Source organism: Salinicola sp. MIT1003 (assembly GCF_001858555.1).
GTDB lineage: Bacteria > Pseudomonadota > Gammaproteobacteria > Pseudomonadales > Halomonadaceae > Salinicola > Salinicola salarius.
This window is the reverse complement of sequence record NZ_MCAP01000001.1, coordinates 1-57,671: the sequence shown is the minus strand read 5'-3', so window position 1 is coordinate 57,671 and position 57,671 is coordinate 1. Positions and strand designations below refer to the sequence as shown.

Genomic DNA, 57,671 nt, shown 5'->3' with positions numbered 1-57,671 from the left:
CGCGAACATCGCCAGGATATGCCACTGAATGACGTTGGTGACGTCGCCGAAGTCGTGTCCGGCGTGGGACATGGCCAGTGGTGTCGCGGTCATTGCCAGGTTCATGGTGGCGTAGCTCAAGGTGGCGATGGCGATAGCTGCCAGCAGCCGGGGCTGACGTAGCAGAACGCCGGGCCGGCGAGGCGTGGCCGGGGCGGCGGCGGTGGCGGTAGCGTGAGGGGAGGGCAGGTCGAGCCGTGTCAGCAACAGCAGTGCCGATACGTAGAGCACGGCCAGGCCGACGAAACAGCCCAGAAAGGGCGTCTCGAAGCCGTGCTGTGAAGTCCGCGCCAGCCAGGGGCCGAGGAAGGCCGCGATGACGCCGCCGGCCATTACCAGGCTGAGCGCGCGATCGCGCTGGGCGGGGCCAGCCGCATCGATGGCGGCAAAGCGGTACAGCATGCCGGCGCCGATGCTCATGCCGATGGCGAAGGTGCCGAGATTGAACAGCGGAAACGCGGAAAGCCTCAGCGCCAGCATGCAGATAGCGATACCGACGAGCCCGACGCCGTTGGCAATGACGAAGGTTCGCTTGCGCCCCAGTCTGGCGGTCAGCCAGCCGGACGGCAGGGTCGCTGCCGTCAGCCCGAGCAACTGGGCGGCAACGGGCAGCGTGCTCCAGTCGGCGCTGCCGGCGAGTCGATCACCGATTAGCGGCGAAACGGCGATGAGCAGGATGTTGCCGCTGACCAGCAGGGCCTGACATAGCGCCAGGCCCCAGACGGCGAGCGGCAGGCGCCGGGAAACGGTCTTCGTCATGAGGCATCTCGCGTTTCGACGTTGGATGGGGCGCGGCCGAACCGGGCGCGATAAGTGCTGGGTGCCAGGCCATAGCGGCGTTGGAACTGGCGGCGTAGCTGCTCGGCCCCGCCGACACGGCAGTGCTCGGCAATTTGCGTCAGCGAAGCGTCGCTCTCTGCCAGCAGGCGACGGGCCGATTCGAGTCGCAGACGGGTCAGGAACTCGATCGGCGTCATCTGCAACTGCTGGCGAAACAGCCGCTGGAAATGGCGCGGAGTGACGGCGATCACTTCGGCCAGACGTTCGCTGTTCCAGTCCGCCAGCGGGTCGTTCAGCACCCGGTCGATCAGCCTCCTCAGCCTGCCGGGACTGGCGAGCTGGCAACGCAGCCCTTCGCTGAACTGCGCCTGATCGCCGGGCCGATGCAGAAACATCACCAGTTCGCGGGCGACTTCTCCGGCGAGACGGTGGTCATGGTCCTGGGCGACGAGTGCCAGCGCCAGGTCCATGCCCGCGGTGACGCCGGCACTGGTATAGATCCCGCCGCTTTCCCGGTAGAGCGCGTCGGCGGCGACATCGACCTCGGGAAACTCCCGCGCCAGCCGTTCGGCCTGGCGCCAGTGCGTCGTGACGCAGCGGCCATCGAGCAGCCCGGCGCGGGCCAGCGCAAAGGCGCCGGTACAGATCGAGCCGACACGCGGCGTGGCGGCCGCCTGCCGGGCCAGTGTCTGGATGACCTCGTCGTCGAGATCGTGTACGCCGTGGCCGCCGGCCACGAGCAGCGTGTCGCCGGGTGGTGTGTCGGCCGACCGACCGCCGAGCGGGTGAGTGGCCACCAGCGTCATGCCGCCATTGGTGCGGATCTCGCCGGGCGCGATGGCGTTCAGGCGCAGTTCGTAGTGCGGCCGCCCCAGCAACGTGTTGGCGCTGGCGAAGACCTGCCAGGGCCCGCTGGCATCCAGCAGTTGGCAGTTCGGATAGATGAAGAGATCGACGGTATGCGACATGGGATCGTCCTCGGAGTCTGGAGGCTAGTCTGCGAGAGTGGCGTCATGTCGGCAAGGACGCGGACCCCACCGAAACCGTCATCATGCGTCGGCATTCGAATGATGCGGAGCCGGCGGCAAGCCGAGGGCGAGGAGAGCCGAAGCGGAAAGCTGGAAGGCAGGGGAAAGGAACGGAGCGGAACGGTCGCGGCATTGGGGGGGGAAGGGCGCCAACGAAAACGCCGCCGGAGTGGCCTCCGGCGGCGTATGGCTGGCTGGATACGTGGCGATCAGGCGAGATCGAAACGATCCAGGTTCATCACCTTGGTCCAGGCCGCCACGAAGTCCTCGACGAACTTCTGTCTGGCGTCGTCGCTGGCGTAGACCTCGGCCAGGGCGCGCAGGACAGAGTGCGAGCCGAAGATCAGATCGTTGCGCGTTGCGGTGTACTTGACCGCGTCGCTGTCGCGCGAACGTCCCTCGAACCGCTCGGACTCTGCATCCGCCGGCGTCCAGACGGTGTTCATGTCCAGCAGGTTGACGAAGAAGTCATTGCTGAGCACGCCGACGTTGTCGGTCAGCACGCCGACATCGGAGCCGTCATAGTTGGCGCCGAGAACGCGAAGGCCGCCGACCAGTACGGTCATCTCCGGGGCGGTCAGGGTCAACTGCTGCGCCTTGTCGACCAGCAGCGACTCGGTGGGCGCGCCCTGCCGGCCACGCTTGTAGTTGCGGAAGCCGTCTGCCCGCGGCTCCATCACCGCGAAGGAGGCGACATCGGTCTGCTCCTGGGTGGCGTCGACACGGCCCGGCGCGAACGGCACCTCCATCTCCACGCCTGCCGCCCTGGCGGCCTGTTCGATGCCGACGCTGCCCGCCAGCACGATCACGTCCGCCAGTGACGCCTTGCCGGATGTCTCCTGTATGCGCTGGAGCGTCGGCAGTGTCTGGCTGGCGATCCGGTTGACCTCCCAGTCCTTCTGCGGTGCCAGCGCCAGCCGGGCGCCGTTGGCGCCCCCGCGCTTGTCGCCGCCGCGGAAGGTCGAAGCCGAAGCCCAGGCAGTCGCCACCAGTTGCGAGACCGAGAGACCCGAGTCGGCGATCTGCGCCTTGATCTCGGCGATGTCATCCAAGCTCGGCTGGTGCGTCGGTGCGGGCAGCGGATCCTGCCAGACCAGGTCTTCCTGCGGCACTTCCGGGCCGAGGTAACGGGCCTTCGGCCCCATGTCGCGATGGGTCAGCTTGAACCAGGCGCGGGCGAAGGCGTCGTCGAAGGCCTGCGGGTCCTCGAGGAAGCGCCGGGAAATCTTCTCGAACTCCGGATCGAAGCGCAGCGTCAGGTCCGTGGTGAGCATCGTCGGCTTGCGCATCTTCGAAGGATCGAACGGGTCGGGGATCGACGCCTCGGCGTCCTTGGCTTGCCACTGGATGGCGCCGGCCGGGCTGCGCACCTGTTCCCACTCGTATTTGAACAGGTTCTCGAAGAAGTGGATGCTCCAGCGCGTCGGCGTCTGGGTCCAGATGACTTCAAGGCCGGAGATGGTGGCATCGGCACCCACGCCGCTGCCGTGGGCGTTGGCCCAGCCGAGCCCCTGCGACTCGATCGACGCGGCTTCCGGATCGGCACCGATCGCTTCGGCGGGGCCGGCACCGTGGGTCTTGCCCAGGGTATGGCCGCCGGCGATCAGCGCGACGATCTCTTCGTCGTCCATGGCCATGTTGCCGAAGGTCGCGCGAATGGCCGGGGCGGCGGAGAGCGGGTCGCCGCTGGCGTTGGGGCCTTCCGGGTTGACGTAGATCAGGCCCATCTCGGTGGCGCCGAGCGGCTGGTCGGCCAGCGTGGTCGGGTCGCGGTGTTCGAGCCAGGTTTTCTCGTCGCCCCAGTTGACGTCCATGTCGGGTTCCCAGACGTCTTCACGCCCACCGGCGAAGCCGAAGGTGCGGAAGCCCGAAGACTCCAGCGCCACGTTGCCGGCGAGGACGATCAGGTCGGCCCAGGAGATGTTCTGGCCATACTTGCGCTTGACCGGCCACAGCAGACGGCGCGCCTTGTCCAGGCTGACGTTGTCCGGCCAGCTGTTGAGCGGGGCGAAGCGCTGCTGGCCGCGACCGGCGCCACCGCGACCGTCGGCGAGACGGTAGGTGCCCGCACTGTGCCAGGCCATACGAATGAACAGGCCGATATAGGTACCCCAATCAGCCGGCCACCAGGCCTGCGACTCGGTCAGCGTCTTCTCCAGATCGGCTTTCAGCGCCGCGTAGTCGAGCTGCTGGAAGGCTTCGCGGTAGTCGAAATCGCTATCCAGCGGGTTGGAGCGCTCGGAATGCTGGTTCAGCAGGTCCACGCGAAGCTGATTGGGCCACCAGTCGGCATTGACGGTGCCACCACCGGCGACATGCGTCTTGGCGCCCTCGGATACGGTCGTTCCGGAGTGGCCGAAGGGGCATCTGGATTCGGTTTCGTGCGACATTCTCTTATCTCACCTGTTCGTCTCGTCAATCCGGGCGTTCCCTGGCGTCGCGGTCTGCGAGTCTTCGTTCAAGGCCAGTCGGCCGACTCGATGGCGCCAGGGCTGAAACAGAGACTACTGGGCAAGCTTTTATTATAGAAATTAAATGATAAGAAAAAATCGATAGTAAATTGCTATTTCTAGCAGGCCTTCATCGTCGTAAGGCTGGCGGTTTCCTGGCTCATTCTTTAGTCGTTTCTGTCCGTCTTCAGGGCTTATCGGCTATCGATGCGTGAGGATTAGGATTATCATTCTCTGCGCATTAATAACGTGCTAATTATATTTTTTTGGAGGCCAGGCCATGGCAGATGCCACATCACGGGTTATCAGAATCGGCGGCGCGTCGGCGATTCTCTTGGGCAGTCTTGGGGTGATGGGTTCCGCGCAGGCGTATTCGGCTTTTTCTCCGGATTCCCCCTACATGCTGGGAGATTGGGGCGGCGAGCGCACCGCGCTGGAAGAGGCCGGCGTATCCTTCGACTTCGACTACGTGGGCGAAGCGGCGACTATTCTCGATGGCGGCTACCGCGACAGCCACGTGAGCAAATACGCGGACCAGTTCGCGGTCGGTGCCAACTTCGATCTGGATCGTCTGCTGGGCGTTCCGGATGCGGAATTTCAGGTCACCGTCACCAACCGTAACGGGCATAGCGTCAACGACCGGATGAGCGATCCGGACGCGACGGTCGGCGGCTCCTCGGTGCAGGAAGTGCAAGGGCGCGGGCCGGTGACGCGGCTGACGCAGTTCTGGTATCGCCAGCGCTTCTTCGACAATGCCCTGGCGGTCAAGCTGGGCCGAATCCCGTTCGGCGATGACTTCGCCACCATCGACAGCAATTTCCAGAACCTGGCCTTCGGTGGCGCGCAACCCGGCAACTGGGGCAACAACATCTACAACTGGCCGATCGCCCAGTGGGCAGCGGTGATCCGTGCCAATATCACGCCCGAATGGTACGCCCAGGTCGGCGCGTTCAACATCAACGACAGCAACCTGGAAAACGATAACGGCTTCGACCTGCGCACCAGCGGCACCGAGGGGACGCTGTTCCCGGTGGAACTGGGTTATACCCCGACGCTGAACGGCATGGCCGGCGCCTACAAGCTCGGGTTCTATACCCAGAACGTCGACAACCGCGCCTATGGCGACGGCCCGGCGGATCGCACCAGCGATACCAACACCGGGCTCTACTACGTGGTCCAGCAGCAGGTGACGACACGCGATGGCAGCCCGGATCGCGGGCTGACGCTGTTCAGCATGGGCAACACCAACCATGGCGATACGGCGGGTATCGATCGTTATGTCTCGATCGGCGCAACCTACGAAGGGCCGTTCGACGCGCGTCCGCAGGACGATGCCGGCATCGGTCTTGCGTATCTGCATGTCAACGACGATGTCAACGACTTCGTCGATTATCACAACGCCACGCCGAGCGGTTCGCTCTCGCCGCTGCCGCGCCAGGGCCACGAGTACGACGCCGAGGTCTACTACAGCTTCAATCTGACCGGCTACCTGACGCTGCGGCCCAACCTGCAGTACGTGGTCAATCCGTCGGCAGTGGATTCGGTGGACAATGCCTGGGTGGCGGGTACGACGATCAAGGCGAGCTTCTGATCAAGGCGAGCTTCCAGCCTGCCGGCGCGGTTCGCGATGATCGACGCGCGATGGACGTATCGGCGCAACGAAAAACGGCTGCCCTCGGGCAGCCGTTTTCATGGGTGACGCTTCGCTGAGATCAGTTCGAATCGTCGCCTTCGGGCAGCGCATAGGCGACGACATAGTCGCCTTGTTTGGTACCCAGCGAGCCGTGACCACCGGCCATGACCAGCACGTATTGGCGGCCGTCCTTGCCTTCGTAGGTCATCGGCGTGGTCTGGCCGCCTGCCGGTAGCCGGCCTTTCCACAGCTCCTCGCCGTTGGTGACGTCATAGGCGCGTAGGTACTGGTCCAGCGTGCCGCTGAGGAAGGCCACGCCGCCACCGGTCATGATCGGTCCGCCCAGGGCGGGCACGCCCATCGGCAGCGGCATCGGCACCGGAGCGCTATCGCGGACCGTACCGTTCTTGTGCTGCCAGACGGTCTGATGATTGCTCAGGTCGACGCCCGCCACGTAACCCCAGGGCGGTGCCTGGCAAGGCAGCCCGAGCCTGGACAGAAACGCGCCCATGATCACGCCGTAGGGCGCGCCCGCATTGGGCTGAACGCCTTCGGTTTCGCTGATGCGCTCGCTGCCATCGGCCTGTTCGCGCGGCACCAGTTGGGAAGTGAAGGCCATGTAGGCCGGGCTGGTGAAAGCGATCTGACGCTCGGGGTCGACCGCGATGCCGCCCCAGTCGAACACACCGAAGTTGCCCGGATAGACCAGCGAACCCTGCAGCGAGGGCGGCGTGAACATGCCTTCATAGCGCAATGACTGGAACTGGATGCGGCACAGCATCTGGTCCAGCGGCGTCACGCCCCACATGTCCTTGCCGTGGAGCGTGTCCGGCGAGAAGCTCAGCTCGGAGTGCGGCTGGGTGGCTGCCGTGTGGTCGCCTTCCACGGCGCCCTGCGGCGCGTCGATCTCGTGGATCGGGACGATAGCCTCGCCGGTGCGGCGGTCGAGCACGTAGATGCTGCCCTGCTTGGTGGAGGCCATCAGCGCGGGCTTGACGCCTTCGTCGGTCTGGATGTCGACCAGCGACGGCTGGCCGCCGACGTCCATGTCCCACAGGTCATGATGGGTGAACTGATAGGTCCAGCGGACCTGGCCGGTATCGATATCCAGCGCGGTGACGCCGGCGCTGTACTTCTCGGCTTCCGGCGTGCGGTTGCCGCCCCACTGGTCCGGCATCTGGTTGCCCATCGGCAGGTAGATCATGCCGAGGTCGCTGTCGACGCTCATCACCGACCACATGTTGGGCGAGTTGTGGGTATAGGTCTCGTCGGGGCCGATCGGCGTGGTGTCGTCCGGGTTGCCGCTATCCCAGTTCCAGACCAGGTGGCCATCCTTGGCATCGTAGGCGCGAATCACGCCGGAAGGCTCGTTGGTGGACTCGTTGTCGGTCACGTGGCCGCCGATGATCACCAGACCATGGGCCACGGAGGGCGGAGAGGTGGAGTAGTAGCCGCCAGCGGTGAAGCTGCCGATGTTCCGGGTCAGGTCGATGGAGCCGTTATCGCCGAAGCCGGGGCACATTTCGCCAGTGTCGGCATTCAGCGCGATCAGGCGCGTGTCGGCGGTGGGCAGGAACAGGCGGCGCGGGCAGGCATCGGCCAGGTCGGCGGCGACGCCGGACGCGGGAGCCTGATCGGCGGCTTGCTGCTTGCCTTCCTCGGTGACGGGCGTGGCGTCGCCATTCGCGGCGCCATCGCTGGCGGGCGGGGCGAGGCCGGTGCCGACCTCGGCGCTGGCATAGGCCGGTTCGGCAGCCGCGCCGTCATCTTCGTAGTAGGCGACGCCACGACAGGTCATGTGCGCCCAGCCCTTGAAGCTGTCGGCATTCTGGGTGCTCAGCTTGGGATCGAAACGCCACAGCTCCTTGCCGCTGTCCGGATCGAGGGCGATCACCTGGCTGTGCGGCGTACATACGTACAGCTTGCCGTTGACCTTGAGCGGGGTGTTCTCGGCGGTGGTTTCCGACGGATCGTTGGGGCCAGGAATGTCGCCGGTGCGATAGCGCCAGACTTCTTCCAGCTTGCCGACGTTTTCTGGGGTGATCTGGTCGAGGGGCGAGTAGCGCTGACCACGTTCGGTGCCGCCGTAGGAGGGCCAGTCGCCGTTCATGGCATTGGCCACGGCATCGTTCGGGCCGGACGCGTCACGGACGATCGTCCCTTCGATGTCATGCGGGTTAGTGAACTGGCTGGCGATGGCGGTCAGGCCGGCGAGGATGACGGCAATCGAGAGTGCTGCGGCGCTGGCACTTTTCATGCGCGTGACGCCCAGCGGACGGCGAACCCAGGGCAGCAACAGCACGATGCCGAGCACGAACCATAGCGCCAGACGGGGGACCAGTTGCCACCAGTCCAGGCCGACTTCCTGGAGCGACCAGATCGTGGAGGCCAGCAGGAAGATGGCGAAAAGCCAGATCGCGGCGCGTCTGGCGGCGATCAGCAGCAACCCGCTGAGACCGACGCCGACACCGGCGATCAGGTAGTACCAGGAGCCGCCAAGCTGGCTCAGTTTGATGCCGCCAATCAGCATCGCAAGACCCAGCAGGACCAGGATCAGGCCGACCAGGCTGGGCAACAGGCGTGTCTTGCTCAACGCCCCGCGCGTTTTCATGAATGTCTCCCTTGAAGGATCGAGTAGGCAAGGCCGAACTCGGAGATCGAATGCGGCTAAAGTCTAATACCGCAATGTAGCGGGATGTAAAAATACACCATGTAATTAACAGGCTAAAGTTATTCCTGCCTGCCCGAGAGCTGCCGGTCGGTGAGAATCAAGGCTGTTGGCGGCAACAAAGCATCCGGAATGAGGGTCGCCGCTAGCCGGCGAAGCTGGAAAAGTGGTTTTTTTACGACTTTTTTACGGCCCTGGATGGTCGTGAGCCTCGATAAAAACGAGCGGAGGCGCGCATGCCAAAGCGCCGCCATCGTGATGAGCGATGGCGGCGCTATGCCGGTTGGCGCGAACCTGTCAGAGAAGCCGGCAAGGGAAGCCGGCTCGATGGGAAGGTCGACGTTACGCCGGTCGCGTCCCCAGTCCGCGGTCCTTGGGCTTGCGGATCACCATGAAGTAGAAGAACACCACCGTCAGGGCGATGAAGAACAGGCTATCCGGGCTGGTGAAGAAGATCGACGGGTTGCCGTCATTGATGGAGAGCGCGCGACGGCAATACTCCTCCAGGCTCGGGCCGAGCACGAAGCCCAGCAGCAGGCAGACGGTGGGATACTTCTGCTTGCGCAGGAAGTAGGCCAGCACGCCGAACACCAGCGCCAGCGCCATCTGGAACGTGGAGTAGGTCGCCACGTAGCTGCCCACCAGCGCGACGATGGCGATGCTCGAGTAGAGCACGTCGCGGCGAATCGACACGATCTTGAGGAAGTAGGGGCCGAGCAGGTAGAGCGTCAGCGGAATCAGAATCAGCGCACTGACGAACAGCGAGGCGAACATCGGCGCGATCAGATCGAGCTGCTGGGTCATGAACTGCGGGCCGGGCTGCAGACCGTTGATGACCAGCACGCCGAGCACGATCGCGGTGGTTGGATCGCCGGGGATGCCGAACGTCAGCATCGGCACGAAGGCGCCGCCGCACATCGAGTTGTTGGCGCATTCCGCCGCCGCGATGCCTTCCGGATTGCCCTTGCCGTAACGCTCGGGGTGCTTCGAGGAGCGCATCGACTCCGCATAGGAGACGAAAGCCGCCATGGAGCCGCCGGCGCCGGGCAGGATACCCACCGCGTAGCCGATGACCGCGCTCTTCAGGTAGCGCATCACGCCGATTTCCCGAACTTCCGACAGCGGCGGAATGAAATCGCGACGGCGCACCCTGGCCGCCTGGATCATGCTGGGATCGACGGTTCGGCTGCTGCGACTATCGGCCTGGATCAGCAGTTCACTGATGGCGAAGGTGCCGATGATCAACGGCATCATGTCGATGCCCTGGACCAGCACGCTGGTGCCGAAGGTGAAGCGGGCCAGCGGCTGCACCACGTCGATGCCGATGGTGGCGATCATGACGCCGAACAGCGTGGCGATCATGCCCTTGGTGATCGACCCACGCTGGGAAATGATGATCACGATCAGTGCAAAGGCGATCAGCGAGAACTTGCCCGGCGTGCGGATCAGCAGGGCGACGTCGGCCGCCAGCGGCGCCATGACCATCAGCAGCAGCGCGCCCAGCGAACCGCCGATCATCGAGCCCAGTGCGGCGTGACCGAGCGCCTTGGCGCCTTCGCCGCGCTGCTGCATCGGGTAGCCTTCCAGCGCGGTCATCATCGACGACGGCGCACCGGGAATGTTGATGGTCGTGGCGGTGATGCTGCCGCTGCACATGCCTGCCATGAAGATGCTGGCGCAGGCGACCAGCGCCGTGGTCACGTCGAGGCTGTAGGTGAGCGGCAGCAGCAGGGCGATGGCCAGCACCGAGGTCAGGCCCGGCACCGCGCCGAAGAAGGTGCCGATCAGAAAACCGCCGATCATGTAGAGCAGGGTTTCAGGATTGGCGAGGGCGGCGAAACCGCCCAGCAGACCGGAAATCGAATCCATGATCATTGACTCCAGAGCGTGGGCAGGCGGACCTGGAAGACGACCTCGAACAGCAGGTAGCCGGCGACGGTAATGACGATGGCGGCGATCAGCTTGGTCAGCCATTTCTCCCGGAAGCCGCCACTGAACAGGCCGGTCAGCAGCAGCACGTAGACGAAAGTGGCGACGAAATAGCCGATCAGATCGAACGCCAGCAGGTATCCCGCCGTCAGCACGACGACGCCGATCGCGCCGAGGGAGAGGCCGACATACTGCCTGCGGCGCGGGGCATCGTCGCTGCTCTCGGCGTTGGCGGCGGCCTCTTCCTCGGGCGCCTTGGCCTTGCCGCGCAGCGCATGAACCATGGCGCAGGCCAGCGCGATCAGCATGAGGATGGCGGTGGCGATGGGAAAGAAGGACGCGGTCATGTTGCCGCCCTTCATTGGCGGACCGAGCTGGATCGCCGAGATCAGGTAGACGAGGGTGATGAGCGCCAGCGCCGCCGGCACGAAAAACTCACCGCCCAGACTCGAGCGCTGGGTCGACTGTCGAGATGAGGGTTTAGATGTCATGAAGGCACCTGTATAGACGACAAGGCGCCATGCGAGGGGCATGGCGCAGCGTGGATGAGAATGATCGGAGACTTATTTCTCCAGCACGCCCTTGTCGACCAGTCCATCCATGGTGTCGAAGAGCTGCTGCTGGGTGTCGTTCGCCCATTCGGTCACGTCGTCGGCGCCCAGCCAGGCGGGCGTGACGCCGATCTTCTTCAGCCACTGCTGGAACTCGTCGCTCTCGTAAGCCTTGTGGTAGGTGGCTTCCAGCTTCTCGATCACATCGTCCGGGGTACGCGCCGGTGCCACCATGACGATGAAGCTGCCCATCTGCAGGTCCAGGCCGGTATCGGTCTCGGTGACCGGCGGCACGTTGGGGAAGCCTTCGTTCTGGGTGTCGGAGAACTCGACCAGGCCGCGAGCCTGACCGGATTCGATCAGCGGCGCCAGGTCGCCGAGGCTGGTCACCACGGCGTCGACCTCGCCATTGAGCAGCGCTTCCTTCTGCGACGCCGCGCTGTTGTCGTAGGAGACGATCTTGAACTCGGCGCCGGTGAGATCCTGGAGCTGCAGCAGCGTCAGGTGGGTTCTGGCGCCCATGTTCTGAATACCGATGCGAATGCTGCCAGGTTCTTTCTTGGCGGCGGCGATCAGGTCATCCAGCGTCTGGTAGGGGGAGTTTTCCGGCACGGTGATTGCGTCGGCTTCGCTGGTGATGCGGGCGATCATGCGCATCTTGTCCATGTTGAATCCCGGCAGCATGTTCTTCCACGGGATCGTGATGATGCTGTCGTAGGTGATCGCGGCAACGGTCTGCCCATCCGGACGCGCCTTCATCAACTGGAGCAGGCCGGTTGCCGTCATGCCGCCTTCCACGTTCTCGACATACATCGAGACGGGCAGCGACTCTTCGGCGATATTGGAAACCTTGCGGACGATGGCATCGGTACCGCCGCCGGCGGCTGCCGGCACGATCACGCGGATATCCCGGTTCGGGAAATCGGCCTGGGCGGCGCCGGCGGCCAACGATGCGAGGCAGGCGATGCCGAGGAGTGTCTTCTTGAGCTTCATGGCGTATCCCTTGCTTGATGGTGCAGTTCGAGAGTGAGATCCACGGGCCAGCGTTCTCTCGTTCGAGCTAACGCTTCCTGGACCCGACGAATTGGCTTGTGCCTTTGTAGCTGCTTTATTCGTACGATGTAATACAACCTTGGTGTGACATCATCGATAATCTGCGACTCAGGCGCGGGCGCGATCTGCATCGCTTTGGCCCGACGCGGGGCTTTCGCTATGCTGGCGGGGTCATTCATCCAGTGAAGACCCCGCCAACAGCCGTCTGGAGCACCCGATGCCGTTACCCGAATCCTGGTTCGCCGAGATCGATAGTCCCGCCATGCTTGCGGGGGCTTGGGCCGAGGCCAGACAGCGCCTCGACGAAGGGCTGGATGCCGCCAGTGCCGATCCGGTCGTCACCGACGCCTGGCTCTCCCTGAGCGATGCGCGTCGGCGCGAGCTCGCCCGGCTGGTCCTGCTGTCCGACTTCGCGCTGGACGCGCTGGTGACGCGACCGGCGCTGCTGCCCGGTCTGATCGACAGTGGCGAGCTCGAGGCGGCGCCGAATCGGGCACAGATCGAAGACGCGCTGCACCAGGCGCTGGCAGACGCGGACGACGAGGCGTCGCTCCACAGGGCGCTACGCCGTTTTCGTCAGGCGCGGATGGTCGGCATCGTGTGGCGGGATCTCAACGGCGCCGAGATGTGGCAGACCGCCGCCAAGGTCTCGGAACTTGCCGAGGTCTGCCTCGAAGGCGCGCTTGACTGGCTCGAGACGCATCTCGCCCCCCGCTGGGGCAGCCCTGCGCCGCGCCGTGACGGCTCGCCTCAGCGTCTGATCGTGCTGGGAATGGGTAAGCTCGGCGCTGGCGAGCTCAATCTCTCCTCGGATATCGATCTGATTTTCGCGTTTCCGGAGAAAGGCACGACCCGGGGCGGCGAGCGCGAGTACGATCATCAGCAGTACTTCACCAAACTGGGGCAGAAGCTGATCGCCGCGCTGGATGCGATCACCGCCGACGGCTTCGTCTTCCGGGTCGACATGCGCCTGCGACCGTTGGGCGACGGCGGGCCGCTGGTCGGCAGTTTCAACACCTTCACCAGCTACTATCAGGATCAGGGACGCGAGTGGGAGCGTTACGCCATGCTCAAGGCGCGCCCGGTCGCGGGCGATCTCGACGCCGGGCATGAACTGCTCGATGAACTCAGGCCCTTCATCTATCGCAAGTATCTGGATTTCGGCGCGATCGAATCGCTGCGCGAGATGAAGGCGATGATCCACCGCGAGGTCAAGCGGCTGGGGCGGGACGACAACATCAAGCTGGGGCGCGGCGGGATCCGCGAGGTCGAATTCGTGGTCCAGGCGTTCCAGCTGATCCGTGGCGGCCGGGATACCGAGCTTCAGGTCACCTCGCTGCGGGAGGCCATGGCGCGTCTGGTCACGCTCGAACTGCTGCCGCAGCCGGTGGTCGACGAGCTGCGCGAGGATTACGTCTTCCTGCGGGATCTGGAGCACGCACTGCAGGCGCAGCAGGATCGTCAGACGCAGCAGCTGCCCGACGACACCGAGAACCAGGCGAGGTTGGCGATGGCGATGCGACTGCCGGACTGGGCTGCCTTGAAAGAAGCGCTTTCGGCCTGCCGCGAGCGGGTTCGACGCCATTTCGATGCCGTGGTCGCCGATCCGGACGACGAGTCGCCGGCATCCGACGACTCGCCCCGGGATGACACTGCCTGGCGACAGCTGTGGCAGGGCGAGATGGACGATGCCGAAGCCGAGCGGGTAATGGCGGCGGCGGGCTACGAGCTGCCCGAGGCGCTGCGACGACTGAAGACCTTTCGCGACTCCCGCGGCGTGCAGTCGATGCAGCGTATCGGCTACGAGCGCCTCGAGGCCGTCATGCCGATGCTGCTGGAGGCCGCGGCCGAGAGCGAGGCGCCCACGACCGCCCTGGAGCGGGTACTGCCGCTGATCGAAGCGGTATTGCGACGCACTGCCTATCTTTCGCTGCTGCGCGAGAACCCGCAGGTTCTACCGTCGCTGATCCGGCTGTGCGCGGCCAGCCCCTGGATCGCCGAACAGCTGGCGCGTCACCCCATTCTGCTCGACGAACTGCTGACCCCCGCGACGCTCTATTCACCCGCCGACAAGCAGCGCCTCGCGGACGAGCTGCGCCAGACCCTGGCGCGGATTCCCGAAGACGACGAGGAGAACTGGCTGGAAGCGATGCGGGTCTTCAAGCAGACCCAGGTGTTGCGCGTTGCCGCTTCCGACATTGCCGGCGGGCGCGTGCTGATGAAGGTCAGCGACTATCTGACCGCGATAGCCGAGGTGGTGCTGGATAGCGTGCTGCAGATGGCGTGGCGCTCGCTGACGGCCCGATACGGGCACCCCAGCGCCAGAGACTCGGCCGGTCAGGCGGCCTTTCTGATCGTCGGCTACGGCAAGCTGGGCGGCATCGAGCTGGGGTACGGCTCCGATCTCGATCTGGTATTCCTCTATGATGCCGCGCCTCGGGGCGTGACCGACGGCGCCAAGTCGATCGACAATCTGGTGTTCTTCACCCGGTTGGGGCAGCGCGTCATTCATCTGCTCACCGCGACCACACCCAGCGGCACGCTCTACGAAGTCGACATGCGTCTGCGCCCCTCGGGGAACGCCGGATTGCTGGTGTCGTCGCTGGACGCCTTTGCCGAGTACCAGCGCAACGAGGCCTGGATCTGGGAGCACCAGGCGCTGGTGCGCGCGCGTGCCGTGGCGGGCGACGACGTATTGAAGGAACGATTCGAGGCCGTTCGCCGGGAAGTGCTGGCGCGGGAGCGCGACTGCGGCGAGCTCCGCCACGAAGTCGTCAAGATGCGGCTGAAGATGCGCGAGCATCTCGGCAGCGGCGGCGAGGCGCGCGAGGCCGGCCAGTTCCATCTCAAGCAGGATGCCGGCGGTCTGGTGGATATCGAGTTCATGAACCAGTATGCGGTGCTGGCGCTGTCGGCCCGGACGCCGGCGCTGCTCGAGGTCACCGACAACATGCGGCTGATGGATGCGCTGGCCGAGAGCGGCAAGCTCCCCGAACAGGATGCGCGGAAACTGCAGGCGGCGTATCTCGCCTATCGCGATGCGAGCCACCGCGCGGCGCTGGCCAAGCGGGGCAGTCTGGTATCTGCCGAGGCATTCGCCGATCACCGCGAGCATATCCTGGCGCTGTGGCGACGCTGGATGGAACCGGCCGCCGAACGCGAGGCGAACGATCAATGAGAACAGCGTTTGATTAAGTTATCATTATAGAGGCATGACGTCTCAATGGCGGCTCGGAGTGGCCCGCAATGTATCGACTTGTTTCTGCCAACGAAATTGCCCACGGCAACGATCGGGCCATCTTCCGGCATCCGGAACGCCCCGGATGCTGTATCAAGGTGCCGCGCTTTCCCGAGCGCGGTAGCCAGCAGAACGAGCGCGAGAAGGTCTACTTCGAGAACCTGTTGCGCCGCGGCATGGTCGATTGGCGCCATGTGCCGGCGTACTACGGGACGGTGGCGACGGACCAGGGCGAGGGTCTGGTCTTCGACTTGATCAGCGATGCCGATGGCCAGGTCTCTTCCACCATTCGGCAATACCGTCAGCGAGACGAGACGGCCTGGCTCGAGACCCAGGCCTTCTCCGACGAGCTGCAGCGGCTTTATCTTTACCTGCGCGACAACTGGATCGTGCCGTCCGACATCAATGACCGCAATATCGTCTGTCAGCGTCTGGCAGACGGCACTCAGCGGTTGTGGCTGATCGATGGCGTTTCCAACCCCGATTTCATGCCGCTGGCCAATATCTGGCCGTGGTTTGCGCGTCAGAAGATCGATCGCCGCATGAAGCGGTTCTTCACCAAGCTGACGGCCTCCGGGCTGCTGCCGGAAGCGGAAAGAGAGGAACTGCTGCGTAGCGTGCAATGAGCCCGCGATGCAGCAGACACCGATAGAAGAGCAGGCGTCGATGGAAGGCCTGCGACGAAAGCCCATCGATAAACGCCCATCGGTAAACGCCAGTCGATAAACGACGACGGCCTCTCGATCGATCCGAGAGGCCGTTTTCGTTGGCGGAGCCGATCAATGCTCCGTGGTGGTCTCGCGCGGGTTGCGGCCGATCGGATGCGGCTCGTTTCGGGCTCGGGCCAGTTCGATCTGTTTCTGGCGCTCGCGGGCACTGGCGCGGGTCTTCTCCGGTAGCGAATCCCAGCAGTGGGGGCAACTGATGCCCGGCGAATACTGCTCCGACGCCTGGTCTTCGACCGAGATCGGCATGCGGCAGGCGTGGCACTGCTCGTAGGCGCCCTCGCTCAAGTCATGACGAACGGTGACCCGGTTGTCGAACACGAAGCAGTCACCGCGCCAGCGGGTTTCGGCCTCGGGGACCTTTTCCAGATAGCTCAGGATGCCGCCCTTGAGGTGGAAGACCTCCTCGAACCCTTCGTTGAGCATGAAGCTCGAAGCCTTCTCGCAGCGAATCCCGCCGGTACAGAACATCGCCACCTTCTTGTGCCGGGCGGGATCGTAGTGCTGCTTGACGTAATCGGGGAACTCGCGGAACGACTTGGTCCTGGGGTCGATGGCGCCCTCGAAACTGCCGATCGCCACTTCGTAGTCGTTGCGGGTGTCGATCACCAGCACTTCCGGGTCGTCGATCAACGCGTTCCACTGCTCCGGCTCGACGTAGGTGCCGACGCGCCGGTTGGGGTCGATATCCGGCACGCCCATGGTGACGATCTCGCGCTTGAGCTTGACCTTGGTGCGATAGAACGGATGTTCCTCGCAGTAGGACTCCTTGTGCTCGAGTGCGGCGAAGCGGGTATCGCGCTTGAGCCACCCGAGCAGGGCATCGATGCTTGCGCGCGTGCCGGAAACGGTGCCGTTGATGCCTTCAAAGGCCAGCAGCAATGTGCCCTTGACGTCGAGACGTTTCATTTCGTCGAGCAGCGGCTCACGCAGGGTTTCGAAATCGTCGAGGGTGACGAACTGATACAACGCCGCGACGACGATCGGTTGATCGTTTGATGACATGCCATGACTCCAGGTTGTCGCCCTCGCAAAGGGCGGACCGGGTGAGGTAAGGGGCTGTCGATGCCCCGATGAACGTTGCGCATTTTACGCCGCTGAGCGCGAGCGTCCAGTGATCGACTGCCGCAGCGCGAACGGCGCCGAGCGTCGTCCTGCGTTACTGAACGGTTTCGGCGATATAGCGCGCGATCATCAGGTCGAGATGCGCGCCGCCGCCATTCTTGAATACCGTGATATCGCTGTCGCGGGTTCGACCCGGTTGTTTTCCGTGACAACCGCTATCGCGAGCGTCGTCATCGCGAGAATCGCCAGCCAGAAGATCGTAGAAATCCGCGATCACGTCGCTTTCGGCAATGGCTCCTGCGGCAATGGGAATCTTCAGCTCGCCGATGTGGTGGATCGTGGTCTCCCGGCTATCGACGAACAGCCGGCCGGTTTGCAGCAGTTCGTCGTCCGCCTCGCGCATGTCCGCCTTGAACGCACCGATGAGGTCGACATGCGTGCCGGGCTGTATCCACTTCCCCAGTATCAACGGCGCACGCGCCATGGTGGCGCTGGAGATGATGTCCGCCGAGCGGGCGGTCGCTTCCAGATCGGTTACGGCGGTGACGTTCAGGCCGCGCCTGACACAGCGCTCGGCCAGCGCCACGGCTTTGTCTTGGGTGCGGTTCCAGACGCTGATACGCGCCAGATCGGGGAAGAGCGCGGTGTAGGCATCGATCAGGCTCGCCGCGACCGTTCCTGCGCCGCAGACCAGCAGATGACGACTGTCCGGTCGCGCCAGCAGGAGCGCGCCCAGCAACGAATCGCTGGCCGTCTTGATCTCGGTGACCAGCCGGCTCTCGATGATCGCTTTCAACTGACCGTCGTCGGGCGAGAAGTAGAGCATCGCGCCCTGCACGGTATCCAGCCCGCGGGCGGCGTTGCCGTCGAACACGGTGACCGCCTTGGCGCCGTAGCCGAGGCCGGGAATGAAGCACGAACGGTTGAGCAGCGTCCTGTCGGCCGGCCCCAGGAAGGTATCGCCGATTTCCGGCCGGGCGGCGCGGTGACCCTGTTTCAGGGCCTCGACTGCATCGGACCAGGAGAGATGATTGCGTGCTTCGTTATAGGTGATGAGTTGGGTCATTTCAGGTATCTCAGGGGTCGACGATCTCGGTCACGACATCGGTCTTGACCGAATTGGCGATGAAGCAGTCGCGATGGGCCTGGTGGTGCATCGTTTCGAGCTGCTCACGTGTCGGCCGACGCTCGCCAGAAAACGTCACGGCCGGCCGCAGCGTCACTCGCATAATTGAGAGTCTTCCTTCAGGATTCTTTTCCATTATGCCGACGGCCTGGTCTTCGTAGCGATCCACGGTAAAGCGTCGTTTGGCGGCAATGCCCAGGAACACCAGCATGTGACAGCTGGCCAGCGAGGCGACGAACGCCTCCTCGGGATCGACATGGGACTCGATGGAGTAGGGCAGCGGAACCACGTGGGGCGATGACGATGCCGGTACGTTGACACCCCCATCGAAGCACCACTCATGGCCGCGGCTGTAACGGTTGTCGGTGAAGGTTTCGTCGGGGTGTCGCTGCCAGTGGACGCAGGCGGAATATTCGGACATGGCTGTTCCTCCTCTAGTCGATTCCGCTCAAGCAGAGCGAGTCTGCGTCATCGTAACCGGACTCGTCGCGCAATCCCTGCTGGATCGACTCGCGCTCTTCCATCGGCTTGTGCTGGCTCGCCTTGCGCTTGCCTTCCAGCCGCTCGATGGTCAGCTCTATGCCGATAATGGCTCGGCACATCCTGTCGATGAAGCCCGCTGGCGCGTCATTGACCGCCCAGGGCGTTTCACGATCCCGCTCGAAACGGTTGGTCAGTTCCGTGACGAGCGCTTTCAGCCAGTCCGGATCGTCGATCAGCCGCAGCTGACAGTGGGCATGCACCACCTGATAGTTCCAGGTCGGCACGACCTTGCCGTGTTCGCGCTTGGCCGGATACCAGCTCGGCGTGATATACGCCTGCGGACCATGGAAGATCGCCAGAGCCTGACAATCCAGGGTCTGGCAATCCACGCGGCCCGAGGCCAACGGATTGGCGCGTGCGATATGCCCGCGAAGCGTACCCGGCGATGACCCGCCGTCGGCAGCTTCGAACAGCAACGGGAGATGGTCGGCGTTGAGCTCACCTTTCTCGCTCTGCGTGATCAGTGTGGCAAACGGCGCCTGATCGATGGCCTGCTTCAAGGCGCCCGGATCATCGAGGCGGAACTGATTTGGCTGGTACATGTTCAATGTCCCGGTTTTGTCAGTTCGGCCGTCATCGTCGAAAGCGATTGACGTTGGCGGCCGTCGGCATCGAAGTTGTCCGGTGCCAGCCAGCGACGATGGCACTCGCGGATGGCCGGCCACTCGCCATCGAGAATCGAAAACCAGGCGGTGTCGCGGTTGCGGCCATTGACCACGCGATGCTGACGAAAAATCCCCTCGAAGCGAAAGCCCAGGCGCGCCGCGGCGCGCAGCGATGGTGCGTTCAGCGCATCGCACTTCCACTCCACCCGGCGGTAGCCGAGTTCGAAGACATGACGGATCAGCAGCATCAGCGCCTCGCTGGAGATTGGCGTGCGCGCCATGCGCGGCGAGAAATTCAGATGCCCGATCTCGATGCTGCCGTCGACCGGCACGATGCGTAGATAGGTCGCCATGCCGACGGCCTGGTCGTCTGCCGGATCGATGATGGCGTAACAATGCGGATCGTCGCTTGCGGTCATCGTCTCGAGCCAGCGTCGACAACCCGCTTCGCCGTCGAATCCGCGACCGCCGAGATAGGTCCAGCGTGCCTTGCCGTCATGATCGTCGGCGATATCGGGATCCGACGGCTGCCAGGCTCGCCAGAGCGTGGGTGCGTGAGCCGAGACGTCCAGCGGCTCGAGGCGGCAGAAACGGCCCTCCAGGATTTCGGCCCGAGGTGTCGGCGGCGGCTGCCAGCCGTCGATATCCGGGCCGACGGGCTGTCCATATTCGTTTCGTATGTGATTCATGTGACTTCTCAACAACCGCAGGATTCGAGTTCATGGTCGCGTAGGCTTCCGGCATCCGGGCCGGTGGCAATCGGATGACCGTCGCGTTTCCAAAAATCCAGTCCGCCGAGCAGCTCTTTGACTCTCAGCCCCGCGCTGGCGAGTTTGAAGGCGCCCCAGGTGGAGCCGTTGCAGCCAATGCCGTCGCAGTAGCTGACGTAAATGCGCGCAGGGTCCAGCAACGCCAACCGCTCCGCCGTCATCTCTCCATGAGGGAGGCTAATAGCGCCAGGAATATGGCCGGCAAAATAGTGATCTTGACTTCGGGTATCGATGACGATGATTTCCTCGATGCCGTTGGCAAGATCCACCGCCAAATCCCAAGCATCGGTATGAAACTTAAGTTTTTCGGCCATCGCAGCGGCGCTTTCAGCGGGCGTAGCCGGTGCAACCTCTAGAACGAGCGAGCGTAAAGACACGGTAGCAATCTCCAAGTCAGAGGGTCAGGAAATAGGTATAAAACGACTCGTCTCGCTGCCAACCGAGCGCGCGGTAGCGGGACTGGGCGGTAACGTTGTCGACTTGGGCGCGCAGCATCAGCTTGGGAACGCCGTGATCCTGTGCGAGTTGTCTGGCAGCCTTTAGCAGCTCGCTGCCGATACCCTGACGACGGGCTTGGGGGGAGACGAAGAGATCATTGAGAATCCAGCGCATGGCGAGCTCGGTCGTGGCGGGGACCGGAAACAGCTGGGCGAAGCCGATCGCCGCGTCGCTCTCATCCAGCGCGATCAGCAGATGCGCATCGTCCCGTTCGAAGCGTCGGGCCAGGAAATGCCGAGCGCCTTCCAGGGCGCTGGGTTGTCGATAGAACTGGCGGTAGCCATCGATCAGTACAACGAGGCTGTCGATGTCCTCGGGGGTGGCGGCACGAATGGTAGGCATGGCGGGCTCCCTGGCGAGCGAACGGGGTGACGAGCGTGACGTGAGGCCAGTTTGGTCTCATGCTGGTTCTTCGATAAGGGCCAGTTGAGGCAATAGTGAGGGAACCAGTGCCGCCATCTCGGGACCACCGGCTATGGATCGTCGAAGCGCTGACCATGCAACTCGCGTTGCCATCAGCGGCGACCTTGACCCAGCGGCTCTATCAGTCGCTAAGAGACTGGATTCAGGAGGGCAAGCTTGGTGCCGGCACGGCGCTACCTTCCTCGCGTCAGCTGGCTCACGAGCTCGGGCTGGGTCGTAATACCGTGCTGGGCGCCATCGACCGGCTCGCCGCCGAAGGATTCGTGGAGACTCGCCGAGGCGCGGGTGTCTTCGTCGCCGAGTGGCGACCGGAAGCCCTGACGTCGGCGGTATCGGCATCCGGTATTGCGGCGCCGTCGCTTTCCGCTCGGGGCCGGCGCATTCTCGATTTCAGCGGTGTGCTGAGCGATCGCTATACGGCCTTCGCGCCGGGCGTGCCCGCACTGGACCGGTTCCCCCGTGAACGCTGGCAGCGGTTGTTGCGCCGCCATCGCCAGCGGGCGCCGCTCGAATGGCACGACTACCAGCATCAGGGCGGTGTCCCGGCATTGCGAGAAGCGCTTTGCGACTATCTGCAGTTATCGCGTTCGGTGCGTTGCCGGCCCGGACAGATCCTGATCACCCAGGGCGCCCAGCAGGGCTTCGAGCTGATCGCCCGGTTGCTGGCCGATGCCGGTGAGGCCGTGTGGGTGGAAGAGCCGGGCTACGGCGGGGCGCAGTCCTGCTTCGTGGCGGCCGGTCTGGATACCGTGCCGCTGGCCGTCGACGAGGAAGGGGCGAACGTGGAGCGCGTGCCGCGGGTGACGCCACCGCCGCGGCTGATCTATGTCACGCCCTCGCACCAATATCCCAGTGGCGTGACGATGACCTTGCCGCGCCGGATGGCGCTGCTGGATGCGGCTCGGCGTCATGGTGCCTGGATCATCGAGGACGATTACGACAGCGAGTTTCGCTACGCCAGCGCGCCGATCGCGTCGCTGCAGGGGCTCGTCGACGATGCCCCGGTCATCTACGTCGGCACCTTCAGCAAGGTGCTCTACCCGGGATTGCGGCTCGGCTATCTGGTGCTGCCGGAAGCGCTGGTCGATGCCTTCAAGCGAGCCAATGCCCGGCTTCACCGGGAAGGGCAGTACGTGGCGCAGGCCGCGGTGGCAACGTTCATTGCCGAGGGGCATTTCGTGAGGCACGTCGCGAAAATGCGTGGGCTCTATCGCCAGCGTCAGGCGCAGTTGCGACGAGCACTGGCCCCGGCGGTCGCGCGCGGGCTGGTGCTCTCGGCGGGGCAGGCTGGGATGCATCTGGTTGCCGAGCTGGACAGTTTCGAGCTGGAGACCGAGATGGTCTCGCGGGGGCGGGAGGCCGGGATTCTGCTGTCGCCGCTATCGCGCTATTTCCTGCAGCCGCCCGGCCGGCCAGGTCTGGTGCTGGGCTACGCCGGCGCCACCGAAACCGAGATCGCGTCGGCAGGACGCTGGCTGAGCGATAGCTGGTGCCAGTTGCACATTCGCCACGGGCGATGAGCGCGGGCGGCCGATTCAGGCGTCGCCGTCGTCGTCCTGCGGGTCTTCCGTCTGACGGGGACCCGGATTCGAAGGGCGGCGTTGGTCATCGGACGAACGGCGCTCGGTCCGCGACGAGGCAGTGTCGCGGTCGCTGCGTGACGTGGCGTCTCGTTCCTCGTCATCAGGGCGGTCGCGTTCTGGTTCCTGGTGGCGAATGCCCTCGGGGAAATAGACCCGGGATGCCGGAATGGCCAGCTCCGCGCCGTGGGAGTCGATGATGTCACGGATCTTCAACAGGATGTCCTGCTTGATCTCATGGAAACGCTGCCAATCCGTCTCGTGGGTGAAGGCGTAGACGATGATATCCAGCGAGTACTGGCCGTAGGTGGAGAAGTTGACCGTGATCAGTTCGTCCTGATTGATCTCCTCGTGCTCCAGCAGCAGGTTGCGAATATCCCGGGCGACGTTCTCGACGGCGCCGATGTCCTGGTAGCGGAGGCTGACGGTTTCCCACAGGCGACGGCTGACCATCCGGGTAGGTGTCTCCACGGAAATCTGGCTGAACCAGGCGTTGGGCACGTAGAGCGGCGGCCCGGCGAAGGTTCGGACGGTGGTGAGGCGCCAGCCGATATCCTCGACGATGCCTTCGATCTGGCGTTCGGGCGAGCGGATCCAGTCGCCGACCACGAAAGGCTTGTCCAGATGGACCACCATGCCACCGAAAAAATTGGCAATGACATCCCGCGCGGCGAAGCCGATGACCAGGCCACCGAAGCCGCCCATGGCCAGAATGCTCGACATCGATACGCCCAGGATCTGTAGTCCGATCAATATCAGCGTGACGATCAGGATGGCGCCGACGATCTTGGTCAGGGCTGATGCCGAGGTGGGATCGACCGGCTTGGCATGGCAGTTGCCCGGCGGAAAGACCAGGCGCTGTTCCAGCCGTCGGAAAAGCCGGATGCCGCCCCAGGCGACCAGAAACAGCGTAATCAATGCCCCGACCCGGGACAGTACGATGTTCAGCCGCTCGATCTCGAAATGGTTGCCGATCACGCCGAGACCGACCATCAGCGCGGTGACCCAGACCCACCAGCGCAAGGGAAGACGCAGTCCGTGAAGGATGGGGTCGTCCCAGCGCCGCGGCGAATTGCGCAGGCGTCGCTCCATCCGGTTGAGAACGAAGTGCAGGGCGATGTCGACGATGACCGCGATCAGCAGTATCAGCGCAGGCAGCACGATCCAACCCGGGATATGGAGCCACTGGCCGAGTTCGGTCTGGAAGCGGGAGATAAGATTCGTGGCGCTATCGGAAATATTCATGCACCTGCTTTTTCATGTCCGGAAATCGAAGCGTTTCGACGCTGCAACAGAGATCGAGCCTAGTGTGTCGATGAGTATCCGGCGCGTCGATTCGCTAAAAGCGTAGCGGGACGAAGGGGCATATTCCACAAGGTGACTCGATTCGGCGTGATTGCGATCGGTTCAGCGCAGGCAGCAGCGCTTGGCCTTCTTGCCGCTGCCGCAGGGGCAGGACGCGTTACGCGAAGCGGCGGCGGGAGGCGGGTCGATGATGCCGTCGATGTAACGCCATAAGCCCTGGCGTCGGCGAAAGCGCGAACGCTCGTGAAGCACTTGCGGCGTTGCCGCTGGCCCTGCACCGAACGGGCGGCAGTGTGCCTTGAACTCGACCGTTGCCTTGGCGCCGTTCTCGTGGGCATCGAGAATCTCGAGCCGCAGCCATTGTTGTTCCTGGCGGTCCAGTTGCTCCGCCGTCAGGGCCGGGTCGATGGCATCGGCCTCCCAGGTCCTGACGAGATAGTCGCCGAGCCCGCCCAGCGCAAAGGCGGTGTAGCGTGAGCGCATGAGCGCTTCCGCTGTTGGCGCGGGCGCTTCCCCGCGATGATAGATCCCGCAGCAGCGGCGGTAGGGCAGGCCGTTTCCGCAGGGGCACGGTCGAGTCTCGATGTCTTCGGAGGCTGTGGTTGGAACATTCATTTGGGTAAACTACGCTATCGTTTGTCTCTAAATGTTAATGGTGCGCTGCGATTTGCCCTAACATGTGGTAAAAGTGCGGCGCCTGGAATCCCAACGCCAAGTCATTCGATACGTGGGTCGACCACTTATGTTTCTCGACGAGTTCCATTCTACCGACGCGGACCGTATCTGTATCACTGCAGAGCAGGCCAGTCAGTTTGCGCGTCAGATCGCGGGAGATTACAACCCGATCCATGATCCCTGTGCGCGGCGTTTCTGCGTGCCGGGCGACCTGCTGTTCGCGCTGGTGCTGTCCCGTTACGGGCTGTCTCAGCACATGACGTTCCACTTCTGTGGAATGGTGGGGGACAGCGTCTCGTTGAGCTTCGTCGAAGAGGAAGAGACCGGCACCGTCAGCGTCGTCGACCAGAGCGGCAAACAGTATCTGAACGTCAAGCGCAGCGGCTGGACGATCCATGACCCGGGCACTATCGAGACGTTTACCCGTCGCTATGTGGCCTTCTCGGGCCGCAACTTTCCGCATTACCTCAAGCCCCTGCTCGAAGAGAAGGGCGTCATGTTTAATCCCCAGCGCCCGCTGGTGATCTACGACAGCATGGGGTTCACGCTCGAGGATCACGACCCCTGTGATCTGGATCTGGACTTCGCGGGCGCCAATCTGGACGTCAAGGGCAAGCGTGGAGAGGCTCATCTCGAATTCCGCATGAGCTGCCATGGCCGTGACGTGGGCATCGGCTCCAAGAAACTGGTCATCAGTGGTCTCCAGGACTACGACGCGGAAAAGATGGATACGTTCGTGACCAATTTCACCCAGCTGAAACTGGCTAATCCCTGTTCGGCCTGATCGCACGCGACTCGTGTGCGCTGATGCTTCGGGGTCGTGTATTACTCGGCGGGCGTTGAGCGGGCGATTCGCGTCGCATCGGCCCATTTGCGGATAATGCCGTTCATCCTGTCGCGGCCAAAGGGCTGACGGGATCGGGGCGTACAGGTGAACGGGACTTGCCATGAAGGAACATGTCACCCCTTTTCAGTTTTTTATCCTGGCGCTCTCGTTCTACGTGCTGGGAGCCATGCTGGCCGAGCTTTTCCTCGATCTGCCTACCGATATCCTCCAGTTATTCGGCTATCTGGACTACATCGTCTGCTTTTTCTTCTTCATCGATTTCTGCCAGCGGTTCTACCGCGCGCCCAATAAATGGCACTACATGCGCTGGGGGTGGCTGGATCTGTTGGCGTGCATTCCTGCCGGATGGTTCCAGGCTGCGCGCCTGGCCCGTGTCGTTCAGGTCATTCGCGTGATCCGGGCGCTGCGGTCGCTGGAGTTGATCTGGCAACTGCTGTTTCGCAACCGGGCCGAAGGCGTGTTGGCGTCGGCGGCGACAGCGACCGTGCTGCTGGTGTTCTTCGGTGCGATGACGGTATTGATGGTGGAAACGCCCAACCCGGACAGCCCTATCAATACGGCGGAAGAAGCATTGTGGTGGGCGATCGTGACCGTCACCACGGTCGGTTACGGGGATTACTATCCGATCACGACGCTGGGGCGCATCGTCGCCGTGTTGCTGATGGTCTGCGGGGTCGGGCTGTTCGGTAGTTTCGCGGCTTACGTGAGCTCGCTTTTCGTCGAAGATCAGGAAGAGTCGGAATCCCGCCAGCACAAGGCGAACCGGCGCATGATGCGCCATATGATCGAGCAGGTGAGCGAGCTTCAGGTCGAGATCGAATCGCTGCGCCAGGAGCTGCGCGATCATCGTCGGGAGTTGGCCGAACGCCAGACGCGCGAGCACGAGGATCGTGACCGAGAGGACGATAAAGCGAAACGATGAGCGCGATGACGATATTGCATTGCCAGGGAAATATAAGGGTGCTAATATAATTTCCATCGAATGTAGATACTTCGATTAGCAGTCGTTCGAGTCGCGTCTCCTAGTAACACCCCGCCTCGCCCGCGCATCCCCCCTCTTGCGCGGGCTTTTTTTGTCCTGATTTCGCGCATTGTTTTCCAGTTACGTCATCACGAATCCGCCCCCACGGGGATGTGAAGCACCACGTCGTCGCCGTCCCACCCGACGGACCAGGTACGCAAGCGCCGCGTGGCATCCTCGAGACACTGGCCATCCGTCAGCCGAAAATGCTGTTTGTAGATAGGCGAGGCGACCACCAGCTCGCCCTTGAGATCGCCAATGATGCCGCGGCCGATCACGTTGGCACCGGAAAACGGGTCGTGGTTGTCTACCGCGTAAAGCTCACCGGCGGCTTTGGGCCGGTTGAACGACTTACCGGCGGCTTCGGGCCGGTTGAACGACTCACCGGCGGCTTTGGGCCGGTTGAACGACTCACCGGCGGCTTTGGGCCGGTTGAACGACTCACCGGCGGCTCCGGGCCGACCAGGTAGCCCGTCAGCGGCTCCGGGCCGACAAGGTAAATAGAAAAGCGCTATCTGATGCCCTTCATGCCAGGCGACGATGCCGGAGCCGGCAACCAGGTCCGCCCGGCTGCACAGGCGAACGGGGCGTGAAGAGGAGGCAGACCGTGCTGCCTCGGTTTCCAGGATGAGTTCGCTCATGACGTTACCTCCACCGCCAGTGCGGCAATCTCTTCGGGGCGCGCAGGTCTCGGCTGGTCGCGCTCGCTGACGGCGATGATGTCGGGATCGCTGCGCTTGTCGTTGACGAAAGTGCGGAAGCGCTTGAGCTTTTCCGGATCCTTCAGCGCCCCGGCCCATTCGCACTCGTACTGATCGACCACGTGCTGCATCTGGGCTTCGAGCTCGTCACCCAGCCCCAGGCTATCCTCGAGAATCACCGCCTTGAGATAGTCGAGTCCGCCTTCCAGGTTCTCGCGCCATACCGAGGTGCGCTGCAGGCGATCGGCGGTGCGGATGTAGAACATCAGCAGCCGGTCGATGATGCGCAGCAGCTCGGTGTCGTCGAGATCGGTGGCGAACAGCTCCGCATGGCGCGGGCGCATGCCGCCATTGCCGCAGACATAGAGATTCCAGCCGTGCTCGGTGGCGATCACGCCGACGTCCTTGCTCTGGGCTTCGGCACATTCCCGCGTGCAACCGGAGACGGCGAACTTCAGCTTGTGCGGCGAACGCAGGCCCTTGTAGCGATTCTCGATGGTCAGTGCCATGGCGACGCTGTCCTGGACGCCGTAGCGGCACCAGGTGTTGCCGACGCAGGATTTCACCGTGCGGGTGGATTTGCCGTAGGCGTGGCCGGTCTCGAAGCCGGCGGCGATCAGCTCGCTCCAGATGTCCGGCAATTCATGCAACTGGGCGCCGAACAGATCGATACGCTGGCCGCCGGTAATCTTGGTGTAGAGATCGTACTTCTTGGCTACCGCGCCGATGGCGATCAGCTTGTCCGGGGTGATCTCGCCGCCGGGAATGCGCGGAACCACCGAATAGGTGCCGTTCTTCTGCATGTTGGCCATGAAGGTATCGTTGGTGTCCTGCAGCGGCACCAGCGAGGGGTTCGTGATCGGCGAGTTCCAGCACGAGGCGAGAATCGAGGCGACGGCCGGCTTGCAGATGTCGCAGCCCATCCGGCCTTTGCCATGACGCGCGTGGAGCGCCTCGAAGCTTTGGATGCCTTCGACCCGGATGAGGCCGTAGAGCTCCTGGCGGGTGTAGGCGAAGTGCTCGCACAGGCTGCGGTCGACTTCGACGCCACGGCTTTCCAGCTCGTGTTCGAACACCTGCTTGAGCAGTGCCGTGCAGCCGCCGCAACCGGTGCTGGCCTTGGTATCGGCCTTGAGCGTGCCGAGATCCGTGCAGCCGGCCTCGACCGCCTGACAGACCGCCCCTTTGGAAACGTTGTGACACGAGCAGATGGTCGCCGTCTCGGGCAGGGCATCGGCACCCAGCGTGGGCGCGCCTTCGGTGCTGGGGAGGATCAGCGCGGCCGGGTCCTTGGGGAGCTCCAGGCCGTTGCTGTAGTACTGCAACAGGGTATCGTAGTAGCTGTTGTCGCCGACCAGCATGGCACCGACCAGCTTCTTGCCGTCACTGGAGACCACCAGCTTGCGGTATTCCTGCTTGATCTGGTCCAGATAGCGGTACATGCGCGCCCCGGGGGTGCGGTCGCCATGTGCATCGCCGATCGACCCGACATCGACGCCGAGCAGCTTCAGCTTGGTGCTCATGTCGGCACCCTGGAAGGTGAGTTCGCCCCCGATCAGGGTGTCGACGGCGGCCTTGGCCATCTGGTAGCCGGGGCCCACCAGGCCGAAGATGCTGTCCTGCCATAGCGCCACTTCGCCGATGGCCAGAATGTCAGGATCGCTGGTCCGGCAGTTGTCGTCCACCACGACGCCGCCGCGCTCGCCGACCTCCAGCCCGCAATCCCGAGCCAGCCGATCCTGGGGGCGGATGCCGGCGGAGAACACGATCAGGTCGGTTTCCCACACTTTCTCATCCTGGAAGACCATGCGGTGATGGCGGTCCAGGCCGTCCTCGATACGCTGGGTGGCCCGGCCCGTCAGCACCTGAACCCCCAGCTGCTCGATCTTTTCGCGCAGCAGATCGCCGCCTTCGGTGTCGACCTGCATGGGCATCAGGCGCGGCGCGAATTCCACCACGGCGGTATCGAGATTCAGGCCGCGCAGGGCGTTGGCGGCCTCCAGCCCCAGCAGGCCGCCACCGACGACCACGCCACTGGAAGCCGTTTCGGCCGCGGCGCGGATCGCATCGAGATCGTCCAGAGTACGGTAGACGAAGCAGTTGGGGCGGTCGTTACCCGGAATCGGCGGCACGAAGGGGTAGGAGCCGGTCGCCAGAATCAACTGATCGTAAGCGTGGCTGTCACGTTCGGTGACGACGAGGCGGGCTTCACGGTCGATGGCGCTGACGGTTTCTCCCAGGCGAAGGTCGATGCCATGTCTGGCGCAGAAGTCCGCTTCGCCCAGGGCCAGGGCATCGGCATCGCTACCGGTGAAATAGTCGGACAGGTGCACGCGATCGTAGGCGCGGTGGCGTTCCTCGCCGAAGACGGTGATGGTGTAGTGCTGATGCGCCTGGCGTTCGACCAGCTGCTCCAGGCAGTAGTGGCCGACCATGCCATTGCCGATCATGATCAGGCGAGGCTTGCGGGACGGGGTCGGGGTGTCGGCTTCGAAGGTCATGCCGCTTCCTCCAGTGAGTGTTGAGTGTCTTCGGTCAGGCGTTGCGCGACATCGCTCGCGCCGAACAGCAGCAGATCGCGATGGTGGCCGAGATCCGCACCGGCTCTGGACAGTTGAAACAGCGTCGGACCATCGCCGGTATCGCCATAGAGCACGGCGCCGATCAGCCGGTCGTTGCGAAGCAGCAGGCGGCGATAGTCGCCGCCTTCCGGGTCGGCGTAGGTCAGGGTGTCGTCGTCGGGTTCCGCCTCGACGGGGCCGAACGCGTAGAGAGAGATGCCGGCGACTTTCAGCCGCGTGGCGCAGGCGCTGCCGATATAGGGTGCCGGCGTCTGGCCGCCGAGGAGATCCGCCAGGGTCTCGACCTGCTGCCAGATCGGCTCGACCAGGCCCACCGTGGTGCCATCGAATTCGCAGCATTCACCGATGGCATGAATGCGAGGGTCGCGGGTGGTCAAGGTGGCATCGACGCAGATGCCGGCGCCGACATCGAGACGGGCCAGGCGGCCGAGCTCGGCGTTGGGCGTGATGCCGGCGGCAATCACCACACAGTCGGTGGCCAGTCGGCGGCCGTCGGTCAGCCGCACGGCCTGGACGTTGCCCTGGGCGTCGGCGTCACAGCCGGCCAGGCTCGCATGGGTCTCTATCGTCAGTCCGCGCCGTTCGAGCGTGTCACGCAACCAGGTGGCGGCGGTGACATCGAGCTGGCGGTTCATCAGCCGATCGCCGCGCTGCAAAAGCGTGACCGCCAGGCCGCGCTTGCGCAGGCCTTCCGCCGCTTCCAGCCCCAGCAGCCCGCCACCGACGACCACCGCCCGGCTGCCCGGCGATCGGGCGATCAGCCAGTCGACATCGTCGAGATTGCGAAAGCCGCCGACGTTACCCAGCTCGATGCCAGGAATGGCGGGCAGCGTGGGGCGTGAACCGGTGGCAATGACGAGACGGTCGTAGTGAACCGGGTCGCCGAGGTCGGTATGGACAAGTCGATGGGTACGGTCGATCGTCACCACGCGCTCGCCCAGCCGCCACTCGACGCTGGCGGACATCTCGTCGCTCAGCCGGGTGTCGAGGGAGTCGCGTTCGATCTCGCCGGCCAGCCACGGCGACAGCAGGATCCGGTTGTAGGCCGGAGAAGCCTCCGCGCCGATCATGGTGATGCGAGTCGGCCGGGTCGGGCGGTCCTGTAGCGCCTGCAGCAGCCGGTGTCCGGCCATGCCATTGCCGATGATCACCAGGTGTTCCCCGGCATCGGCTGGGGTTCTGGATGGAGCATCGGCTGGTGCTTTGAATGAAGAAAGGGCGGTCCTGCTCATGTTGATCCCCCGTCAAGCGACGTTTTCAAGCGCAGCCGTTTTCCGAGTTCGGAAGAGATGCCTGGAAAACGGCGACGCAACGCAAAAAGGCGCCTGATGACACGGAGTATTGAACTCCGCGGCATCAGGCGCCTTTGCCTGAATATCGATGTGCCTGAATATCGATGCGACGCCCGAGAGCCGACGAATGAAGCGGCATCGTCAGCCTACCGGGGCGTGCCATGGCTATCTGGCGCGACGCTGCCTCGATGCAGCGCCGGCCTGGCGATCGCGACCGCCATTGGTCGCCGATGGTGGAACTCAAGCGAAGGCCATGCCAGCTCACCGATCTTCAAATCGATTCAGTGGGTTGGTGGCAAGGAGCGCTGACGAAAGCGGGCAGGAAGAGGGCGGATGGGCGCTGGCTTGCGCAACGCCGGTGCAGCGTTGCGCGCTTTCGCACCAAAGGTTGGCATGAACGCCCCGAGACCGGGTCTCTCGACTGCCAGGCGCGGGGTGGACGCGGCTGCAGAAGGTTGTCGAAAAAGGAAAAAGCGGCCGGTGGCCTGCTTATTGCTCTGATCCTTTATCCAGGCGTGCCAGTTGCCAACGCCGGCAACGAGCAACGCTCCGGCACGCAACACCGGCAATGATCACAACGCACCGCGGATACCGGCAGGATCACGCGGCAGCAGGCAAAGAGGCCTGACCTCACGTTCAGCGTGAAGTCAGGCCTCTTTGCGTTTCAGGGAGGCGTTCATGCCCAATCCGTACAGCACGACCGATCCACAGCCTCGGCGGACGACGCCCCGCGAGTCGTTCGGCGGCACCGGCTCCTCTTTCGAGCGCACCGCCACCAGATCCTCTCCAGATAGCACCACGACCTGCCCGCCATACAAGGGCACCACGACCTGCCCGTATTGCGGCGTCGGTTGTGGCGTTGTCGCGACGATCGAGGACGGTGCGCTGGTCGATGTCGCCGGGGACCCCGCGCACCCGGCCAACCAGGGGCGTCTCTGCGTCAAGGGCAGTGCGTTGCACGAGACGATGGGCGAGCGGGGGCGCCTGTCGCATCCCGTCGTCGATGGCGAAGCGGTGGGCTGGGAAGAGGCGCTGCAGTGCGTCGCGTCGCGGCTGGCATCGACGCAGCGCGAGCATGGCCGGGAGTCGGTGGCGGCCTATCTCTCCGGACAGCTGCTGACCGAGGATTATTACGTCGCCAACAAGCTGTTCAAGGGCTTCCTGGGGACGCCTCATGTCGATACCAATTCGCGGCTGTGCATGGCCTCGGCGGTGGCCGCCTACAAGCGATCTTTCGGCGCCGACGCAGTGCCTTGCTGTTATGAGGATCTGGAGTGCGCGGAACTGGTCGTGCTGGTCGGCTCCAACCTGGCCTGGAATCATCCGGTGATCTATCAGCGGCTGAAGGCCGCCAAGCAGCGCAACCCGCTGATGCGCATCGTGGTGATCGACCCCCGGGTGACGGACAGCTGCGAAATCGCCGACCTCTATCTCGGTATTGCGCCCGGCAGCGATGCCCGGCTGTTCAACGGACTGCTGGCCTGGATGCACGCCGCTGGCCGGGTCGACCGGATCTATCTCGAACGCCATACCCGAGGCTTCGAAGAGACGATGCAGGCTGCCTGCGAAGACGATGTCGGCATCGAGGCGGTCGCTCGCGACTGCGATGTCGACGCCGAGCGGCTGGAGACCTTCTTCTACTGGTTCGCCACGCAACTGCACGTGGTGACGCTCTATTCCCAGGGCATCAACCAGTCGAGCAGCGGCACCGACAAGTGCCAGGCGATCATCAACTGCCACCTGGCGGGCGGCAAGATCGGGCTGCCGGGCGCAGGGCCGTTTTCGATCACCGGCCAGCCCAATGCCATGGGCGGGCGCGAGGTCGGAGGTCTGGCCAACCAGCTCGCGGCGCACATGGACTACCACACGCCGGGAGCCATCGATCGGGTCACCCGGTTCTGGCGCACCGAGACGCTGACGCCGACCTTGCCCGGTGCGCCGGGTTTCAAGGCCACCGAGCTGTTCGACGCCATCGAGCGAGGGGAGATCCGGGCGGTCTGGATCATGGCGACGAATCCGGTGGTCAGCCTGCCCGAAGCCAATCGCATCAAGCGCATTCTGGCGGCGTGCCCGCTGGTGATCGTTTCCGACTGCATGGCGAATGCCGAGATTCTGGAGGTCGCGGACATCGTGCTGCCGGCCACTGGCTGGTCGGAAAAGGATGGCACCGTCACCAATTCCGAGCGCTGCATTTCCCGCCAGCGCGGGTTGCTGCCGCCGCCTGGAGAGGCGCGTCACGACTGGTGGATCATGACCCAGGTCGCCGCACGTCTCGGCTTCGCCGAGGCATTTCCCTATGTCGATCCTTTCGAGATCTTCGACGAACATGCCCGGCTCTCCGGTTTCGAGAACGCGGTCGAAGGCGAGGGTAGCGAAAGCGACGGCGCCACCTGGCGGCCGTTCGACATTTCGGGGCTGGCGGGGCTGGACCGTGCCGGCTACGACGGCCTGGCACCGGTTCAATGGCCGGTGACCGCCGCGGCCCCCGCGGGCACGCCGCGGCTATTCGAGAACGGCCGCTTCGCGACGCCCGATGGCCGTGCCCGGCTGTTGCCGGTTCGTCCGCAGGCGGTACGCCAGGAACTAACCCGGGAAAGGCCGCTGCGCCTGAACACCGGTCGGGTACGGGATCAGTGGCATACCATGACGCGGACGGCGCGGGCCTCCCGCCTGATGAACCATCGCGGCGAGCCCTTCGTCGACATTCACCCGCTGGATGCCGAACGCCTCGGCGTCGCCGACCAGCAACTGGTCGAGCTGACGGGGGGCGATGGTCTCTATCGCGGCCGGGCCAGAATCGCCAAGTCCCAGCGGCCGGGAGAGCTGTTCGCGCCGATGCACTGGAACGACGCCTTCAGCGGCCAGGCCAAGGTCAATGGCCTGGTGGCGGCGGTCGTCGATCCGATCTCCGGGCAGCCTGAATCGAAGCAGGCTGCAGTCAGCCTTCGTCCGCTGCCGATCTCCTGGGAAGCGACATTGATCGTCGCCGCCGACATCGCGGCCGAGATCGCGCCTGCTATCGAGAGTGGGCGCGAAGACTGCGCCTACTGGGCTCGGATTCCTCTCGCTCATTCCGTGCGCTGGCAGCTTGGCGGTCAACCGGATGCCGCTGGACGCGACTGGCTGGCATGGGCCGAATCCCATCTGCCCGGGCCGGTCTCGCAGTGGAGTCACGACAAAGCGCGCGGACGGCTGCGCGCCAGCGGTATCGATAACGGCCGGCTGCGCTGGTGGTTGATGGTCGGGCCACCGGAGGGGCTGCCGTCGTTGCGCTGGCTGGACGACTGCTTCGCCAGCGAAGGCGACCAGTTGCTCGATCGAGAGACGCGGCGTCGCATCCTGGCCGGCTGTGCCAGCGGCGCGCGCAGCGACGGCCCGATCGTCTGCAGCTGTCATCAGGTCGGCCAGAATTCGATCATTGCCGCCATCCGCGCCGGCGATACCAGCGTCGAGGCGCTGGGTGCACGCCTCGCCTGCGGTACCCAATGCGGTTCCTGCCAACCCGAGCTGAAAGCCCTGCTCGAAGAAGAGACACAAGAGGAGATGGCCGATGCCAGCCTATGATGCAACTCAAGGCAATACGCGCGGGAAGAGGCTGGAGACGGCCGGCTGGATGGCTCGGCTCTATCAGGCGGCTCGAAACCGAGTCGTGACCACGAGATCGACGAGAAACGTCGTCGACTCGGCTGACGATGCCGGCCGGGTCTCGCTGGTCGGCGCCGGGCCCGGCGCCGCGGATCTGCTGACCGTGCGAGCCCTGCGACGAATCGAGGCCGCACACGCCGTGGTCTATGATCGGCTCGTCGGCCCCGACATTCTGGCCTTGCTGCCCCGGGGCTGCGAGCGCTACTACGTCGGCAAGGCGCGTGGCAACCACAGCGTGCCCCAGGCGGAGATCGGCACGCTATTGGTGCGGCTCGCCGCCGAAGGAAAGCGGGTGGTGCGTCTGAAAGGTGGCGATCCCGGAATCTTCGGGCGCATGGGCGAGGAGCTGGCAGCGCTGGCCGAGGCCGGCATCACCCCCGACATCGTGCCCGGGATTACCGCCGCGTCCGGCGCCGTTGCTGTCATGGGGCTGCCGCTGACCGACCGCGCTCACGCCCAGCAGGTTCGCTTCATTACCGCGCAGGCGTGCCGGGACGATGTCTCCCTCGACTGGCACGCGCTGGCTCGGCGTGACGAGACACTGGTCTTCTACATGGGGTTGAGTCGTGTCGAGACCATCTGCGAAGGGTTGATCGGCGCCGGGCTGCCGTCCGACTGGCCCATCATGCTGATCGCCAACGCCTCGCTGCCGCAGCAGCAGACGCTGGTGGGCACGTTGGCGGACATGCCGCGAACGCTTGCCGCCAACCCGATGCCGTCGCCGTGCCTGATCGTGGTCGGCAGCGTCGTCGAGATGATCCCTTCTACCGCTGACCGGCTCTTGAGCCTCGAACGCCCGGTTTGACTGGGCAGTTCGAGGCGGGCGGCGTAGACTTCGCGGCTTTCCGAACGCCAGGAGTCTACGCGTGAGCCAGTTACCGCCTTGCCCGCAGTGCGGGTCCGAATACACCTACGCTGACAGCCAGCTTGTCGTCTGCCCCGAATGCGGCCATGAGTGGTCCGAAGCCGAAGCGGCGGCCGACGAAGGGCATGCAAGCGTCGTGACCGACGCCCATGGCACGCCGCTGGCCGATGGTGACAGCGTCACCGTGATCAAGGACCTGAAGATCAAGGGGTCGTCGCAGGTCGTCAAGGTAGGGACCAAGGTCAAGAATATCCGCCTGGTCGATGGCGATCACGATATCGATTGCAAGGTCGATGGTGTCGGCGCCATGAAGCTGAAATCCGAGTTCGTCAAGAAGGCCTGAACCGACGTCAGGCCTTCGGTGGATCCATCGGGCTTCTTTTCGCCGTCGACCGGCTCGGGATTCGTCATCACAGGCGGGGGACCACAATGGCTTGGAAGATCGCGCGGTTGAATCGCGATGACACGCTCGGCATCGAAACGGTGTCGCGTTGGACCTTCGACGCCTGGGGCGGACTTCACCCGCGCACGACGTTCGAGGAGTGGCGGAACGAAACCCGCAACGACTGCGGTGCCAAAGGCGTGCCTTCGATATTCGTGGCCATGAGCGCCGGAAAGCCGATAGCTACCGCGAGCCTGACAGTCAGCGACATGAGCATTCGGCCCGCCATGGGGCCTTGGCTCGCCTCCGTTTTCGTCCTGCCGGCCTGGCGCGGCCGCGGTATCGCCTCGGCATTGGTGGCGACGGTGGAAGCGGAGGCCCGGGCAGCGGGTTGGCGACGACTTCATCTCTATACACCGGACCAGATGGCGCTCTACGCGCGGCTGGGTTGGGTGCCCTCCGAATCTCTGACCTATCGTGGCGAGCGCGTCACGCTGATGCACCGAAATCTCTGAAAAGAGCCGCTACCCGAAGGCAGCGGCGAAGATCGCATGGACACGCGATGGAGAAGGGCGTGATGACAAAGCGTCATCGAAAAGGGGTGTCGCTCAGCCGGCAACGGCCTCCCGCTCGACATCGCGCTCGACGCTGCGCTTGCCGTCGGCCTGATGATAGGCCTGGTGCTCCTCGGCCTCCGTCGCCGGAGAAAAGCGCACCGCCAGGGCGAACAGCGAGGCGGCGATGACCGTCAGCCCCAGATAGAAAAGACCCTGTTGATAGGAAAGGGATTCCGAGCGGAACAGGAAACCGGCTGCCACGGCGCCCGCGTTGCCACCGGCACCGACGATCCCCGCGACGGCACCCAGCGCCTTCCTGTTGATGAACGGCACGACGCCGAAGGTGGCACCTTCCGCCATCTGCACGAACAGGCTGAACACCAGCATGATGCCGATCGCCACGGCCAGGGTCTGCATCTGGGCGAAGCCGGTCAGCGCGATGCCCTCGCACAGTAGCGCGATGAACAGCCAGCGTACCCGTCCCTTGAGCCCGCCGTTGCGGGCGAACAGGTCGGAGAAGATGCCGCCCAGGGTGCGCGCGAACAGGTTCATCATCCCGAACAGCCCAGCGATCAGCCCGGCCGTGGCGAGGTCGAGCGAGAACGTATCGAAGAAGTAGATGGCAGCGATGTTGTTGATCGTGAGTTCGACGCCGAAGCAGGCCGCGTAGACCACGAACAGCGCCCATACGCGGATATCCTTGGCGGCGGCGGCGAAGCTTTGCAGGGCGCCGTGTTCACGGGTGGCTGGCGGCAGTTCGCCGCGGGCCCGCAGATCGCTGAAATTGCCATCGGGTGCATCCTGGGTAAAACGGTAATAGGCCAGTCCGGTCAGGAACAGCACGATACCGGGCACGACCATCGCCAGCCGCCAGCCCAGCGTTTCGCTGACGCCCAGCATCAGCACGCCGGAAAACACCAGCGGCATCAGGATCTGGGTGGTGCCGCCGCCGAGATTCCCCCAGCCGGCGGTCGTGGCGTTGGCGGTGCCGACCACGTTGGGAGCGAACATCATCGTGGAGTGATACTGGGTGATGACGAAGGAAGCCCCGATCGCGCCGATGGCGAGGCGGGCCAGCAGAAAGGTTTCGAAACTGTCCGCCAGGCCGATCGCCATCACCGGCAGCGACCCGAGGCAGAGCAGCCAGGTGTAGGCCTTGCGCGGGCCGATGCGATCACAGAGCAGACCGATGACCAGGCGCACGAGAATGGTGATCGCGACCGAAGCGATGATCGTGTTGCCGATCTGGGTCTTGGTCAGGCCGAGATCGTCGCGGACGACGGCCATGAGCGGGGCGATGCCGAACCAGCCGAAGAAGCAGACGTGGAAGGCGAACCAGGAGAGATGGAAGGCTCGCATCTGAGGGGTGGAAAAGCTGAACAGACGTATCTTGTTGGCTTTGTGACGGATGTCCATGAAGATCACTCTCCGATGGTGGCGACGACACCGGCCGGTGCCGAGGGCATGAAAAAACGGCGCCCATCTCTCGTCATGCGGTGCATGAAGAGCGATGGACGCCGTTGTCCGTTGCGTCAGCCGGTCGACCTTGACCGTGCTTCAGCGAATGTCTGGCTCGGAACCGCTGGAGCAGGCTCCTGTCGGGCCGCCATTGGCCCGGACTTCTCTATCCAAGCAGAAGCCGTACCAGAATCCTCGAAAAGGCGTCGATTCAAGTAGATAAGGTGTGAAGTCGAAGGCGGGCAGGCACCAATGCGCCATGACAGCAGGCAGGATCGCGACCCGACGGTGCAGCATGTGGGAGGCGTGCACCAGCGGGTGGCGTGGAAAGACGATGAGGGCTCAGGAACGCTCTCGAGACAGCATGTCGACGAGGTCGATCACGTTTCGGGCCACTTCGATCAACGGCTTGCTCTGGTCCATGGCGGTCTTGCGCATCAGGCGGTAGGCCTCTTCCTCGGAGAGGCGCTGATGGGTCATCAAAAGCCCCTTGGCGCGGTCGATCTGCTTGCGATCGCGCAGCGTCTTGCGCGTGCTCTCGAGTTCGTCGCTGATCTGCTGCAATCTTGCGTGTTGCGTCTGCACCAGGCCGACCAGCGAACGGCTGAAGCGTGACTCCATGGTGCTGGCCGTCAAGGCTCCCAGGCTTGAGGCCGGCTCTGCGTCCGGCACTTCCAGCAGCAGGTTCACCGGTGCCGCCCAGAGCTCGCCATTGAGCGCTTCGCGCAAGCCGACGCCGTTCTCTATCTCGCGCTCGGCCTGATGAATCCGGTCACGACAGCTGCGCTGCAACTCCTCGACCAGGCGATCCTCGATGTCTTTCATGGCATCGATCCGCTGGGTCATGATGGCGTACCACTGTTCCCCGGGATCATTGAGATCGTTCGGCAGCGGGGTGGCCTGGATGGCCAGATCGCGCAGTTGAGCGATGGCCAGATGGATCGGCTGGTCGAGCTCTTGCTGCCAGTGCGAGAGCAGCTCGGTGCTGGCGAATTCGCCGAAGGTTTCGAAGCAGCGATGTTGGGCATCTATCAACTGCTGCAACGTCTGGCGGTGCGCATCGTCGAACACGCCGAGCGTGAAGCCGAAGGCGCCACAGGCCCGTTCCTGTCCGGCGAGCTCCTTGCCCTGGATGAAATGAAACAGACACACCAGCACGCGGGTGATCTCGGTGTCGCTGGCGGTATCCGCCGCCTCGAAGATGACCGACAACAGGTTGCTGATCAACCGGTTGAACAGGCGCACCGCATCGTCGGCGGTGAGGCGCTGCGCCTCGATGTCGTCGCGAATCGGCGGAAGCGAGTCGAAGCCGTGCCACACCGCCGCGATACGGGTCAGCAGGCGTGCGTTGGCGAGATGGCGTGACGTGCGGTTGGCGTCGTCGAAGGAAGCCCACTCGTCCAGGCGCTGGCGCAATGTCGCTTCCGCCAACTGGCTATCGACGATGCGCTGCCGGCGCTGGTGCGTGAAACGCCGGCCAGCGGAACCGAGATAGATCGTGGAGGCGCCACGCTCCCGCTGCAGGGCGTGGACGAAACGGCAAATATCGCCGACCACCGCAGCGGTTTCCGCCAATCCGGACAGTTGCTCGATTTCCGATAATTTGGCTGCGCGCAGCAGCCGTTCGGTCGCATTCATGAGTCACCGCATCCCGTCTCAACTTGTTATTGTCGATACCGTTTGAGCAGAGCGTACGTTGGCGTGAGGGGAGAGTTCGACCAACGTCGAATATGACTCTACCGCGTACGTCCGATCGACGCACGTGGAGACGGGGACCGACTCGATGAGGCGCCACGCTCGAGGCGCGGCGCTGAAGGCGTTCGAGGGGAAGCGGAGCGCGTCGAGCGCAAGCAAGAGAGCGTGATCGAAAAGCGCGCGATCAAAGCGTGCACGATCAAGCCCCGACGCGGGGAATCGATGCAGGGAAGCGATGCCGGTAGCGTGTTCAGGAGTCTTTCGAGCGCACCTCGTATTCGCCATCGAGCACTTGCTGGGAACGCCCTGCCGAGTGGTTGCCGCCGTCGGGATCGGCGCTGCCGCCGGCATACTGCGCTCGAGAGGCGCGGAACTGTTCGGCGCGCTTTTTCATGCGATGGCGGAGAAACGGCAGCATCGCCCAGCCGACGACCAGGAAAAACAGGCCGAGCAGGGTGCCGACGATCAGCATGACGCCGAAGAGCAGCCAAGTGAACAACAGGCGCAGGCCTCCGGCACCCTGACTGGGACGAGTCTGCTGAACGCGCTCGCGCCATTGCTGCGCGGCACGCCAGGCCGCGTTGCCGGTATCGTGGCGGTTATCGGTCATCCACTTTCTCCTCGGTTGCTGAGAGGGTGTTTACAAAACAGGCGAACGAAGGCAAGACAAGGCAAAATTGGCCGAAAACACGGAGTTTACATGGAGTAAATGAGTATTTGAGGCCGATTTTAACGCTGGATTGTCGAGTGCAGCCCTTTTGTCAACACCCTCTGAGGGCGGCAGCGTTGTGATCATCTGTTCAACTCGTCCCGATGCAGGTCGAGATCGAGTTCGTTCTGCTGCGCGTTGTAGCCTTCTATCTCGATGCGACCATCACTGTCGACTTCGAGTTCCGCGAAATGTTGCATGCCGCGATTCTGGGCCTGTGCCAACGCGTTCTGCAACTCTTCGGCCGTCAGGCTCCAGTCCGGGATATTCGACTGGCGCTGACTTTCCCGCATCAAGGCACCGTCATCCAGCGCCATCGAGACGTCCAGTTCCCAGCCGTCATCGCGCCATCCCTCCACCTCGAGCCGGTTGTCGTCACGATCCACATCCAGCTTTTCGTAATGGGTGAAGCCATGGCTTTCGGCTTTATCGAGCAGCGTCTTCAATTGACTGTAGGATAGCGTCGTCTCGTCGGCCAAGGCGCTGACGCTGATTCCGCTTCCCAGTGCAACGGCAGGCAACATCCACAGACGGTATTTCATGATCGATCTCCTGAAGTTGGGTATCGGTAGTCGCGTTCTTCGCGACGGACCGGCCTTGTCGATGTCCCTCGTTATACTCGGGGGGACCTTGACGCGAACTGAAAGAGATATTCATCCGGGGTTCATCATCTACCGCCGTGATACGCCCGGCGGCCGATGGGGTGCCACGAGCTGTATTCATGTCGGATTCATGGCTATTACGGCACACTGGTGACATGAAATTTCGCAACCTTCTTATGCTGCTGACCCTGCCGCTGATGATGAGCGGTGCACTGGTGCCCGTGAGTGCCGATGGCGACAATTGGCGGGATCTCCACAAGGAGGTCAAGGAAGGCCATCTGGTCGGCATCGGCGAGATCATGGACTGGCTGGAAGCCCGCTACGAGGGGCAGATCCTCGAGGTCGAACTGGAGCAGGAAGGCGACCGGATCGAGTATGAAGTGGAAATGATCGGCCCCCGGGGGCAGGTCGTCGAATTCGAGTTCGACGCCACCAATGGCGAGTTGCTGAGTGTCGAAGGGGTGGATATCGCGGCGATGAAGAAATCGCCCTAGCCTGTCGTCGATACTGGCGGCCGGAGCCGCTTTTTGACATGGACGAACTCCGCCAGGGGCGATCGTTGCAGTGAAAGATGAGTCTTGAATCAGGGAGTCGGTAATGAAGGTACTGCTGGTCGAGGATGATGCGGCACTGGCCGAGGCGTTGGCAGCGGCGCTGGCCGAGGCCGGCCTGCTGATCGAATCTACGACCACCGGGCAGGAGGCTGACTTCCTGGTGCGAACCGAGCGCTACGATGCGGTCATCCTCGATCTCGGGCTGCCCGACGGTGATGGGACGCGCTGGCTCTCCCAGTGGCGCGAGGATGCGATCGATCTGCCGGTGCTGGTGCTGACGGCCCGCGAGCGCTGGTCCGACAAGGCGGCCGGCTTCTCCGCCGGCGCCGACGATTACGTCGTCAAACCGTTCGAGACCGCCGAGGTGCTGTTCCGGTTGCGAGCGCTGGTTCGCCGCAGCCACGGTCACGCTCATCCGGTGATCCGGATCGGGGAGCTGACCCTGGATACCCATTCGGGCAGTGTCTCGCTGGCCGGGCGACCGATCACGTTGACCGCGCAGGAGTCCCGTCTGCTTTCGTATCTGATGCATGCCTCGCCGCGTATCGTCAGCCGCGCCGAACTGGTCGAGCACGTCTACAATCGCGATCACGAACCCGACTCCAATGTCATCGATGTCCAGATCAGCCGGCTGCGGCGCAAGTTCGGCCGTGCCCGGATCGAGACGCTTCGAGGGCAGGGCTATCGCCTGGTGGATCTCGAGGCCGAGGCGTGAAAGGCCAGAACTCGCAAGGCCGAGGTCCGAAAGGCGTCCCGAGACACTGGCAACCTCGCTGGGTATCGCGCTGGGGAGAACGGCTGCGGCTGGCGCCGTTGGGTGCGCGCCTGCTGGTGGCCTCGCTGCTGCTGGTCATCGTGCTGCTTCCGCTGGCCGGCGTCGGGTTGAGCTACAACTTCCGGCAGTCCGCGACGGCCTCTTTCGATACCCGTCTCGAGTCGCTGCTCAATGCGCTGTTGGCCGGCATCCAGGTCGACAGTATCGGCCAGCGCCTGCAGCTGAACCGTTCGCTGGGCGACGCTCGCTTCGACCGCGTCTATTCCGGCTGGTACTGGCAGGTGAGCGACGGCAGCGATCTCACCTTGACGTCGCGTTCGCTGTGGGACCAGCGTCTGCCGATTCCCGAGCATCACAGTGGCCTGGCCGTCTACGAGGTCGAAGGCCCGCGCGATGACGATCTGCGCATGATTGAACGTGACCTGCACTTGCCGGGGCGCCAGGATGCGATCCACGTGGCGCTGGCCGGGTCGACCGCGGAACTCAACCATGAAGTCGAGCGCTTCGAGCGCCTGCTGATCGTGTCGCTGGCCACGTTCGGCGTGCTGCTGCTGGCCGGGTTGGCGTTGCAGATGCGCTGGGGGCTCGCGCCACTGCGGCGGATGTCTGCCAACCTGCGGGCTGTGGAAGAAGGGGATATCGAGCGCCTGGACACGCAACTGCCGGTGGAACTGAAGGAGCTGGCGCTGGCCATGAACGGCGTGCTCGAACGCGACCGTCGCCTGATCGAGCGCGGGCGCGCGGCGGCCGGCAACCTGGCGCATGCGCTGAAGACGCCGGTCAGCGTGCTCAAGACGCTCTCGGAACGTTTTCCCGAGGCCCAGCGTCAGCCCATCAATACCGAACTGGCCCGGATCGACGATGCAGTGCGTCATCATCTGGCCCGCGCGTCGGCAGCCGGCGGGGTGGCGTTCTCGGGGCGTGTCTCGATCGGTGACGCGATCGCGCCGGTCGTCAAGGGGCTGGCCAGGCTGGCCGAGCGGCGCGGCATACAGTTCGATACCGACATCGATCCGGACGCGGCGGCGCGCATCGACCCGCAGGACATTCAGGAGCTCACCGGGAACCTGCTGGAAAACGCGTTGCGCTGGGCGGACAGCCGGGTTTCGTTCAGGGTTTCCCGGGTATCGCAGGGCGTGCGCCTGCGGATCGAGGACGATGGCCCGGGAATGACCCGCGCTCAGGGGGAAGCCGCCCTGGCCCGGGGCGTCAGGCTGGATGTCCGCGGTTCTGGTTCCGGCTCCGGGGGTTCAGGGCTGGGGCTGGCGATCGTCGAAGACCTGATGATGCTCTATGGCGGCACGCTGCGCCTGGAACGTGCCGCCCTGGGCGGGCTGGCGGCGGATGTCTGGCTGCCGGCGTCGCCGGTTTCCGCGCGGATCGGCGACACGGCCAGCCAGCCGCCGGCAGCCGACTGATCGCCGATCACGCGATGTTCGCCCGCCGCGATGCCGTGATTCGGCTGCGTCTCTCCCGGAATCACCAGGTGCGAAGCTGGCCACGGACCACGGTGCGGAAGCCGCGCTGTTCCGGTGACTGAATCGCCGCCAGTGCCAGTTGCAGCGCCTGCTGCGCGATTTCCGGCAGATTGTGATGAATGCAGGGGATATGCAGCCCGAACACGTCGCTGTGCTCGATGTCATCGATGCTGAACAGCTGTACGTCCTGCTGCGGTACGATCCCTTGCTCATGGCAGAGTTTCAGTACCGCCATGGTGATCTGGTTGTTGGCACCGATGATCCCTTCCGGCCACGGATGCTCCTGCAGATACTCCCGCAGCGCCTGATAGGCGGGCTCGAAGCTGAAATCGCTGTACACCACGTCGAGCGAGATCCGGCGGCTGCCGATTGCTTCCCGCAGACCCGACATGCGGCCGATCGAGACCATCGAGTCGGCCGGCCCCGATACGGCAAGCAGTTTTTCCAGACCCTGCTCGAGACAGTAGCGGCCCGCCTGATAGCCGCAGTCGAGGTTGTCGATGTAGACCCCGCCGTAGTGGGCCGCCTTGAGCTCGCGGTCGACCAGCACGACCGGGATTCCCGCCGCCTCGAGGCGATCCAGATAGGCCGGGTGGTAATCGATGTCCGACGAGATGACCGACAGGATGACCGCATCGACGGAGAACTCGATCAGCTTGCCGATCGCTTCGGCTTCCAGCGTCTCCGATTCATAGGAGTCGAAGACCAGCACGGTGTAGCCACGGGCTCTCGCCGCCAGCGTGATCTCTCGGGTCATTCGACCGAAGAAGGGGTTGTTCATGTTGGGATTGACGACGCCCAGTGTCCGCGTGACAGCGGTCTCGCGCTGGGTCGTCTGTGACGGCGACACATAATTGAGCTCGCGAGCGATGCGCAATATCTGATCGCGCGTTTCGGCATGAACCTTTTCCGGCGAGGAAAACGTGCGTGAAACGGTGATCTTGCTGACCCCGGCCTGGCGGGCAATATCCGCGAGCGTGGTTCGAGGCATTGACCTCATCTCCCTGATAACACCCCGTGATTTCATGAAATCCAGGCGATGACTCTGGCTTTCGTGCGCTGAGGCGTCAGCAGCCCAGCCGCTGATACGCCATGATCATCCAATATCATTTCGTGTCATTTTCTATCATGGAAATCGTACTGTAGAGCTGATTTTTACGTACTACTTAAGTCTAGTTGAGATATTAAACATTGGTCTAATGTGGTTTAAGCAGTTGATTATCAAGGTTTTAGTATAAATGAAATGACTTGCGTCAATCAGTGTTAACGCTATGATTTGATGCTGATGTCATGGCGTTTGAACATGCATCAATAAAAACGCACGGTCGATCTTCGTCAACTAACGCCAGCCTGGACAGATCAGGTCCGATCGTATCCGCGGGATCGTCCGATACTCGGCGTGACAGCAGTCGAAAACGATAGCCGTCGACAACATAGCAATAACGAGCGCTACGAGAGGAATTCCAGATGAGACTTGCCCTGTTTGTTTCAGGCATCGGTATCGCGGGCCTGGGTGCCTGCTCCGCCGCCATGGCGCAGAGCACGGAGATCACCGTCGCCACCGTGAACAATCCCGACATGGTGACGATGCAGAGCATGATGTCGGCGTTCAACGAGGCGCACCCGGACATCAAGGTCAACTGGGTGACGCTGCCGGAAAACGAACTCCGCCAGAAGGTCACTACCGATATCGCCAGCGGTGCCGGCCAGTACGACGTCGTCACCGTCAGCAACTACGAGACCCCGATCTGGGCGCAGAACGATTGGCTGGCGCCGATGGAAAACCTGCCTGCCAGCTATGACGTCGATGATCTGCTCAAGCCGGTGAAAGAGGGGCTGTCGGTGGATGGCACGCTCTACGCGCTGCCGTTCTATGCGGAGTCCTCGGTGACCTACTACCGCAAGGACCTGTTCGAGAAGGCCGGTATCGAAATGCCGGACAAGCCGACCTGGACCCAGATCGAAGAGTTCGCCTCCAAGATCCATTCTCCTTCGGATGGCGTCTACGGCATCTGTCTGCGCGGCCTGCCGGGCTGGGGGCAGAACATGGCGCTGTTCGGCACCATGATCAACAGCTTCGGTGGACGCTGGTTCGACATGGACTGGAATCCGCAACTGACCAGCGACGAGTGGAAGAACGCGGCCAACGCGTACGTCGACCTGCTCAACAACTATGGCCCGCCGGGCGTGACCTCCAACGGTTTCACCGAGTCCGAGACGCTGTTTGCCAACGGTCAGTGCGGCATGTGGGTCGACTCCACCGTGGCGGCCAGCTATCTCAGCGATCCGGAGACGTCCCAGGTGGCGGACAACGTGGGTTTTGCTCAGGCGCCGTACGAGACGACCGAGAAGGGCTCCAACTGGCTGTTCACCTGGGCGCTGGCCGTGCCGCAGTCATCCAAGCATCAGGAAGCGGCGAAGACCTTCGTCGACTGGGCGACCTCCAAGGACTACATCCAGGCCGTCGCGGATGACAAGGGCTGGCTGGCGGTGCCGCCGGGAACGCGCCAATCCACCTACGCCAGCGACGAGTACGTCAAGGCAGCACCGTTCGCGCCGCTGGTCGAAACGGCGATCAAGAGCGCCAGCCCGAACGATCCCAGCGCGCAGGAAGTGCCGTATACCGGCGTGCAGTTCGTCACCATCCCGCAGTTCCAGGCGATCGGTACCCGTGTCGGTCAGCTGATGGCAGCGATGCTTTCCGGTCAGAGCAGCGTCGAAGAGGCGCTCCAGCAGGGGCAGACCTTCACCGACCGCATCATGCAGCAGACCGGCAAGCCGCAGTAAGCGATTCGCCTGTGGACACCGCCGGTCGGCCGATCGGCGGTGTCGCTGCGTAAGTCGGACCGTTTAGCTGGACTGTTTAGCTAAATCGTTTAGCTAAATCGTTTAGCTGAACCGTTTGGCTGAACCGTTTAGCCGGACCAGTGGTTGCGTCACGCAATCCAAAAGCCACGGGAATCACGCATGAAAGCCATTTCTCGAACCGTCTCGACCGCCACGCCTTCTGCCGAGGTTACCGGGGCGCGCTCTTTCGCCCGTACCACACGACTGTTGATGGCGCCGGCGGTCATCTTCCTGCTGATCTGGATGCTCGTCCCGCTGGCGATGACCATCTATTACTCGTTCCAGCAGTACAACCTGATCATGCCGATGTACAACGGCTTCGCCGGGTTGAACAATTTCGCGATTCTGCTGGGCGACCCCACGTTCTGGAAGTCGTTGGCCAATACCCTGATCATCGTCGCGGCCAGTCTGGTCATCACGGTGTGCCTGGGTCTGGCGCTGGCGCTGCTGTTCAACCGCACCTTCGTCGGACGTGGCGTGGCTCGCACGCTGGCGGTGGCGCCGTTTTTCGTGATGCCGGTGGTGACCGGCCTGATCTGGAAGAACATGCTGTTCCACCCGGTCTACGGGTTGTTCGCCTGGGTGGCGCGGCAGCTGGGGCTGGAGCCGGTCGACTGGCTCGCCCACTATCCGATGCTGTCGGTGATCATCATGATCACCTGGGAATGGACACCGTTCGCGCTGCTGGTGCTGCTGACCGGCCTGCAGTCGCTGCCCGAGGATCAGATCGAGGCGGCCAGGCTCGATGGCGCCAATGCCTGGCAGGAGTTCCGCCATATCGTGGTCCCGCATCTGGGGCAGGTGCTCTATGTCGTGGTGATGCTGGAGAGCATCTTCTTCCTGACCTCGTTTGCCGAGATCTACACCACCACCAGCGGTGGCCCCGGGACCGCGACCACCAACTTGCCGTACTACATCTTCCAGACCGTGTTCCAGCAGAACGACATCGGCATCGCGTCGGCTGCCGCCATCGGCGCCGTGGTCCTGGCGAACATCTTCGCCATCATGCTGATTCGCTTCATTGCCGGGAACCTCAACGCGGGAGCCGCACGATGAAATCGCAACGGTTTGCCAACACTGCCATGGGCGTGCTCGCGTGGGTCGTGGCGCTGCTGATCTTCTTCCCGATCCTGTGGCTGCTGCTGACCGCGTTCAAGACCGAGCAGCAGGCCTTCACGGTGGTGCCGAACTTCTTCTTCTCGCCGACGCTGGAGAGCTTCAAGACGGCCCTGGCACAGGGCAGCGGCTACTGGCATTACGCCTGGAACTCCGCATTGACCGCCGTCGCCTCGACCGTCATTGGCCTGACGCTGGCGGTACCGGCCGCCTACGCCATGGCTTTCTATCCCAACAAACGCACCGACTTCCTGCTGGTGTGGATGGTCTCGACCAAGTTCATTCCGGCGGTCGGCGTCCTGATTCCGATCTATCTGGTCTACAGCGCGGTCGGACTGCTGGACAACGCCCTGGGGCTGACGCTTCTGTTCACCGCGATGAACCTGCCGATCATCGTGTGGATGGTCTACTCCTACTTCCGCGACATTCCCAAGGACATCGTCGAAGCCGCCGACATCGACGGCGCCAGCATCATGCAGACGCTGTTCAAGGTGGTATTGCCGCTGGCGCTGCCGGGGCTGGCTTCGACCGGGCTGCTGGCGCTGATTCTGGCGTGGAACGAGTCGTTCTGGAGTATCACCATGACCGACCACAGCGCGGCAACGCTGGCGGTCTACATCGCCTCGTTCAAGAGCGCCGAGGGGCTGTTCTGGGCCAAGATGTCCGCCGCTTCGGTGCTGGCGATCGCGCCGATCATCGTGCTCGGCTGGTTCACGCAACGCCAGATGGTCAGAGGGCTGACCTTCGGCGCCGTCAAATGACCGGCGATCGTGCTGGTACCGAATTTCATCGAGAGGGTTAACGACATGGCCATCGTCGAACTCAAGAACGTCGCCAAACAGTACGGATCAAGTGGCAACAACGCCGTCGACAATTTCAACCTCGTGACGCGCGACGGTGAATTCGTGGTGCTGGTGGGGCCTTCGGGCTGCGGCAAGTCCACCACCATGCGCATGATTGCCGGTCTCGAGCGCAATACCGAAGGGGAGATCCTGATCGGCGGCAAGGACGTCAGCCAGGTGCCGCCGAAAGAGCGCGATATCGCCATGGTGTTCCAGAGCTACGCGCTCTATCCGCACATGAGCGTGGCCGAGAACATGGCCTTCAGCCTGAAACTGAAGAAGCGCCCGGCCGAGGAGATCAAGCAGAAGGTCGACGAAGCGGCACAGACGCTGGGTATCGAACATCTGCTCGACCGCAAGCCGAGGGAGCTGTCCGGTGGCCAGCGTCAGCGCGTCGCGCTGGGGCGGGCGATCGTGCGCAATCCGCAGGTGTTCCTGATGGACGAGCCGCTCTCCAACCTGGATGCGAAGCTGCGCGTCGACATGCGCGCCGAGATCGTCAAGCTGCACAAGCGACTCAACGTGACCACGTTCTACGTCACCCACGACCAGGTCGAGGCGATGACCATGGGCGAGCGCATCGTGGTGATGAAGGACGGTAAAATCCAGCAGATCGATACGCCGATCAACCTCTATGATTTTCCGGCCAACCGGTTCGTGGCCGGTTTCATCGGCAATCCATCGATGAACTTCCTGCGTGCCGGGCATGCCGACGGCGTGGTCAGCGGCGAGGGTTACCGGCTCACGCTGGACGAAGCCCATCGCGCTGCCATGGCATCGGCAAAGAGGTCGGACGTCTGGGTCGGCGTTCGTCCGGAACACCTGCGGATCGGCGACGCGTCCGGTGCCAATCGTGTCGAGGGCACGGTGGATGTCGTCGAGACGCTGGGCGCAGTGACCATGGTGCAACTGAGCGTGGGGGAACATGCCGTCACCGCGCAGTTGCCGGGCCATCAGAAAGTCCAGATCGGCGACACGCTGACACTGACTTGCGACAGCGACAAACTGCACCTGTTCGACAGCGAGAGCGAGCTGGCCATCGGCCGCGAGCCGACATCACAGCCTTCGGCAGCCGCCGAAGCCTAGCCAGCGATTACGTGGTGCTCAGTATCTTTCCCGGAGCAGTGACTTTTTCAGGAGAAACCCTATGGCATCGTTGAATTCGGCGGTTCTCGATCAACTCGATGGCGCCGTCGCCAAGCCATCCTACGATCGTAGCCAGGTCACACCGGGCATCGTCCACTTCGGCGTCGGCGGCTTTCATCGCGCCCACCAGGCGATGTATCTCGACGATCTGATGAATCGAGGCGAAGCGCTGGACTGGGGCATCGTCGGCGTCGGCGTCATGCCGGGCGACCGGCGCATGCAGGCGGCGCTGTCGGCGCAGGATCACCTCTATACGCTGGTGATCAAGCATCCCGAAGGGGAGTATCAGGCGCGAGTCATCGGCTCGATCATCGATTACCGATACGCGCCGGACGACATCGAGGGCACGCTGGAGCTGCTGGCGGACCCGAAGATTCGCATCGTCTCGCTGACGGTGACGGAAGGGGGCTACAACTTCCACCACGTCACCGGCGAGTTCGATCTCGGCAACGAGGACGTCAAGCATGACCTGGCCTCGCCACAGGCGCCCAGGACGACCTTCGGCATTGTCGCCGAGGCGCTGGCCCGACGTCGCGAACGGGGCATCGAGCCGTTCACGGTGATGTCCTGCGACAACATCCAGGGCAACGGCGAGGTCGCCCACAAGATGTTCGTGGCCTACGCCAAGGCGCGGGACGCGGAACTGGGCGACTGGATCGATGCCAACGTCCGTTTCCCCAACTCGATGGTCGACCGCATCACGCCGGTGACCACCGATGCCGACATCGAGGAGATCCACCAACGCTTCGGTATCGAGGACCGCTGGCCGGTGGTGTGCGAACCCTTCACCCAGTGGGTGCTGGAGGACCACTTCAACAGCGGCCGGCCTGCCTACGATCAGGTCGGCGTGCAACTGGTCGACGATGTCATGCCCTACGAGCTGATGAAGCTGCGTCTGCTCAACGCCAGTCACCAGGCGCTGACCTATTTCGGCTACCTGGCCGGCTACCGTTACGCCCACGAGGTGTGCCAGGACCCGCTGTTCGTCGATTTCCTGCTCGACTACATGAATCGAGAGGGCACGCCGACCCTGCGGCCGGTGCCGGGCGTCGACCTCGACGACTACAAGCGCACCCTGATCGCGCGCTTCGCCAACCCGGAGATCAAGGACACCCTGGCGCGACTGTGCGCCGAGAGTTCGGATCGCATCCCCAAGTGGCTGCTGCCGGTAATTCGGGAACAGCTGGCGCAGGACGGCGAAATCCATCGCAGCGCCGCGGTCGTGGCGAGCTGGGCTCGTTATGCCGAAGGCGTCGACGAGCAGGGCGAGCCGATCGTGGTGGTCGATCGGCTCAAGGACGAGTTGATGGCGATCGCCAAGCGCAACCGCGACGAGCCGACCGCGTTCATCGAGAATCGCCAGCTGTTCGGCGATCTGGTCGACGACGAACGTTTCCGCACGGCCTACCTCGATGCGCTAGAACGGCTGTACCGGGATGGTGCGCGTGCCTGCGTCGAGCATCTCGTCGCCAATTGACCTCAGCGACTGACGGGGTAAGGTCGGCGTTCACGCCGGCCATGGCGCCGGGCTGGAATCTGAACTGATCGAGGGATGGATGCGATGTATATCGGTGTGGATTGTGGCACGCAGAGCACCAAGGTCGTGGTGGTCGATGGAAGCGACGGCCGCATCGTTGGCGAAGCCTCTCGTCCCCACAGGCTGGAGCAGGGCGACCACGGCCGGCGGGAGCAGCGTGTCGAAGAGTGGACCGAGGCATTTCGTGGTGCGCTCGGCGAGGCGTTGAGCAACGCCGGCGTGGAGGGGGCTGCGGTCCGTGCCATCGGTATCTCGGGGCAGCAGCACGGCATGGTGGCGCTGGATGGCGATGGCGTGCCGGTGCATCCGGCCAAGCTCTGGAACGATACCGAAACCGCGGAGTGGAACGAGCGGCTGATCGATCGGCTCGGCGGAGAGCAGGGCTGCATCGACAAGCTGGGCCTGGTGCTGCAGACCGGCTATACCGCTTCCAAGATCGCCTGGCTGCGCGAGACGCATCCGCAGGCGTATCGGCGGATCGCCACGCTGCTGCTGCCGCACGACTACCTCAATTTCTGGCTGACCGGGGAACGTGTCGCCGAGCCGGGCGATGCTTCCGGCACCGGCTACTTCGATACGCGCACGCGGACCTGGCGTCGCGACGTGTTCGAGATCATCGCCCCGGAGCTGGATGCCGACAGCGTGTTGCCCAGGCTGATCGATTCCCGCCAGGCGGTCGGCACGGTTCGCCCGGCGCTGGCGCGGGAGCTGGGCCTTGGCGACGACGTGCTCGTCTCCAGCGGCGGTGGCGACAACATGATGGGCGCCATCGGCACCGGCAATATCGAGCCGGGCCGCGTCACGATCAGCCTGGGCACCTCCGGTACCATTGCCGTCCATTCACCGGACCCGGTGGTGCCGGACAACGCCATGGTGGCGAACTTCTGCGCCAGCCACGGCGGCTGGCTGCCGCTGATCTGCACCATGAACGTGACCTCGGCCACGACGACGCTGCGGGAACTGGTCGGGCTCGATATCGAGGGTTTCAATCGTGCCGTCGCCAAGGCCGAGCCGGGGGCGGGCGGCATCACCCTGCTGCCGTTCTTCAGCGGCGAGCGGGTGCCGGCGCTGCCGCAGGCCCAGGCGAGCATGAGCGGCATGACCAGCTTCAACACCACGCCGGAAAACCTCTGCCGTGCCGCCGTCGAGAGCGCGACGTTCGGGCTGCGTTATGGCCTCGAACTGCTCGGCCCGCTGGCGAGCCAGGCCACCCAGGTACGTCTGGTCGGCGGCGGCGCGAAAAGTCCGATCTGGCGCCAGATCGTGGCCGACGTGCTCGATGTCGAAGTGGTCTGCCCGGAAGTGACCGAGGCGGCGGCCTTCGGCGGCGCGATTCAGGCGCGCTGGTGCGACGATCGCGAGTCCGCGGTGGCACTGGACGCGCTCTGCCGGGACTGGGTCAAGCTGGACGAATCCACCTTGACCCGCCCCCAACCGGAAATCGTGGCCAGCTATCACGGTATCTATCGGCGCTACCGCGACGCGCTGAGCCGCGAGCACGGTATCGCCTGAGTCTTCGGCTTCCGGCAGTCGGTGGCGGCTGTCGGGCCTTGAAATCAAGGCATCGTCTCCTCATCGATGAGTCATGGCACGGCGTTCTTTTCCGAAAGAATCCATGATGCCTCGATGACATGACTCTTTGCAGATCGCGATTCCCGATCCTGGTGACGGTGGATCGGATGCCGCCGATGAGGAATGGCCCGAAACTCGGCAAGGGTCACGGCGAGAGCCGGGCATCGGTGTTATGCTTTCAGGATCAGGATTGCGACGGGATGCAATCACACGCCACGACGATGGAGCGACTCATGACACAGCAACTCGACTCTCTCAAGCAACTTTCCATGGTGGTTGCCGATACGGGCGATCTGGATGCCATTCGCCGTTATCAGCCCCACGATGCGACTACCAACCCGTCTCTGATTCTCAAGGCGTTTGATCTCGAGGGTTATCAGGATCTGATCGAAGAGACCTTGAGCGCGGTCAAGTCGGAAATTTCCGACCCCGATGCCCGCATCGAAGAGGCGGTCGATCGCCTGTCGGTCGCCATCGGCACCGAGATCACCAAGCTGGTGCCCGGCCGGGTATCCACCGAAGTGGCCGCCAAGCTCTCGTTCGACGAGCAGGCGAGCATCGACAAGGCTCATCACCTGATCGATCTCTACGAGAAGCGCGGCGTCTCCAAGGATCGCGTGCTGATCAAGCTGGCCTCGACCTGGGAAGGCATCCGCGCCGCCGAGAAGCTGGAGAAGGAAGGCATCAACTGCAACCTGACGCTGCTGTTTTCCGATGCCCAGGCCCGTGCCTGCTTCGAAGCCGGCGTCTATCTGATCTCGCCGTTCGTCGGCCGCGTCACTGACTGGTACAAGAAGGCGACCGGTACCGAATCCTACGCGCCGGACGAGGACCCGGGCGTCAAGTTCGTTCGCGGCGTTTGCGACTACGCCAGCCGTTACGGCTATGACACCGTGGTCATGGGCGCCAGCTTCCGCAACACCGACCAGATCCTGGCACTGGCAGGCTGCAACCGCCTGACCATCTCGCCGGCGCTGCTCGAGGAGCTCGCCTCGGCGGAAGGCGAAGTGACCCGCAAGGTGACCGATACCGGTAGCGGCAGCGAGCGTCTCGACCCGATCGGTGAAGCGCAGTTCCGTTGGGAGCACAATGAGGACGCCATGGCGACCGAAAAGCTGGCCGAAGGCATTCGCACCTTCGCCGCCGACCAGAAGAAGCTGGAAGGTCTGCTGGCCAAGCGTCTCGGCTAAGTCTTTTCTTTCAAGCTTGATGAAGACACCCGGCCAATGTGCCGGGTGTTTTTTATTGGTGGACCGGACTTGGTGGTGGACCGGACCTGGCTGATTCTTGAGTGAAGAGGGCATCACTGATCGTGAATCAGCCATCCTCACCGTTGGTTGACGAGGGGGCTTAACGCTCGCCCCCTCGCCGCTCCCCCTCTTTTGACGCCGCCGGTCGGCGAAACCCTGGTCGCTCGAGTGACGAACTCGGGTCGGCGCGAAAGGGCATCCTGCCCAACGCGCCTCTTGCGTCATCCATGACGCAAGACCCGGTTCGACACTCGATTGCCCAGCGCCGTCCGGGAAAGGCGTCATCGGGTGGCAGTCGACGGGCTTTGAGGTCGAAATCTACCCGAGGCGTCTTCTGTCGATCGGAGGGGTTACGCCTTCTTCCACACGTCGGCCAGGATCTCGTAGGACTTCACCCGATCGGCGTGATCGTAGCAGTCGGTATTGACCATGATCTCATCGGCGCCGGTGCGTTCGAGCAATTCGTCCAGTTGCTGGCGAACGCGCTCCGGGCCACCGATGACGGCGGCGCCGAGATTCTGCGCGACCATGGCCTGCTCCTGCGGCGACCAGTCGAGTCTTTCCACCGGCGGCTGGGTGCGGGTGCTCTTGCCGCGAATCAGGTTGAGGAACTTCTGCTGCTGCGTGGTAGCCAGGAAGCGCGCGCGCTCGTCGCTCTCGGCCGCGACCAGCGGAATGCCGATCATCGCGTGGGGCTTGTCGAGCACGCCGGGCTGGAAGCCTTCGCGATAGAGATGCAGCGCTTCGATCATGTAACCCGGCGCGAACTGGCCGGCAAAGGCGAAGGGGAGCCCGAGCCTGGCGGCGAGCTGGGCGCTGTAGCCGCTGGAACCGAGCAGCCAGATGGGCACGTGCGTGCCTTCACCCGGAATCGCCCGCACCCGCTGGCCGGGCACGCTGTCGCCCAGGTAGCGGCGGAGTTCGTCGAGGCGATCGGGGAAATCGTTGACGCCGGCGCGGGGGTCGCGACGCATCGCCTGCATGGTGATGCCGTCGGAGCCCGGCGCACGGCCGAGGCCGAGGTCGATGCGATCCGGGTAGAGCGTGGCCAGCGTGCCGAACTGCTCGGCGATAGCCAGCGGCGGGTGGTTGGGCAGCATGATCCCGCCGCTGCCGATGCGCATGGTCGAGGTGGCCCCCGCGATATGGCCGATCAGCACGCTGGTCGCCGCACTGGCGATCCCGTCGATGTTGTGGTGCTCGGCCAGCCAGTAGCGGTTGTAACCCAGCCGTTCGGTCTGCTGGGCCAGGTCGACGCTGTGGCGGAAAGTCTCCGCCGGTGTGCCGTCGCGCGTGATCGGTGCCAGATCCAGCACCGAGAGAGGAATATCGGCAAGTCGTGACATGAGCGGTCTCGTCGGAGAAATGGGCGGGCGCTCGTTAGCGCCCTCATGATCCTCATCATGAGGGCGTCCGAGGTGAATGCAACCGATATGTGATATCGATTTTGTTTGGCACTCGGACGCGATTTTCCCGAGAGAGCGCTTTCGGGCGATGTCAGCAGGGGACAGGATTGGCTGACGGCGCCTGGCGTGCGCCGTCTCACTGCCGGGACTGAAGCCGATAACCCATCATCGAATAATCCTCCGGCGAATACGCTGAAAGGTAGACCAAGAAGCTAGCCCAAAGGGGACTTACGCCGGGGCCACCCTGACATGATATGTTGGAGTTCCTCGAAGCGTGACTCGAGACAGCTTGCAGTAGCGTCCGCAGAGGCAGAAGGCGTCGTCTACACTGGTGATGTCAAAGGAAATCAGCACAATCAAAAGGGGACGACATGCCCAAGCTTGGTAAACAAGGCGTATTCATCGTCTCGGCGGTGGTGATCGCGGCGATCGTAGCCGTTGGCGCCATTTTCCCGACTGGATTCGGGAATATCGCCAATGCAGCATTGGGTGCGACCACGCACTACTTTGGATGGTTCTATCTGCTGTCCGTGTTCGGATTCGTGGTTTTTCTGGTGGGGCTGGCGTTCAGCAAGTACGGGAAGATCCGTCTGGGACCGCAGGATAGCAAGCCGACCTACGGTTTCTTTTCCTGGGTGAGCATGCTGTTGGCGGCAGGGTTCGGTGTCGGCCTGGTGTTCTACGGCATGGCGGAACCGATGACCCATTACATGACGCCGCCCTACGGCGATGTAGCACCGGAATCCGCCGAGTCGGCACGCTATGCGATTCAATACGCTTTCTTCAATTGGGGCATTCATCAGTGGGCGGCTTTCTCGGTCGTCGGTCTGATCATCGCCTACTATCAGTTTCGCAAGAACCAGGCGGGCATGGTTTCCAACGTGCTGTCGTCGGTCACCGCCAAGCGTCCAAAGTTGCGCCGTCTCGGACCGATCCTCGATATCTTCGCCGTCGTCGCGACGGTGATGGGCGTGGCGACCTCCATCGGGCTGGCCGTGCTGCAGATCAACGGCGGCCTGCATTTCGTGTTCGATGTGCCTGAAAACATGATGTGGCAGTTCATCATCATGGGGGCGATGTTCATCTGCTACATGATCTCGGCGACGTCGGGGCTGGACAAGGGCATCAAGAACCTGTCCAACCTCAATCTGATCATCTGTTTCGCGCTGATGTTCTACATCCTGTTCACGGGACCGACCATCGCGATTCTCGAGACCATCACGCTGGGCATCGGCGACTACCTGCAGAACTTCATCGGCATGAGCCTGCGAATGTCTCCCTTCGATGACAGCCAGTGGGCGTCCAACTGGACGATTTTCTACTGGGCCTGGGTCATCGCCTGGTCACCGTTCGTGGGCACCTTCGTGGCGCGTATCTCGCGCGGGCGCACCATCAAGCAGTATGTCTTCGGCGTGCTCGTCGTGCCGCCGCTGCTGGCCTGCCTGTGGATCGGTGTGTTCGGCGGCGCCGCCATCCAGATGGAAATGAACAGCGATGCGGGTCTCGCCCAGGCGACGGCCGACAACATCACCTCGGCGCTGTTCCAGATGTTCGATCTGATGCCGTTCTCGAACGTGCTGTCGATCGTCGCGCTCTGCCTGATCTTCATCTTCCTGGTGACATCGGCGGATTCCGCGACCTACATCGTCTCGCAGATGACCGATAATGGCTCGCTCAATCCGCCGCTGATGAAGCGGATCATCTGGGGGGTACTGATCGCGGCGATCTGCCTCACGCTGCTTTCTGCCGGTGGCGAGAACGGGCTGAAAGGGTTGCAGTCGGCATCGGTGCTGGCGGCGTTGCCATTCACGTTCATTCTCTACGGCATGATATTCGTGACTCTGAAAGAGCTGCGCGCCGACCGCAAGGCGATGCTGACCGCGCTCTATCGTCGCCATAGCGATACGCCGGTAGGCGCCGATGCATTCGAAGCCGAAGAGCTGGCGGAGGAAGACCGTTACCGCCGCGCGCCGGACATCAAGAACCGTCGCATCAATCCGCGATAGTCGGGCGTGATATCGCGACGGCCCCGGTCCGCCAGGATCGGGGCCGTTTTCGTTGGTGGCATCGTTCTGCCGGCATCAAGTCGAGGGGCGAGGGGCGAGGGG

General features: G+C 63.6%; 46 protein-coding genes and 1 pseudogene (1 of these 47 running past the window's edge). 22 read left to right on the top strand and 25 right to left on the bottom strand.

Annotation, left to right across the window (positions count from 1 at the left end):
* From BC443_RS00230 to katG, 3 genes are all read right to left on the bottom strand, one after another.
* Window positions 1-798 carry the 5' portion of an MFS transporter gene (locus BC443_RS00230; RefSeq protein WP_071229823.1) on the bottom strand. Its footprint begins 426 nt before the window's first position, so 798 of the gene's 1,224 nt are visible here — the first part of the coding sequence; the start codon lies at window positions 796-798; its stop codon lies off the left edge, out of view.
* Window positions 795-1,787: a helix-turn-helix domain-containing protein gene (locus tag BC443_RS00225; protein ID WP_071229822.1), complete on the bottom strand. Its 993-nt coding sequence runs from the start codon at window positions 1,785-1,787 to the stop codon at window positions 795-797. The genes BC443_RS00230 and BC443_RS00225 overlap by 4 nt, the downstream gene beginning before the upstream one ends.
* Before the next feature lie 269 nt (window positions 1,788-2,056).
* Window positions 2,057-4,237, bottom strand: coding sequence for a catalase/peroxidase HPI (gene katG, locus BC443_RS00220; protein ID WP_071229821.1), 2,181 nt, complete (start codon window positions 4,235-4,237; stop codon window positions 2,057-2,059).
* A 340-nt stretch (window positions 4,238-4,577) separates the two neighbouring features.
* Between katG and BC443_RS00215 the strand changes: the two genes are divergently transcribed.
* Window positions 4,578-5,888, top strand: a complete 1,311-nt coding sequence (locus BC443_RS00215; protein ID WP_071229820.1) for a carbohydrate porin — start codon at window positions 4,578-4,580, stop codon at window positions 5,886-5,888.
* 121 nt (window positions 5,889-6,009) lie between these two features.
* On the opposite strand, the gene BC443_RS00210 is transcribed toward BC443_RS00215, so the two are convergent.
* The 4 genes from BC443_RS00210 to BC443_RS00195 form a co-directional block, all read right to left on the bottom strand.
* Entirely contained in the window at window positions 6,010-8,541 is a 2,532-nt protein-coding gene (locus BC443_RS00210) for a glucose/quinate/shikimate family membrane-bound PQQ-dependent dehydrogenase (RefSeq protein ID WP_071229819.1), read from the bottom strand.
* A gap of 399 nt (window positions 8,542-8,940) precedes the next feature.
* Window positions 8,941-10,467, bottom strand: a complete 1,527-nt coding sequence (locus BC443_RS00205; protein ID WP_071229818.1) for a tripartite tricarboxylate transporter permease — start codon at window positions 10,465-10,467, stop codon at window positions 8,941-8,943.
* A 2-nt stretch (window positions 10,468-10,469) separates the two neighbouring features.
* Window positions 10,470-11,018, bottom strand: coding sequence for a tripartite tricarboxylate transporter TctB family protein (locus tag BC443_RS00200; RefSeq protein ID WP_157956986.1), 549 nt, complete (start codon window positions 11,016-11,018; stop codon window positions 10,470-10,472).
* Between the two features lie 72 nt (window positions 11,019-11,090).
* Complete coding sequence (locus BC443_RS00195; protein ID WP_071229816.1) at window positions 11,091-12,071, bottom strand: tripartite tricarboxylate transporter substrate binding protein; 981 nt, start codon at window positions 12,069-12,071, stop codon at window positions 11,091-11,093.
* A gap of 277 nt (window positions 12,072-12,348) precedes the next feature.
* Between BC443_RS00195 and glnE the strand changes: the two genes are divergently transcribed.
* Complete coding sequence (gene glnE, locus BC443_RS00190; RefSeq protein ID WP_071229815.1) at window positions 12,349-15,309, top strand: bifunctional [glutamate--ammonia ligase]-adenylyl-L-tyrosine phosphorylase/[glutamate--ammonia-ligase] adenylyltransferase; 2,961 nt, start codon at window positions 12,349-12,351, stop codon at window positions 15,307-15,309.
* Between the two features lie 68 nt (window positions 15,310-15,377).
* On the top strand, window positions 15,378-15,995 hold the full coding sequence (locus BC443_RS00185) for a YrbL family protein (protein ID WP_071229814.1): 618 nt from the start codon (window positions 15,378-15,380) through the stop codon (window positions 15,993-15,995).
* Window positions 15,996-16,148: 153 nt separating this feature from the next.
* Here the strand turns inward: BC443_RS00185 and BC443_RS00180 are convergent, their stop codons facing one another.
* The 7 genes from BC443_RS00180 to BC443_RS00150 form a co-directional block, all read right to left on the bottom strand.
* Window positions 16,149-17,099, bottom strand: coding sequence for a rhodanese-related sulfurtransferase (locus BC443_RS00180; protein ID WP_071229813.1), 951 nt, complete (start codon window positions 17,097-17,099; stop codon window positions 16,149-16,151).
* A gap of 154 nt (window positions 17,100-17,253) precedes the next feature.
* Window positions 17,254-18,225, bottom strand: a complete 972-nt coding sequence (locus BC443_RS00175) for an ornithine cyclodeaminase (RefSeq protein WP_071229812.1) — start codon at window positions 18,223-18,225, stop codon at window positions 17,254-17,256.
* A 10-nt stretch (window positions 18,226-18,235) separates the two neighbouring features.
* Window positions 18,236-18,706, bottom strand: a complete 471-nt coding sequence (locus tag BC443_RS00170) for an OsmC family protein (RefSeq protein WP_071229811.1) — start codon at window positions 18,704-18,706, stop codon at window positions 18,236-18,238.
* A gap of 13 nt (window positions 18,707-18,719) precedes the next feature.
* A complete protein-coding gene (locus BC443_RS00165; protein WP_071229810.1) occupies window positions 18,720-19,370 on the bottom strand; it encodes an FMN-binding negative transcriptional regulator in 651 nt (216 codons plus the stop codon).
* Between the two features lie 2 nt (window positions 19,371-19,372).
* A complete protein-coding gene (locus tag BC443_RS00160; protein ID WP_071229809.1) occupies window positions 19,373-20,122 on the bottom strand; it encodes a GNAT family protein in 750 nt (249 codons plus the stop codon).
* 8 nt (window positions 20,123-20,130) lie between these two features.
* Window positions 20,131-20,580: a rhodanese-like domain-containing protein gene (locus BC443_RS00155; protein WP_071229892.1), complete on the bottom strand. Its 450-nt coding sequence runs from the start codon at window positions 20,578-20,580 to the stop codon at window positions 20,131-20,133.
* Between the two features lie 16 nt (window positions 20,581-20,596).
* A complete protein-coding gene (locus tag BC443_RS00150; RefSeq protein WP_071229808.1) occupies window positions 20,597-21,043 on the bottom strand; it encodes a GNAT family N-acetyltransferase in 447 nt (148 codons plus the stop codon).
* Between the two features lie 155 nt (window positions 21,044-21,198).
* Here BC443_RS00150 and BC443_RS00145 point away from each other — a divergent pair, with 155 nt between their 5' ends.
* Window positions 21,199-22,644 carry a PLP-dependent aminotransferase family protein gene (locus BC443_RS00145; protein WP_071229807.1) on the top strand — a complete coding sequence of 482 codons (1,446 nt, stop codon included), beginning with the start codon at window positions 21,199-21,201 and terminating at the stop codon, window positions 22,642-22,644.
* Between the two features lie 15 nt (window positions 22,645-22,659).
* Here the strand turns inward: BC443_RS00145 and BC443_RS00140 are convergent, their stop codons facing one another.
* Entirely contained in the window at window positions 22,660-23,949 is a 1,290-nt protein-coding gene (locus tag BC443_RS00140) for a mechanosensitive ion channel domain-containing protein (protein WP_071229806.1), read from the bottom strand.
* A 162-nt stretch (window positions 23,950-24,111) separates the two neighbouring features.
* Window positions 24,112-24,624 carry a YchJ family metal-binding protein gene (locus BC443_RS00135; RefSeq protein WP_083387116.1) on the bottom strand — a complete coding sequence of 171 codons (513 nt, stop codon included), beginning with the start codon at window positions 24,622-24,624 and terminating at the stop codon, window positions 24,112-24,114.
* Window positions 24,625-24,751: 127 nt separating this feature from the next.
* On the opposite strand from BC443_RS00135, the gene BC443_RS00130 reads away from it, so the two are divergent.
* Together BC443_RS00130 and BC443_RS00125 are read left to right on the top strand one after the other, a co-directional pair.
* Window positions 24,752-25,468: a DUF3581 family protein gene (locus tag BC443_RS00130; protein ID WP_071229804.1), complete on the top strand. Its 717-nt coding sequence runs from the start codon at window positions 24,752-24,754 to the stop codon at window positions 25,466-25,468.
* Window positions 25,469-25,631: 163 nt separating this feature from the next.
* Entirely contained in the window at window positions 25,632-26,453 is an 822-nt protein-coding gene (locus BC443_RS00125; RefSeq protein WP_071229803.1) for an ion transporter, read from the top strand.
* Window positions 26,454-26,641: 188 nt separating this feature from the next.
* Here the strand turns inward: BC443_RS00125 and BC443_RS18960 are convergent.
* The 3 genes and pseudogenes from BC443_RS18960 to BC443_RS00110 form a co-directional block, all read right to left on the bottom strand.
* A pseudogene (locus BC443_RS18960) lies at window positions 26,642-26,875 on the bottom strand (nitrite reductase (NAD(P)H) small subunit); the annotation flags it as partial.
* A 314-nt stretch (window positions 26,876-27,189) separates the two neighbouring features.
* Window positions 27,190-29,754: a nitrite reductase large subunit NirB gene (nirB, locus tag BC443_RS00115; RefSeq protein WP_071229801.1), complete on the bottom strand. Its 2,565-nt coding sequence runs from the start codon at window positions 29,752-29,754 to the stop codon at window positions 27,190-27,192.
* The gene (locus BC443_RS00110; protein ID WP_247643179.1) at window positions 29,751-30,986 is read right to left on the bottom strand and encodes an FAD-dependent oxidoreductase; all 1,236 of its coding nucleotides are present in this window, start codon (window positions 30,984-30,986) and stop codon (window positions 29,751-29,753) included. The genes nirB and BC443_RS00110 overlap by 4 nt, the downstream gene beginning before the upstream one ends.
* A gap of 302 nt (window positions 30,987-31,288) precedes the next feature.
* Here BC443_RS00110 and BC443_RS18405 point away from each other — a divergent pair, with 302 nt between their 5' ends.
* From BC443_RS18405 to BC443_RS00090, 5 genes are all read left to right on the top strand, one after another.
* Window positions 31,289-31,699, top strand: coding sequence for a hypothetical protein (locus tag BC443_RS18405; protein WP_139284215.1), 411 nt, complete (start codon window positions 31,289-31,291; stop codon window positions 31,697-31,699).
* Between the two features lie 106 nt (window positions 31,700-31,805).
* A complete protein-coding gene (locus tag BC443_RS00105; protein WP_083387115.1) occupies window positions 31,806-34,691 on the top strand; it encodes a nitrate reductase in 2,886 nt (961 codons plus the stop codon).
* A gap of 85 nt (window positions 34,692-34,776) precedes the next feature.
* The gene (gene cobA / locus BC443_RS00100; RefSeq protein WP_247643178.1) at window positions 34,777-35,577 is read left to right on the top strand and encodes a uroporphyrinogen-III C-methyltransferase; all 801 of its coding nucleotides are present in this window, start codon (window positions 34,777-34,779) and stop codon (window positions 35,575-35,577) included.
* A gap of 61 nt (window positions 35,578-35,638) precedes the next feature.
* The gene (locus tag BC443_RS00095; protein ID WP_071229799.1) at window positions 35,639-35,980 is read left to right on the top strand and encodes a zinc ribbon domain-containing protein YjdM; all 342 of its coding nucleotides are present in this window, start codon (window positions 35,639-35,641) and stop codon (window positions 35,978-35,980) included.
* An 86-nt stretch (window positions 35,981-36,066) separates the two neighbouring features.
* Window positions 36,067-36,534, top strand: a complete 468-nt coding sequence (locus BC443_RS00090) for a GNAT family N-acetyltransferase (RefSeq protein WP_071229798.1) — start codon at window positions 36,067-36,069, stop codon at window positions 36,532-36,534.
* A 93-nt stretch (window positions 36,535-36,627) separates the two neighbouring features.
* Here the strand turns inward: BC443_RS00090 and BC443_RS00085 are convergent, their stop codons facing one another.
* From BC443_RS00085 to BC443_RS00070, 4 genes are all read right to left on the bottom strand, one after another.
* Window positions 36,628-37,992 carry an MFS transporter gene (locus tag BC443_RS00085; RefSeq protein WP_071229797.1) on the bottom strand — a complete coding sequence of 455 codons (1,365 nt, stop codon included), beginning with the start codon at window positions 37,990-37,992 and terminating at the stop codon, window positions 36,628-36,630.
* A gap of 384 nt (window positions 37,993-38,376) precedes the next feature.
* On the bottom strand, window positions 38,377-39,672 hold the full coding sequence (locus BC443_RS00080) for a nitrate regulatory protein (RefSeq protein ID WP_071229796.1): 1,296 nt from the start codon (window positions 39,670-39,672) through the stop codon (window positions 38,377-38,379).
* 307 nt (window positions 39,673-39,979) lie between these two features.
* Window positions 39,980-40,339 carry a hypothetical protein gene (locus BC443_RS00075; RefSeq protein ID WP_071229795.1) on the bottom strand — a complete coding sequence of 120 codons (360 nt, stop codon included), beginning with the start codon at window positions 40,337-40,339 and terminating at the stop codon, window positions 39,980-39,982.
* A 182-nt stretch (window positions 40,340-40,521) separates the two neighbouring features.
* Window positions 40,522-40,980 carry a PepSY domain-containing protein gene (locus tag BC443_RS00070; RefSeq protein WP_071229794.1) on the bottom strand — a complete coding sequence of 153 codons (459 nt, stop codon included), beginning with the start codon at window positions 40,978-40,980 and terminating at the stop codon, window positions 40,522-40,524.
* 215 nt (window positions 40,981-41,195) lie between these two features.
* On the opposite strand from BC443_RS00070, the gene BC443_RS00065 reads away from it, so the two are divergent.
* The 3 genes from BC443_RS00065 to BC443_RS00055 all read left to right on the top strand — a co-directional run bounded on the left by BC443_RS00065 (window position 41,196) and on the right by BC443_RS00055 (window position 43,787).
* Complete coding sequence (locus BC443_RS00065) at window positions 41,196-41,534, top strand: PepSY domain-containing protein (protein ID WP_071229793.1); 339 nt, start codon at window positions 41,196-41,198, stop codon at window positions 41,532-41,534.
* 103 nt (window positions 41,535-41,637) lie between these two features.
* A complete protein-coding gene (locus tag BC443_RS00060; RefSeq protein ID WP_071229792.1) occupies window positions 41,638-42,309 on the top strand; it encodes a response regulator transcription factor in 672 nt (223 codons plus the stop codon).
* Complete coding sequence (locus tag BC443_RS00055; protein WP_083387114.1) at window positions 42,306-43,787, top strand: HAMP domain-containing sensor histidine kinase; 1,482 nt, start codon at window positions 42,306-42,308, stop codon at window positions 43,785-43,787. The genes BC443_RS00060 and BC443_RS00055 overlap by 4 nt, the downstream gene beginning before the upstream one ends.
* Window positions 43,788-43,848: 61 nt before the next feature.
* Here the strand turns inward: BC443_RS00055 and BC443_RS00050 are convergent, their stop codons facing one another.
* Window positions 43,849-44,838: a LacI family DNA-binding transcriptional regulator gene (locus tag BC443_RS00050; RefSeq protein ID WP_210766217.1), complete on the bottom strand. Its 990-nt coding sequence runs from the start codon at window positions 44,836-44,838 to the stop codon at window positions 43,849-43,851.
* A 476-nt stretch (window positions 44,839-45,314) separates the two neighbouring features.
* Here BC443_RS00050 and BC443_RS00045 point away from each other — a divergent pair, with 476 nt between their 5' ends.
* The 7 genes from BC443_RS00045 (at window position 45,315) to tal (ending at window position 54,097) form a co-directional block, all read left to right on the top strand.
* Entirely contained in the window at window positions 45,315-46,634 is a 1,320-nt protein-coding gene (locus BC443_RS00045) for a sugar ABC transporter substrate-binding protein (RefSeq protein WP_071229791.1), read from the top strand.
* 270 nt (window positions 46,635-46,904) lie between these two features.
* Window positions 46,905-47,750, top strand: coding sequence for a sugar ABC transporter permease (locus tag BC443_RS00040; protein WP_071229887.1), 846 nt, complete (start codon window positions 46,905-46,907; stop codon window positions 47,748-47,750).
* Entirely contained in the window at window positions 47,747-48,571 is an 825-nt protein-coding gene (locus BC443_RS00035; protein WP_071229790.1) for a carbohydrate ABC transporter permease, read from the top strand. Before BC443_RS00040 ends, BC443_RS00035 begins: the two co-directional genes overlap by 4 nt.
* A 45-nt stretch (window positions 48,572-48,616) precedes the next feature.
* A complete protein-coding gene (gene ugpC / locus BC443_RS00030; RefSeq protein ID WP_071229789.1) occupies window positions 48,617-49,738 on the top strand; it encodes a sn-glycerol-3-phosphate ABC transporter ATP-binding protein UgpC in 1,122 nt (373 codons plus the stop codon).
* 61 nt (window positions 49,739-49,799) lie between these two features.
* Complete coding sequence (locus BC443_RS00025) at window positions 49,800-51,275, top strand: mannitol dehydrogenase family protein (RefSeq protein ID WP_071229788.1); 1,476 nt, start codon at window positions 49,800-49,802, stop codon at window positions 51,273-51,275.
* 84 nt (window positions 51,276-51,359) lie between these two features.
* Entirely contained in the window at window positions 51,360-52,847 is a 1,488-nt protein-coding gene (gene xylB, locus BC443_RS00020; protein WP_071229787.1) for a xylulokinase, read from the top strand.
* A gap of 293 nt (window positions 52,848-53,140) precedes the next feature.
* On the top strand, window positions 53,141-54,097 hold the full coding sequence (gene tal, locus BC443_RS00015) for a transaldolase (protein WP_071229786.1): 957 nt from the start codon (window positions 53,141-53,143) through the stop codon (window positions 54,095-54,097).
* Between the two features lie 410 nt (window positions 54,098-54,507).
* On the opposite strand, the gene BC443_RS00010 is transcribed toward tal, so the two are convergent.
* Complete coding sequence (locus BC443_RS00010) at window positions 54,508-55,503, bottom strand: LLM class flavin-dependent oxidoreductase (protein WP_071229785.1); 996 nt, start codon at window positions 55,501-55,503, stop codon at window positions 54,508-54,510.
* A 431-nt stretch (window positions 55,504-55,934) separates the two neighbouring features.
* On the opposite strand from BC443_RS00010, the gene BC443_RS00005 reads away from it, so the two are divergent.
* Window positions 55,935-57,569 (top strand): BCCT family transporter, encoded by a 1,635-nt coding sequence (locus BC443_RS00005; protein ID WP_071229784.1) that lies wholly within the window; start codon window positions 55,935-55,937, stop codon window positions 57,567-57,569.
* Window positions 57,570-57,671: the final 102 nt, after the last annotated feature.

Coding starts and splice junctions, on each gene's coding strand:
- BC443_RS00225 (WP_071229822.1), bottom strand. CDS start 1,787: ATGTCGCATACCGTCGATCTCTTCATCTATCCGAACTGCCAACTGCTG.
- katG (WP_071229821.1), bottom strand. CDS start 4,237: ATGTCGCACGAAACCGAATCCAGATGCCCCTTCGGCCACTCCGGAACG.
- BC443_RS00215 (WP_071229820.1), top strand. CDS start 4,578: ATGGCAGATGCCACATCACGGGTTATCAGAATCGGCGGCGCGTCGGCG.
- BC443_RS00210 (WP_071229819.1), bottom strand. CDS start 8,541: ATGAAAACGCGCGGGGCGTTGAGCAAGACACGCCTGTTGCCCAGCCTG.
- BC443_RS00205 (WP_071229818.1), bottom strand. CDS start 10,467: ATGGATTCGATTTCCGGTCTGCTGGGCGGTTTCGCCGCCCTCGCCAAT.
- BC443_RS00200 (WP_157956986.1), bottom strand. CDS start 11,018: ATGACATCTAAACCCTCATCTCGACAGTCGACCCAGCGCTCGAGTCTG.
- BC443_RS00195 (WP_071229816.1), bottom strand. CDS start 12,071: ATGAAGCTCAAGAAGACACTCCTCGGCATCGCCTGCCTCGCATCGTTG.
- glnE (WP_071229815.1), top strand. CDS start 12,349: ATGCCGTTACCCGAATCCTGGTTCGCCGAGATCGATAGTCCCGCCATG.
- BC443_RS00185 (WP_071229814.1), top strand. CDS start 15,378: ATGTATCGACTTGTTTCTGCCAACGAAATTGCCCACGGCAACGATCGG.
- BC443_RS00180 (WP_071229813.1), bottom strand. CDS start 17,099: ATGTCATCAAACGATCAACCGATCGTCGTCGCGGCGTTGTATCAGTTC.
- BC443_RS00175 (WP_071229812.1), bottom strand. CDS start 18,225: ATGACCCAACTCATCACCTATAACGAAGCACGCAATCATCTCTCCTGG.
- BC443_RS00170 (WP_071229811.1), bottom strand. CDS start 18,706: ATGTCCGAATATTCCGCCTGCGTCCACTGGCAGCGACACCCCGACGAA.
- BC443_RS00165 (WP_071229810.1), bottom strand. CDS start 19,370: ATGTACCAGCCAAATCAGTTCCGCCTCGATGATCCGGGCGCCTTGAAG.
- BC443_RS00160 (WP_071229809.1), bottom strand. CDS start 20,122: ATGAATCACATACGAAACGAATATGGACAGCCCGTCGGCCCGGATATC.
- BC443_RS00150 (WP_071229808.1), bottom strand. CDS start 21,043: ATGCCTACCATTCGTGCCGCCACCCCCGAGGACATCGACAGCCTCGTT.
- BC443_RS00145 (WP_071229807.1), top strand. CDS start 21,199: ATGCAACTCGCGTTGCCATCAGCGGCGACCTTGACCCAGCGGCTCTAT.
- BC443_RS00140 (WP_071229806.1), bottom strand. CDS start 23,949: ATGAATATTTCCGATAGCGCCACGAATCTTATCTCCCGCTTCCAGACC.
- BC443_RS00135 (WP_083387116.1), bottom strand. CDS start 24,624: ATGAATGTTCCAACCACAGCCTCCGAAGACATCGAGACTCGACCGTGC.
- BC443_RS00130 (WP_071229804.1), top strand. CDS start 24,752: ATGTTTCTCGACGAGTTCCATTCTACCGACGCGGACCGTATCTGTATC.
- BC443_RS00125 (WP_071229803.1), top strand. CDS start 25,632: ATGAAGGAACATGTCACCCCTTTTCAGTTTTTTATCCTGGCGCTCTCG.
- nirB (WP_071229801.1), bottom strand. CDS start 29,754: ATGACCTTCGAAGCCGACACCCCGACCCCGTCCCGCAAGCCTCGCCTG.
- BC443_RS18405 (WP_139284215.1), top strand. CDS start 31,289: ATGGCTATCTGGCGCGACGCTGCCTCGATGCAGCGCCGGCCTGGCGAT.
- BC443_RS00105 (WP_083387115.1), top strand. CDS start 31,806: ATGCCCAATCCGTACAGCACGACCGATCCACAGCCTCGGCGGACGACG.
- BC443_RS00090 (WP_071229798.1), top strand. CDS start 36,067: ATGGCTTGGAAGATCGCGCGGTTGAATCGCGATGACACGCTCGGCATC.
- BC443_RS00085 (WP_071229797.1), bottom strand. CDS start 37,992: ATGGACATCCGTCACAAAGCCAACAAGATACGTCTGTTCAGCTTTTCC.
- BC443_RS00080 (WP_071229796.1), bottom strand. CDS start 39,672: ATGAATGCGACCGAACGGCTGCTGCGCGCAGCCAAATTATCGGAAATC.
- BC443_RS00075 (WP_071229795.1), bottom strand. CDS start 40,339: ATGACCGATAACCGCCACGATACCGGCAACGCGGCCTGGCGTGCCGCG.
- BC443_RS00070 (WP_071229794.1), bottom strand. CDS start 40,980: ATGAAATACCGTCTGTGGATGTTGCCTGCCGTTGCACTGGGAAGCGGA.
- BC443_RS00065 (WP_071229793.1), top strand. CDS start 41,196: ATGAAATTTCGCAACCTTCTTATGCTGCTGACCCTGCCGCTGATGATG.
- BC443_RS00060 (WP_071229792.1), top strand. CDS start 41,638: ATGAAGGTACTGCTGGTCGAGGATGATGCGGCACTGGCCGAGGCGTTG.
- BC443_RS00050 (WP_210766217.1), bottom strand. CDS start 44,838: ATGCCTCGAACCACGCTCGCGGATATTGCCCGCCAGGCCGGGGTCAGC.
- BC443_RS00045 (WP_071229791.1), top strand. CDS start 45,315: ATGAGACTTGCCCTGTTTGTTTCAGGCATCGGTATCGCGGGCCTGGGT.
- BC443_RS00040 (WP_071229887.1), top strand. CDS start 46,905: ATGGCGCCGGCGGTCATCTTCCTGCTGATCTGGATGCTCGTCCCGCTG.
- BC443_RS00035 (WP_071229790.1), top strand. CDS start 47,747: ATGAAATCGCAACGGTTTGCCAACACTGCCATGGGCGTGCTCGCGTGG.
- ugpC (WP_071229789.1), top strand. CDS start 48,617: ATGGCCATCGTCGAACTCAAGAACGTCGCCAAACAGTACGGATCAAGT.
- BC443_RS00025 (WP_071229788.1), top strand. CDS start 49,800: ATGGCATCGTTGAATTCGGCGGTTCTCGATCAACTCGATGGCGCCGTC.
- xylB (WP_071229787.1), top strand. CDS start 51,360: ATGTATATCGGTGTGGATTGTGGCACGCAGAGCACCAAGGTCGTGGTG.
- tal (WP_071229786.1), top strand. CDS start 53,141: ATGACACAGCAACTCGACTCTCTCAAGCAACTTTCCATGGTGGTTGCC.
- BC443_RS00010 (WP_071229785.1), bottom strand. CDS start 55,503: ATGTCACGACTTGCCGATATTCCTCTCTCGGTGCTGGATCTGGCACCG.
- BC443_RS00005 (WP_071229784.1), top strand. CDS start 55,935: ATGCCCAAGCTTGGTAAACAAGGCGTATTCATCGTCTCGGCGGTGGTG.